This is a genomic window from Flavobacterium sp. CFBP9031 (assembly GCF_034044945.1).
Taxonomy (GTDB): Bacteria; Bacteroidota; Bacteroidia; order Flavobacteriales; family Flavobacteriaceae; genus Flavobacterium.
The window spans coordinates 173,015-230,685 of record NZ_JAXCWF010000003.1 but is presented as its reverse complement, the minus strand read 5'-3'; the positions used below and the strand labels follow the sequence as shown (position 1 = coordinate 230,685).

The 57,671-nt window shown below is 33.3% G+C and carries 56 protein-coding genes and 1 tRNA gene (2 of these 57 running past the window's edge); 32 read left to right on the top strand and 25 right to left on the bottom strand.

All coding sequences use genetic code 11. From position 1 onward, the window contains the following. The 7 genes from gldN (SOM12_RS06760) to topA all read right to left on the bottom strand — a co-directional run. Positions 1–932, bottom strand: partial view of a gliding motility protein GldN gene (gene gldN, locus SOM12_RS06760; protein ID WP_095928634.1) — the 5' portion only. It extends 58 nt beyond the left edge of the window; 932 of the gene's 990 nt are visible here — the first part of the coding sequence; the start codon lies at positions 930–932; its stop codon lies beyond the left edge, outside the window. A gap of 180 nt (positions 933–1,112) precedes the next feature. Further along, positions 1,113–2,102 (bottom strand): gliding motility protein GldN, encoded by a 990-nt coding sequence (gldN, locus tag SOM12_RS06755; RefSeq protein ID WP_095928633.1) that lies wholly within the window; start codon positions 2,100–2,102, stop codon positions 1,113–1,115. 44 nt (positions 2,103–2,146) lie between these two features. Then, the gene (gldM, locus tag SOM12_RS06750) at positions 2,147–3,688 is read right to left on the bottom strand and encodes a gliding motility protein GldM (protein WP_095928632.1); all 1,542 of its coding nucleotides are present in this window, start codon (positions 3,686–3,688) and stop codon (positions 2,147–2,149) included. Positions 3,689–3,739: 51 nt separating this feature from the next. After that, positions 3,740–4,387, bottom strand: coding sequence for a gliding motility protein GldL (gldL, locus tag SOM12_RS06745; RefSeq protein WP_095928631.1), 648 nt, complete (start codon positions 4,385–4,387; stop codon positions 3,740–3,742). 56 nt (positions 4,388–4,443) lie between these two features. Next, positions 4,444–5,838 carry a gliding motility lipoprotein GldK gene (gldK, locus tag SOM12_RS06740; protein WP_095928630.1) on the bottom strand — a complete coding sequence of 465 codons (1,395 nt, stop codon included), beginning with the start codon at positions 5,836–5,838 and terminating at the stop codon, positions 4,444–4,446. Positions 5,839–6,100: 262 nt separating this feature from the next. Beyond that, entirely contained in the window at positions 6,101–7,252 is a 1,152-nt protein-coding gene (locus tag SOM12_RS06735; protein ID WP_320492854.1) for a formimidoylglutamase, read from the bottom strand. Between the two features lie 6 nt (positions 7,253–7,258). Further along, the gene (gene topA, locus SOM12_RS06730; protein ID WP_320492853.1) at positions 7,259–9,775 is read right to left on the bottom strand and encodes a type I DNA topoisomerase; all 2,517 of its coding nucleotides are present in this window, start codon (positions 9,773–9,775) and stop codon (positions 7,259–7,261) included. 561 nt (positions 9,776–10,336) lie between these two features. Here topA and miaB point away from each other — a divergent pair. From miaB to SOM12_RS06685, 9 genes are all read left to right on the top strand, one after another. After that, positions 10,337–11,782 (top strand): tRNA (N6-isopentenyl adenosine(37)-C2)-methylthiotransferase MiaB, encoded by a 1,446-nt coding sequence (gene miaB / locus SOM12_RS06725; RefSeq protein WP_320492852.1) that lies wholly within the window; start codon positions 10,337–10,339, stop codon positions 11,780–11,782. An 85-nt stretch (positions 11,783–11,867) separates the two neighbouring features. Next, complete coding sequence (locus SOM12_RS06720; RefSeq protein ID WP_320492851.1) at positions 11,868–12,239, top strand: GxxExxY protein; 372 nt, start codon at positions 11,868–11,870, stop codon at positions 12,237–12,239. 52 nt (positions 12,240–12,291) lie between these two features. After that, on the top strand, positions 12,292–13,551 hold the full coding sequence (locus tag SOM12_RS06715) for a sigma-54 dependent transcriptional regulator (protein ID WP_320492850.1): 1,260 nt from the start codon (positions 12,292–12,294) through the stop codon (positions 13,549–13,551). 81 nt (positions 13,552–13,632) lie between these two features. Then, positions 13,633–14,136 (top strand): LptE family protein, encoded by a 504-nt coding sequence (locus SOM12_RS06710; protein WP_095928622.1) that lies wholly within the window; start codon positions 13,633–13,635, stop codon positions 14,134–14,136. Between the two features lie 99 nt (positions 14,137–14,235). After that, positions 14,236–16,074, top strand: a complete 1,839-nt coding sequence (locus SOM12_RS06705; RefSeq protein WP_320492849.1) for a hypothetical protein — start codon at positions 14,236–14,238, stop codon at positions 16,072–16,074. A 3-nt stretch (positions 16,075–16,077) separates the two neighbouring features. Continuing rightward, on the top strand, positions 16,078–16,422 hold the full coding sequence (secG, locus tag SOM12_RS06700; RefSeq protein ID WP_095928621.1) for a preprotein translocase subunit SecG: 345 nt from the start codon (positions 16,078–16,080) through the stop codon (positions 16,420–16,422). Between the two features lie 144 nt (positions 16,423–16,566). Beyond that, entirely contained in the window at positions 16,567–16,842 is a 276-nt protein-coding gene (locus SOM12_RS06695) for a co-chaperone GroES (protein ID WP_008467105.1), read from the top strand. 81 nt (positions 16,843–16,923) lie between these two features. Further along, positions 16,924–18,555 carry a chaperonin GroEL gene (groL, locus tag SOM12_RS06690; protein ID WP_095928620.1) on the top strand — a complete coding sequence of 544 codons (1,632 nt, stop codon included), beginning with the start codon at positions 16,924–16,926 and terminating at the stop codon, positions 18,553–18,555. Positions 18,556–19,007: 452 nt separating this feature from the next. After that, the gene (locus SOM12_RS06685) at positions 19,008–20,207 is read left to right on the top strand and encodes an ectonucleotide pyrophosphatase/phosphodiesterase (protein ID WP_320492848.1); all 1,200 of its coding nucleotides are present in this window, start codon (positions 19,008–19,010) and stop codon (positions 20,205–20,207) included. A gap of 380 nt (positions 20,208–20,587) precedes the next feature. On the opposite strand, the gene SOM12_RS06680 is transcribed toward SOM12_RS06685, so the two are convergent. The 4 genes from SOM12_RS06680 to SOM12_RS06665 all read right to left on the bottom strand — a co-directional run bounded on the left by SOM12_RS06680 (position 20,588) and on the right by SOM12_RS06665 (position 24,769). Further along, positions 20,588–21,427 (bottom strand): oxidoreductase, encoded by an 840-nt coding sequence (locus SOM12_RS06680; RefSeq protein WP_320492847.1) that lies wholly within the window; start codon positions 21,425–21,427, stop codon positions 20,588–20,590. Positions 21,428–21,519: 92 nt separating this feature from the next. Next, positions 21,520–22,428, bottom strand: a complete 909-nt coding sequence (locus SOM12_RS06675) for a helix-turn-helix transcriptional regulator (protein WP_320492846.1) — start codon at positions 22,426–22,428, stop codon at positions 21,520–21,522. Between the two features lie 318 nt (positions 22,429–22,746). After that, positions 22,747–24,276: a SulP family inorganic anion transporter gene (locus SOM12_RS06670; protein ID WP_320492845.1), complete on the bottom strand. Its 1,530-nt coding sequence runs from the start codon at positions 24,274–24,276 to the stop codon at positions 22,747–22,749. 247 nt (positions 24,277–24,523) lie between these two features. After that, complete coding sequence (locus tag SOM12_RS06665) at positions 24,524–24,769, bottom strand: hypothetical protein (protein ID WP_320492844.1); 246 nt, start codon at positions 24,767–24,769, stop codon at positions 24,524–24,526. Positions 24,770–24,852: 83 nt separating this feature from the next. Here SOM12_RS06665 and SOM12_RS06660 point away from each other — a divergent pair, with 83 nt between their 5' ends. From SOM12_RS06660 to SOM12_RS06650, 3 genes are all read left to right on the top strand, one after another. Then, positions 24,853–25,935, top strand: a complete 1,083-nt coding sequence (locus SOM12_RS06660; RefSeq protein WP_320492843.1) for a sensor histidine kinase — start codon at positions 24,853–24,855, stop codon at positions 25,933–25,935. Then, positions 25,911–26,624, top strand: coding sequence for a LytTR family DNA-binding domain-containing protein (locus tag SOM12_RS06655; protein ID WP_320492842.1), 714 nt, complete (start codon positions 25,911–25,913; stop codon positions 26,622–26,624). Before SOM12_RS06660 ends, SOM12_RS06655 begins: the two co-directional genes overlap by 25 nt. Before the next feature lie 233 nt (positions 26,625–26,857). Next, a complete protein-coding gene (locus SOM12_RS06650; protein ID WP_320492841.1) occupies positions 26,858–28,669 on the top strand; it encodes a hypothetical protein in 1,812 nt (603 codons plus the stop codon). A gap of 68 nt (positions 28,670–28,737) precedes the next feature. Here SOM12_RS06650 and SOM12_RS06645 read toward each other — a convergent pair whose 3' ends face one another. Together SOM12_RS06645 and SOM12_RS06640 are read right to left on the bottom strand one after the other, a co-directional pair. Further along, on the bottom strand, positions 28,738–29,148 hold the full coding sequence (locus tag SOM12_RS06645) for a helix-turn-helix transcriptional regulator (protein WP_320492840.1): 411 nt from the start codon (positions 29,146–29,148) through the stop codon (positions 28,738–28,740). A gap of 84 nt (positions 29,149–29,232) precedes the next feature. Further along, a complete protein-coding gene (locus SOM12_RS06640; protein ID WP_320492839.1) occupies positions 29,233–29,652 on the bottom strand; it encodes a hypothetical protein in 420 nt (139 codons plus the stop codon). Between the two features lie 323 nt (positions 29,653–29,975). Between SOM12_RS06640 and SOM12_RS06635 the strand changes: the two genes are divergently transcribed. The 20 genes from SOM12_RS06635 to SOM12_RS06540 all read left to right on the top strand — a co-directional run bounded on the left by SOM12_RS06635 (position 29,976) and on the right by SOM12_RS06540 (position 45,248). Next, complete coding sequence (locus SOM12_RS06635; protein WP_095928610.1) at positions 29,976–30,440, top strand: hypothetical protein; 465 nt, start codon at positions 29,976–29,978, stop codon at positions 30,438–30,440. A gap of 544 nt (positions 30,441–30,984) precedes the next feature. Beyond that, on the top strand, positions 30,985–32,232 hold the full coding sequence (locus SOM12_RS06630; RefSeq protein ID WP_320492838.1) for a TMEM143 family protein: 1,248 nt from the start codon (positions 30,985–30,987) through the stop codon (positions 32,230–32,232). 2 nt (positions 32,233–32,234) lie between these two features. Beyond that, entirely contained in the window at positions 32,235–32,750 is a 516-nt protein-coding gene (locus SOM12_RS06625) for a DUF2199 domain-containing protein (protein ID WP_320492837.1), read from the top strand. Positions 32,751–32,795: 45 nt separating this feature from the next. Further along, the gene (locus SOM12_RS06620) at positions 32,796–33,260 is read left to right on the top strand and encodes a DUF962 domain-containing protein (protein ID WP_320492836.1); all 465 of its coding nucleotides are present in this window, start codon (positions 32,796–32,798) and stop codon (positions 33,258–33,260) included. A gap of 7 nt (positions 33,261–33,267) precedes the next feature. Further along, positions 33,268–34,161 (top strand): class I SAM-dependent methyltransferase, encoded by an 894-nt coding sequence (locus SOM12_RS06615; RefSeq protein ID WP_320492835.1) that lies wholly within the window; start codon positions 33,268–33,270, stop codon positions 34,159–34,161. Between the two features lie 137 nt (positions 34,162–34,298). Continuing rightward, complete coding sequence (locus SOM12_RS06610) at positions 34,299–36,137, top strand: TlpA disulfide reductase family protein (RefSeq protein WP_320492834.1); 1,839 nt, start codon at positions 34,299–34,301, stop codon at positions 36,135–36,137. A 54-nt stretch (positions 36,138–36,191) separates the two neighbouring features. Continuing rightward, positions 36,192–36,695 carry a hypothetical protein gene (locus tag SOM12_RS06605; RefSeq protein ID WP_320492833.1) on the top strand — a complete coding sequence of 168 codons (504 nt, stop codon included), beginning with the start codon at positions 36,192–36,194 and terminating at the stop codon, positions 36,693–36,695. 106 nt (positions 36,696–36,801) lie between these two features. Continuing rightward, entirely contained in the window at positions 36,802–37,662 is an 861-nt protein-coding gene (locus SOM12_RS06600; RefSeq protein WP_320492832.1) for a hypothetical protein, read from the top strand. A gap of 12 nt (positions 37,663–37,674) precedes the next feature. Beyond that, the gene (locus SOM12_RS06595) at positions 37,675–38,445 is read left to right on the top strand and encodes a hypothetical protein (protein ID WP_320492831.1); all 771 of its coding nucleotides are present in this window, start codon (positions 37,675–37,677) and stop codon (positions 38,443–38,445) included. Between the two features lie 32 nt (positions 38,446–38,477). Further along, a complete protein-coding gene (locus SOM12_RS06590) occupies positions 38,478–38,663 on the top strand; it encodes a hypothetical protein (protein ID WP_320492830.1) in 186 nt (61 codons plus the stop codon). A 60-nt stretch (positions 38,664–38,723) separates the two neighbouring features. Next, complete coding sequence (locus tag SOM12_RS06585; protein ID WP_320492829.1) at positions 38,724–39,317, top strand: dihydrofolate reductase family protein; 594 nt, start codon at positions 38,724–38,726, stop codon at positions 39,315–39,317. Positions 39,318–39,324: 7 nt separating this feature from the next. Next, complete coding sequence (locus SOM12_RS06580; RefSeq protein WP_320492828.1) at positions 39,325–40,434, top strand: tetratricopeptide repeat protein; 1,110 nt, start codon at positions 39,325–39,327, stop codon at positions 40,432–40,434. A 466-nt stretch (positions 40,435–40,900) separates the two neighbouring features. Next, positions 40,901–41,437 carry a hypothetical protein gene (locus SOM12_RS06575; RefSeq protein WP_320492827.1) on the top strand — a complete coding sequence of 179 codons (537 nt, stop codon included), beginning with the start codon at positions 40,901–40,903 and terminating at the stop codon, positions 41,435–41,437. Between the two features lie 156 nt (positions 41,438–41,593). After that, on the top strand, positions 41,594–42,481 hold the full coding sequence (locus SOM12_RS06570) for an SMEK domain-containing protein (RefSeq protein ID WP_320492826.1): 888 nt from the start codon (positions 41,594–41,596) through the stop codon (positions 42,479–42,481). After that, positions 42,468–42,788 carry a hypothetical protein gene (locus SOM12_RS06565; protein WP_320492825.1) on the top strand — a complete coding sequence of 107 codons (321 nt, stop codon included), beginning with the start codon at positions 42,468–42,470 and terminating at the stop codon, positions 42,786–42,788. The genes SOM12_RS06570 and SOM12_RS06565 overlap by 14 nt, the downstream gene beginning before the upstream one ends. Then, a complete protein-coding gene (locus tag SOM12_RS06560) occupies positions 42,788–43,168 on the top strand; it encodes a hypothetical protein (RefSeq protein WP_320492824.1) in 381 nt (126 codons plus the stop codon). The genes SOM12_RS06565 and SOM12_RS06560 overlap by 1 nt, the downstream gene beginning before the upstream one ends. 175 nt (positions 43,169–43,343) lie before the next feature. Then, the gene (locus SOM12_RS06555) at positions 43,344–43,814 is read left to right on the top strand and encodes a GIY-YIG nuclease family protein (protein WP_320492823.1); all 471 of its coding nucleotides are present in this window, start codon (positions 43,344–43,346) and stop codon (positions 43,812–43,814) included. Then, positions 43,807–44,157 (top strand): hypothetical protein, encoded by a 351-nt coding sequence (locus tag SOM12_RS06550; protein ID WP_320492822.1) that lies wholly within the window; start codon positions 43,807–43,809, stop codon positions 44,155–44,157. The genes SOM12_RS06555 and SOM12_RS06550 overlap by 8 nt, the downstream gene beginning before the upstream one ends. Positions 44,158–44,446: 289 nt before the next feature. Continuing rightward, on the top strand, positions 44,447–44,863 hold the full coding sequence (locus SOM12_RS06545; protein ID WP_320492821.1) for a hypothetical protein: 417 nt from the start codon (positions 44,447–44,449) through the stop codon (positions 44,861–44,863). A gap of 4 nt (positions 44,864–44,867) precedes the next feature. Next, entirely contained in the window at positions 44,868–45,248 is a 381-nt protein-coding gene (locus SOM12_RS06540; RefSeq protein ID WP_320492820.1) for a hypothetical protein, read from the top strand. Positions 45,249–45,459: 211 nt separating this feature from the next. Here SOM12_RS06540 and SOM12_RS06535 read toward each other — a convergent pair. The 12 genes from SOM12_RS06535 to SOM12_RS06480 form a co-directional block, all read right to left on the bottom strand. After that, a tRNA-Arg gene (locus SOM12_RS06535) sits at positions 45,460–45,533 on the bottom strand. A gap of 82 nt (positions 45,534–45,615) precedes the next feature. Then, entirely contained in the window at positions 45,616–46,065 is a 450-nt protein-coding gene (locus SOM12_RS06530; RefSeq protein ID WP_320492819.1) for a GatB/YqeY domain-containing protein, read from the bottom strand. 199 nt (positions 46,066–46,264) lie between these two features. Continuing rightward, entirely contained in the window at positions 46,265–48,259 is a 1,995-nt protein-coding gene (gene ftsZ, locus SOM12_RS06525; RefSeq protein WP_095928592.1) for a cell division protein FtsZ, read from the bottom strand. Between the two features lie 78 nt (positions 48,260–48,337). Continuing rightward, on the bottom strand, positions 48,338–49,744 hold the full coding sequence (gene ftsA / locus SOM12_RS06520; protein ID WP_320492818.1) for a cell division protein FtsA: 1,407 nt from the start codon (positions 49,742–49,744) through the stop codon (positions 48,338–48,340). Positions 49,745–49,750: 6 nt separating this feature from the next. Further along, positions 49,751–50,473: a cell division protein FtsQ/DivIB gene (locus SOM12_RS06515; protein WP_248729504.1), complete on the bottom strand. Its 723-nt coding sequence runs from the start codon at positions 50,471–50,473 to the stop codon at positions 49,751–49,753. After that, entirely contained in the window at positions 50,460–51,809 is a 1,350-nt protein-coding gene (murC, locus tag SOM12_RS06510; RefSeq protein ID WP_095928589.1) for a UDP-N-acetylmuramate--L-alanine ligase, read from the bottom strand. Before murC ends, SOM12_RS06515 begins: the two co-directional genes overlap by 14 nt. Positions 51,810–51,953: 144 nt before the next feature. Further along, positions 51,954–53,042: an undecaprenyldiphospho-muramoylpentapeptide beta-N-acetylglucosaminyltransferase gene (gene murG, locus SOM12_RS06505; protein WP_095928588.1), complete on the bottom strand. Its 1,089-nt coding sequence runs from the start codon at positions 53,040–53,042 to the stop codon at positions 51,954–51,956. A gap of 45 nt (positions 53,043–53,087) precedes the next feature. Beyond that, positions 53,088–54,398, bottom strand: a complete 1,311-nt coding sequence (locus SOM12_RS06500) for an FtsW/RodA/SpoVE family cell cycle protein (protein WP_320492817.1) — start codon at positions 54,396–54,398, stop codon at positions 53,088–53,090. A 57-nt stretch (positions 54,399–54,455) separates the two neighbouring features. Continuing rightward, a complete protein-coding gene (locus SOM12_RS06495) occupies positions 54,456–54,794 on the bottom strand; it encodes a four helix bundle protein (RefSeq protein WP_320492816.1) in 339 nt (112 codons plus the stop codon). 97 nt (positions 54,795–54,891) lie between these two features. Then, a complete protein-coding gene (gene murD, locus SOM12_RS06490; RefSeq protein ID WP_320492815.1) occupies positions 54,892–56,223 on the bottom strand; it encodes a UDP-N-acetylmuramoyl-L-alanine--D-glutamate ligase in 1,332 nt (443 codons plus the stop codon). Next, a complete protein-coding gene (gene mraY, locus SOM12_RS06485) occupies positions 56,224–57,456 on the bottom strand; it encodes a phospho-N-acetylmuramoyl-pentapeptide-transferase (protein WP_320492814.1) in 1,233 nt (410 codons plus the stop codon). Positions 57,457–57,558: 102 nt separating this feature from the next. Then, positions 57,559–57,671 carry the 3' portion of a UDP-N-acetylmuramoyl-L-alanyl-D-glutamate--2,6-diaminopimelate ligase gene (locus tag SOM12_RS06480; RefSeq protein ID WP_320492813.1) on the bottom strand. The gene runs 1,351 nt beyond the window's last position, so only the last 113 of its 1,464 coding nucleotides appear in the window; the start codon falls outside the window, past its right edge — the gene reads right to left on this strand; it ends in the stop codon at positions 57,559–57,561.

Here is a 57,671-nt window from a genome sequence, read left to right as displayed (position 1 = left end):
TCTAGCAATTGGCTTTGTGCATTATCTCTAATATAATCTTTAATCTCACGATCGCCATAGACGTTTTCTTCTTTATATATCACAGCATTAAAATGTCTTGAATTTAAAATCTGATCAAAGGAAATCGGCAAGGCGGAATTCTGTTCATTAAAAGCTTTTCCTTCATGCAGTACTTCTCGGGCATTGGGAAAGAAAACCCAGAATAGCTCAATATAATCTTTTTCATCACTATTCATAGTATAAACATCGGGCGTTACTGGGCAAATTCCCAGAAGGCGATATTTTAATGCACTTTCCCTCTTATCAAAATACCAAAATCCTTTAATTTTATATTGACTTACATCAGCCGCCGTAAGATCTTGCTTCAAAATATATTCGGCCGGAACTGTTCTAGTTGGTCCTACCGTTTGGTCTACATAATTGACTTTCTTATTTTTTCCAGAACCTGTAACCACTTTCTTCTTAACAACACGCGTTCTATAATCATCAGGATATTGATTAATAAGTTCTCTACCCGCATCTGTTGTATCAACACGAGACAAAGATCCTTGAATGTCTTTTAAAGTCTTTTTTGTATTAAAATAACTGTCTGTATAAACTTCTGTTATTTTACCGTTTCTCATTGCTTTGGTTAGAATATCATAAAGCGAACGTCTATCTGGACCAATATTGGCCGTATCAACCGGAAAATATAACGGAAAATTTATCTTTTCATTTAAATCTATAATTTCCCAAACCATCTTTCCCATCAAAACATCTCGATCATCAACATAACCATACGCTAGAGGTTTATCATTATCAGATATCATTTGAGCGGGTGTCTTATACCCTATCTGATCAGCAGTTTTGGCATTAAGTAAATTAGACTGAGCATTAGAAGATATGCCTCCAAGAACAGTAACAATAGCGATTAATAAATTTCTTACTTTCATCATGATAATTTTTACAAGACATTAAACGAAATTTTATCATAAATATTGTTATTTTTCTTACATAAATATAAAATAATATATCTTACCTACATTAGGCAGCTATATTAACATATTGACATAAAAAAAAACTCTTACTACAAAGGTAGTAAGAGTTTTTTAATTATCATGCTATGTATCAACTTAATAGTTCCACATATCTTGTTCGAAGTTGCGAATTTTTTCTTTCACTCTTTCAGATTCCAACAACTGATTTTGTGCGTTGTCTTTCATATAATCGCTAATTGCTCTGTCTCCATAAAGATTTTCTTCTTTGTAAACAACAGCATTAAAACGTCTTGAATTTAAAATCTGATCGAATGAAATTGGAAGAGCTGAGTTGTTGTCATTGAAAGCTTTTGCTTCATGCAATGCTTCTCTGGCATTTGGGAAGAATACCCAAAACAATTCAATATAATCCTTTTCATCACTATTCATTGTATAAACGTCTGGAGTTACAGGACAAATTCCTAGTAAACGATATTTTAATTCACTTTGACGTTTATCAAAATACCAGTATCCTTTAATTTTATACTGAGTAACATCTGCAGCAGTAAGATCTTGTTTTAAGATATATTCAGCAGGAACAGTTCTTGTTGGCCCAACTGTCTCTTCAACATAAGAAACTGATTTATTTTTACCTTTACCTGAAACAACTTTTTTCTTCACAACACGTGATTTATAGTCATCTGGATATTGGTTAATTAACTCTCTACCTGCATCTGTTGTATCAATACGAGATAATGAGCCCTCGATGTCCTTCATAGATTTTTTAGTATTGAAATAACTGTCAGTATAAACTTCAGTAACTTTTCCACCTTTAATAGCTTTAGTTAAAACGTCATAAAGAGAACGTCTGTTAGGACCAATATTAGCTGTATCTACTGGAAAATATAATGGAAAGTTGATTTTTTCATTTAAATCAATGATCTCCCATGTTGTTTTTCCCATCAAGATATCTCTATCATCTACATAACCATAAGCCAATGGCTTATCATTATCAGATATTAATTGAGCAGGAGTTTTAAGTCCAATCTGAGCAGGAGTTTTAGCGTTTAGCAAATTAGATTGCGCATTAGAAGCAAAACCTCCAGCGATAGAAACAATAGCTATTAAAAAATTTCTTACTTTCATCGTGGTATCGTTATAAGATATTGAATGTAGCTTACACTACTTTATTATTGTATTTCGTAAATTACAGGAGCAGTTCTTGGTAATAAATAACTACCAGCTCCAACAAGTTTAGTTTTAATTTCAGAAATAGTAACTTGGTCTCCTTTACCTGCTCTTGAAAGTACTTGTTTACATTGTGCATTCATTTTGTTTCCTGTAACAACAACTGTAGGTTGTCCAGCAATTTTCATATTGAATCCAACAACATCTAAACCAACTTCAAAATCAAAATCAAGAAGTTTAGCTCCAATAGTAGCAATCTCTAAGTTAGATTTAGGACCTTTAACAACTCCCATCTCACCTCTAATTGTTCCTGTTGGACCAGGAATACCTTTAATTCTGAATGTTTTCTTATCAGTTACTTTGTCACCGTTTGGTAAAGTACCTGTTACAGAAATTGTAGTTTCAGTACCTTGACCTGGGCTCATGTTATATTTTCCTGGTTTTCCAGCAGAAGCTAAACCTGGAGCACTTGCAACAATTTTGTTTGCATCAACACCAGCAAAAGATACAGAGATTGGGTTAACAACTCCTCTATATACTACGTTCATTTTGTCTGCAGAAATTGTAGCAGCGTTTGGTCTTGGAACTACAACATATTTTCCAGAGAATTTTAAAGGAATATTTTTTCCATCCTCTAAGAAAGTAAATTGTCCGTTGATGTCTTGTTCTCCAACTCCACCTGCAGTTAAAGAGATAACAGCTTGTCCGTTCACAATTTGTCCTGGACCTTGAAAAGAAGTTGGTGTAGTATTTTCATCATAACGACCCAAAACAACTTTACCTGTAACTTTTTCTCCTTGGAAATAAGCATTTTTATCTAAAACAACGATTGCTTGGTAGTTGCTGTAAGAAGCAGCTGCAACTGCAGCTTTACCTAAAGCACTGTTGTAAACGTCTGTTTCAACTTTTTTAACGTCATTCTGCCAAGCTGAAAGTTTTGCAGCTGTAGCAATTGCAGGGAATCCTTTAAAGTGGTACGCTAAGTATTTTTCTTTAATCCCTTCTTTGTTTTTAACATCAGAAACATCGAATTTCTTTTCAACCTCAGAAATAATTGACGCGTATTTTTTGTCTGTTCCTAAAGCCGCTTTAATATCAGCTTTATATTTTTCGATTTTAGATATAATTTCGTTACCTTTTTTAGTGTAACCGTCTCCTGTAAACCAGTCGTCGATATTATCTCCTCTATCCATAGACTCGTAAGGCATTTTTCCTGTTGCTTTATCAACTTCGAAACCTTTAACTGCCTGAGCTTTTAGAGTAGCTATATAATCATAAAAATCTTTTGTAATTGTTTCAACTTTGTGAGCTGTTACTGCAGCAATAGCAAATTCTCCTTTTGCTTCAGCAGCTTTTTGATCTAAAGAGCTTAATAAACCAGCGTTTGACTCTATAGAACTAGTGTTTGCACCTTCGAATTTTTCATTCATCAAACCAAAAGCAGAAATTACTTCTTTTGATACGTTCATTGCTAACATTGCGATGAAAACCAGGTACATCAGGTTAATCATCTTCTGTCTAGGGGTTAATTTTCCTCCTGCCATTTTTCTTTAATTAGTTCTTATTAATAAATTTAATATTTAGTTAAAAACTAATTATCCTTTGTTACTCATTGCAGAAAGCATACCACCGTAAACACTGTTTAAAGAAGCAATGTTTGCTGTCATAGAAGCCATTTGTTCTTTTAATTTTGTAGCGTTTTCAGCAATTTCTTTGTTAGCCTCAGCATTTCTAGAAGCACTTTCCAATTGTACTTTGTACAAACCGTTTAATGATTCCATTTGAGTAGCAGCCAAAGTTAATTCATCAGAATATTTCTTTTGTCCAGCGATTGAATCTACAGTTGGAGCAATTCCTTTAGCAGCAGATTCGAAATTTTTGATGCTGTTTCCTAAACTTGACATTAATTCACCGTCAATTTTAGCTTCTTTTAATAATGTGTCTAATTTTTGAGATAATAATCCTTGAGCATCAGTTGCAGATTCAGGTTTAGCTTTTTTCTCTCTTGCTTGTCCATTAGCTAATTCTGGGTAAACTAGAGTCCAATCTAGTTCTTCTTCAACTGGTTCGAAAGCAGAAAGCGCAAAAATTAACGCCTCAGTAACTAATCCTACTGAAAGCATAACTGTACCTGTTAATGGTCCAATCTCAAAGTGAGTAATTTTGAATAACGCTCCAACGATTACCACTGCCGCTCCCATACCATAAGCGAAATTCATTGCTTTTTTACTTAATAATGCCATAATACTTTTTTTTTAGGTTTAAAATAGATTTGTTGGATATTGATAAAATTATAAAATTACTTTTTTCTGTTTCCTGTAACTTGAGTACCCATGTAATCTTGTACAGTTCTGAATCCGATATAACTTCTAGCAGAATCAGCATATTCGTGGTCACGAGTACTTACCTGTAGGAAATAAGCAACGTCTTTCCAAGAACCTCCACGAACAACTTTTCTTTGATTTTTACCATCAATTACGTTTGGATTCATTGTAGAAACATATTCGTATGCGTTTGGATTGTAAGCTGAATCTGTCCACTCTGAAACGTTTCCTGCCATATTGTATAATCCATAACCATTTACGTCATATGATTTTGCTTCTACTGTATATAAAGCTTCATCAGCAGCATAATCTCCTCTACTTGGTTTAAAGTTTGCTAAGAAACAACCTCTATCACTTTTAGTATAAGGACCTCCCCAAGGGTAAGTAGCAGATTCCAGACCTCCTCTAGCAGCGTATTCCCACTCTGCCTCAGTTGGTAATCTGAAAGAGTTTACAAGATCACGTCCTTTTTTCTTAGATTTAATATAACTGTTTTTGTTTAAAGTTCTCCAAGCACAGAATGCTTTAGCTTGCTTCCAAGTAACACCAACTACAGGATAATCTCCATAAGCTTTGTGCCAGAAATAATCGTTGTGCATTGGCTCATTATATGAGTAAGCGAAATCTTTGATCCAAACTGCAGTATCAGGATAAACATTTACCTGTTCTGTTTTTACGAAATCACTTCTTTTTCCAACTTTAGCTTTTGCAGCAGCTTGAATATCCATCCAAGAATAACGGAATTTCAACTTATTTACATCAATTGTTCTTAAACCATTGTATGATTCTTCAATTGGCAAATACATAGAATCCATTACTTCAGCGTAATACTCATCTGGATATGCTTTTGTATCTTTAATTAACTTAACTTTTCTGTTTAATTTTCTTCCAGCATATGGATCATCCTTAGTACCAACACTATAGTAGTTGTCATACATATATTTATCATAAGCTGTCATTTTTTCTGGATCAGAATCATTAAAAGCGTAATCAGCAATGCTTCCGCCTTTTTTACCTTTTCCATCAGTAGCTTTCTGTCCAGTTTCATCTGCTAAGATTGCTAAACGAACTCTCATTGTAGAATCTTTCACCCATTCTACGAATTGACGATATTCACTATTTGTAATTTCTGTTTCATCCATATAGAATGAACGCACGGTTACAGTTTTAGTTGGAGCATCTTCTACGTTAGCTAAATCAGCATCTGATTTACCCATAATAAAAGATCCGCCCGGAACTAATGTCATTCCATAAGGCTTCTCGGGATGCCATTTCCCTCCTGTAACACCAACTAATTCACCTTTGTCACCTGACTTACCACAGCCGATTACTAGTGTTAACATTGCTGCAAATGCAATAAACTTCTTCATATAAATTTGGGATTATCTATTCATTATTAAAAGTCCGTAAACGTATTTATTATTTATCTAAAAAACAATACTACTTGCGAATTTATTTTACCGTTCAAAAATAATGTTAAATAAAATAAAAAAAAAATATTTTATCGATAAACTGTTCTAAAAAATCGATGTAAAACGTTAATTTTTATATATTACACGTATTTTCTTACTAATTAATTTTAACTATTTTAAACAAGTTTTAAAAATTTAAGATTTCGCTTAAATTTTCGAACTACAAAGCGTTTTTTCGTTGCGCTTTCCACCATCTTTCTGGCAATTCTTGATTGCAAGCCGACAAATATTCGTCGTAAGAACAGGGTAATAACGTATTTCTTTTCAATTTATTGTTGCCGTTTGATTCAAATGGAATTTCTATCCACCAACGATCTGTCTTGTCACTTTTATAGAATATCAATTCTTCATCATCCAACGGAACTATATACTTTAAATAATTAGCTCGGCTTCCAAATGGATATTCTTTTGAGCGATAGTGATAGCCTTCAATAAAATACCAAACAATCTGAGCAATAATAGCCGACTCCGCCGTTGTACTGTTATGATTAAATATTCCAAATGAAGAAACTTTATCACTAATACCAGCATATCTTGCTAAAGCACAAATTTCTTTTCCATTAAATCCGTTTGGCTCAAAAGTAACCATGTTTGCTGAAGCAGAAGACTTTACAGAATTCAAATCAATACTAACCAAGTCTGCATCTCTAAAAACTGGCTCAGCCAAAGTGATTTTGTTTGAAATTTCGCCCAATCTATATGCATCAAAGAATAACTTTTCGATTAGATCAATTTCTTCTTGCGAATTATAATAGGTTTGATACCCTATATTACAGTAATTGAAAAGGTTATTTGGTTCATCAATAATAATTTTCGTCAAGTACGAATTAGCCGAAACTGATTCATTTTCCTTACCAAAATCAAATCTATTATCAACTGCAACCAAATTTACCATTTGCTCTAAATCATCGTAAGCACGATACAAAGCATAGGTCAAATCCTGAGAACCTCCCAGGACTATAGGAATGACTTTATTCTTAATTAATGTAGCCGTAACCTTCTTTAATGCATAATAAGTATCCTCTACAGAATCGCCTGCAAGTATATCTCCAAGGTCTGCAATTGAAGCATCCCAGTTGCCAGGAAACATTCCGTAAAGCTTTTTACGTACAGCAGAAAGATTAACTTCGTTAATCATATTGATATTTGTACGGTCTTCTAAAACACCAATTATAGCAATATTAATCTGTGCAATATCAGGAAACTGATCTTGGGTATGAAAGACAACTTTGCTTCCAAGCTCTTGTGAAGACAGTGCGCCGACGAATTTTACAATTGCGTCATTAACTGGTTCTAGAAAATCAAATTCCATTTATACTTATTTCTTTTTAGCAGCTGTTTTTTTAGCTGGAGCTTTTTTAGCCGTTGTTGTTTTTTTAGCAGCAGTTTTCTTTGCTGGTGTTTTTGCCGCGATCATTTCTTGAACTTGAGCCAATGTTAATTTCGTTGCATCAACATCTTTACTTAATTCAATTTTGATTTTTCCTTTCAGAATCACAGAGCGTCCCCAACGGGCTTTTTCTACTACAATTCCTTCTTCTTCCCAATTATGGATAACCTTATCAATGTTTTTCTGAAGTTTATCTTCGATCAACTCTTCAACATCAGCTTGAGAAAGATTATCAAAATTGTATTTCTTACTTACGTTTACAAAAAGTCCGTTCCATTTAATGAATGGTCCAAAACGTCCCACTCCTTTTTGAACAGCTTCTCCTTTATAAACTGCAATTGGAGCATCAGCAAGTGCTTTTTCGTCAATTAATTCCTGAGCTCTTTCTTTAGAAACACTTAGCGGATCTTCTCCTCTAGGCAGTGAAATAAAAACGCTTCCGTGACGAACGTAAGGACCGTAACGGCCATTGCTCACTTCCACTTCTTCTCCTTTATATTCACCTAAACTTTTTGGAAGCAAGAACAAATTCAAAGCTTCTTCTAATGTTATATTTCCAATATTCTGATCTGCCATTAAGCTAGCAAACTTTTTATCTTCATCGTCTGCTTCTCCAATTTGAGCCATTGGCCCAAATTTTCCTAAACGAACAGAAACTTGTCTTCCGTCTGCATCTTTTCCTAGAATTCTTTCACCACTTTCGCGTTCAGCATTTGCTTCAACTTCTTTTACATTTGGGTGGAATTTGTTGTAGAAATCCTGCATCATTTTTGCCCAGTCAATATTTCCTTCGGCGATTTCGTCAAAATCTTGCTCAACTTTTGCAGTGAAATTATAATCTAGAATGTTTCCGAAATTCTTCACTAAGAAATCTGTAACAATAGTTCCGATATCTGTTGGAACCAATTTTCCTTTATCAGAACCTGTATTTTCTTTCAGAAGCTTCTCTCCTACTTTACTGTTTTGCAAAGTAAGTTGTGTATAATTACGTTCTACACCCTCAAGAGTTCCTTTTTCAACGTAATTTCTATTGATAATTGTCGAAATAGTTGGTGCGTATGTAGATGGACGACCAATTCCAAGCTCCTCTAATTTTTTAACCAAAGATGCCTCAGTGTAACGTGCAGGTGGTCTTGAATATCGTTCTGTGGCTGTAATATAGTTATTCGCCAGTTTTTCGTTTACTTTTAAAGCCGGAAGCATTCCTTCTTGCTCTTCCTCATCATCATCATGACCTTCTAAGTACACCTTTAAGAAACCTTCAAAAAGCAATACTTCTCCAGAAGCTGTAAAAATTTCGCTGTGATTATCTGCTTCGATTTTTACGTTTGTTCTTTCCAATTGTGCGTCGCTCATTTGCGAAGCCAAAGTTCTTTTCCAGATCAAATCGTATAAGCGAGCTTGGTCACGGTCAATATTTACGGTGTGACGAGACATATCAGTCGGACGAATTGCTTCGTGCGCTTCTTGTGCTCCTTTACTTTTATTAGCAAAAACTCTCGGTTTAGAGAATTCTTTTCCGTAAGATTTGATAATTTCTGCTTGTGCAGCATCCATTGCTTCTTTAGAAAGGTTTACCGAGTCGGTTCTCATATAAGTAATAAGTCCCGCTTCGTATAGACGCTGTGCTAATTGCATGGTAATTCCAACTGGCAAGTACAATTTTCTTGCTGCTTCTTGCTGCAATGTAGAGGTTGTAAAAGGCGCTGTTGGAGATTTTTTGGTAGGTTTAGTTTCTAAATCGGCTACCTTATATTTAGAACCGATGTTTTGATTTAAGAAATCTTCGGCTTCTTTTTTAGTATTGAAGTTTTTTGGAAGTTTTGCTTTGAAAGCTTTTCCTGCTTCGTTTACAAATTCTGCAACAATTGAGTACGTTGCAACTGCATTAAAGTTTTGAATTTCGCGTTCTCTTTCCACAATCAAACGTACAGAAACTGACTGTACACGACCTGCTGAAAGTCCACCTTTGATTTTTCTCCATAAAACCGGAGATAATTCATAACCTACTAAACGATCTAAAACACGACGTGCCTGTTGCGCGTTTACTAAATTATAATCAATTTCTCTTGGATTGTCGATTGCCTTAAGAATCGCAGATTTTGTAATCTCGTGAAAAACAATTCGTTTGGTTTTTTTTGTATCTAGCTTTAATTCTTCCGCCAAGTGCCATGAAATAGCCTCTCCCTCGCGGTCCTCATCGGATGCTAACCAAACCGTTTCGGCATTTTTAGAAAGTGACTTCAGCTTCGTTACCAAGGCTTTTTTATCCGGAGAAACTTCATATTTAGGTTTAAAACCATTTTCTACATCTACTCCTATTTCCTTTGATGGTAAGTCCGCTATGTGTCCATAACTTGACTCCACCTGAAAATCACTCCCAAGAAATTTCTCGATCGTTTTCGCCTTTGCAGGTGACTCCACTATTACTAAATTCTTTGCCATTGCTCTATTTTTCTGCAACAAAAGTATTTATTTTTTTTAAATATTAACCTTACGAATGCATTTTTGAGGTATTTTGATATTATGAAACTTAAAATTGCAGATTTATCTGTAATAATCTCGATAATATATATAGGTATAACTTTTAGTGATTTTTAACCAAGAAATCCCTTTTAATTTTAGATTTCAGAGCTAAAATTTTAAATTGTAAAAAACATTTCTTAAAATCTACGATTTAATTTGCAACTTACTTTAGTTAAGTTTTCTTTTGAAATCGAATTTCCTAGCCCAGATTGCAACGGAAAGCCCGGAGTAAAAAAAAGCAAAAGTTTCTTGTTTTAAAAAAGCGACCAAAGGAAGCTCTTTTTATAACATTAGAAACTTTGCTTTTTTTATGAGGACTTGAAGTGGAAAGCTGGAAATAGCTCCTAAAATATTGTAAAAACGTAAAAGAGAAATGTAAAATACTATTAATCAACATTTCTCAAAACATTGTTAATTCTTTATCTGACATCTTGTCATATTAGATTCAATTACCCTATCTTTGCACTTTGAATTTTTACAATGGAAAAGATTATTGAAGAAAGCAAACAGGGCGAAAGTCTTGTTTTGGAAAATAAACCTGAGAATACTAAAAAACTATTTATAGAAAGTTACGGTTGTGCGATGAATTTTTCGGACAGTGAAGTCGTAGCTTCCATCTTGTCTGACGGAGGTTATAACACTACTTCTGTTCTAGAAGAGGCCGATTTGGTTTTGGTGAACACTTGCTCTATTAGAGATAAAGCAGAACAGACTATTCGCAAGCGTTTAGAGAAATACAATGCAGTAAAACGCACGAATCCAAAAATGAAGGTAGGCGTTTTGGGCTGTATGGCGGAGCGTTTGAAAAGCCAATTTCTAGAAGAAGAAAAAATCGTTGACTTAGTTGTTGGTCCAGATGCTTATAAAGATCTTCCGAATTTATTGGCTGAAGTTGAAGAAGGACGTGATGCCATTAATGTAATTTTATCAAAAGAAGAAACGTATGGAGATATTTCACCCGTACGTTTAATGAGTAACGGAATTACAGCTTTGGTTTCGATTACTCGTGGATGCGATAATATGTGTACGTTCTGTGTTGTGCCTTTTACACGCGGACGCGAACGCAGTCGTGAACCACAGAGTATTATGGCTGAAATTCAGGATTTATGGAACAAAGGCTATAAAGAAGTTACTCTTTTAGGCCAAAACGTTGACAGCTACCTTTGGTATGGCGGTGGTTTGAAAAAGGATTTCGTAAACGCTTCTGAAATGCAGAAAGCAACTGCGGTTGATTTTGATCAATTGCTAGAAATGGTTGCTGTTGGTTTTCCAAAAATGCGTATTCGATTTTCGACTTCTAATCCGCAGGATATGCACGAAAGCATTCTGCATGTTATTGCGAAATATCCAAACATCTGTAAACATATTCACTTACCGGTTCAATCTGGAAGTAATAGAATTTTAAAAGAAATGAATCGTCTGCATTCTCGTGAAGAATATATGGCTTTGATTGATAAAATTAAGGCAATTATTCCTGATGCTTCGATTTCGCAAGATATGATTGCTGGTTTCCCAACAGAAACTGAAGAAGACCACCAAGATACAATGAGCTTGATGGAATATGTAAAATATAATTTCGGTTATATGTATTCGTATTCTGAGCGCCCTGGAACTTTGGCAGGGAGAAAAATGAAAGATGATGTGGAGGAAGAAACTAAAGCAAGAAGATTACAAGAAATCGTTGATTTACAACAAAAACATGCTTGGTTTAGAAGCGAAGAATTTGTTGGAAAAACAGTTGAAGTTTTAGTCGAAAAAGTTTCTAAAAAATCCAAAGAAGAATTCTCAGGAAGAAACTCTCAAAGCATCACAGTAGTTTTTCCAAAGGAGAATTATAAGATTGGAGATTTCGTAAACGTAAAAATCACAAGCTGTACTAGCGGAACTTTAAAAGGTGAAGCAGTCGGTTTGAGTAACATGAATTAATTTTTTTTGCCACAGATTAAAAGGATTAGAAAGATTTTTTTTAATATTTTTCTTACTTTTAAATTTTGATGAAAATTAAAAATTTATGCAACGTTATAGAGAAAAAGAAACTTACAAGATTATTGGTATTTGCATGGAAGTGCACAGAAATCTTGGCCCAGGCTTATTAGAAGTAGTTTATAAAGACGCTTTAGAATTAGAATTTAAAGAAAATAATATTTCTTTTGAAAGAGAAAAGGAATATTCAATTGAATATAAAGGAACTATTTTACCTCATAAATTTTATGCTGATTTCATTATTAATGAAGATATAGTTTTAGAGGTAAAAGCTATAAAAGAATTTTCAAGTGAACATATTGCTCAGATTTTAAATTATATTAAGTTATCTAATTCAGAAGTAGGATTACTGATTAATTTTCAAACAAAATCCCTCCAATATAAAAGATATATTTTATAATTTAGAGAATCTGTGTTAATCACTTTAATCTGTGGCAAAAGAAAAAATATACATGGAAACAGTTCAAGCAATAAAACAGCGATTTGAGATTATTGGAAATGATCCGAAATTAAATCGCGCTATCGAAAAAGCCATTCAGGTTGCTCCAACTGATATTTCGGTTATGGTAACTGGGGAAAGTGGTGTTGGAAAAGAAAATATTCCTAGAATTATACATTCGCTTTCGCACAGAAAGCATGGTAAATATATTGCCGTAAACTGTGGTGCAATTCCGGAAGGAACAATTGACAGTGAACTTTTTGGTCACGAAAAAGGAGCTTTTACAGGCGCAACAAGCACGCGTGAAGGTTATTTTGAAGTGGCTGATGGCGGAACAATATTTCTTGATGAAGTTGGAGAATTACCCTTAACAACTCAAGTAAGATTACTTCGTGTTTTGGAAAATGGTGAATTTATAAAAGTAGGATCTTCTCAGGTTCAAAAAACGAATGTGAGAATTGTTGCGGCAACAAACGTGAATTTATTTAATGCTATTGAAAAAGGTAAATTCCGTGAAGATTTGTATTATCGTTTAAGCACAGTCGAAATTACTTTACCTCCATTAAGAGAAAGAAACGACGATATTCATTTGTTGTTCAGAAAATTTGTAGCCGATTTTGCTCATAAATATAAAATGCCTCCTTTAAGACTGGACGATGATGCTGTTCAGCTTTTACAGAAATTCAGATGGAGCGGAAATATTCGTCAGCTTCGAAATGTGGCAGAACAAATTTCAGTTTTAGAAACTAATCGTGATATTACCTTAGCTACTTTACAATCTTATTTGCCTGCCGAAGGAAGCAATTTACCTTCAGTTATTAACGACAGCAAAAAAGAAAGTGATTTTAGTACCGAAAGAGATATTTTGTACAAAGTGCTTTTTGATATGAGAAGCGATTTGAACGACTTAAAAAAACTGACTCTCGAATTGATGAAAAATGGGACTTCTAAAGTTCAAGACATTAACCCGAATTTGATCCAGAAAATTTACGGAAATCAGCAAAATGATAGCGAGATTGATTTTGAAGAAGAGCCAAGAACTTCTGTTGTGACCTCTCCTGTTGTACGTGAAGATAATTATCAGATGCAAGACGATAATTATTTATTTGCTGAAACTATCGAGGAGGAAGAAATTTTACGTTTGGAGCAGAAAGAAATCGAAATGATCAAAAAATCATTAGAAAAAAATAAAGGAAAACGTAAAGCCGCTGCTGATGAATTAGGTATTTCTGAAAGAACTTTATACCGTAAAATCAAGCAATTCGACCTATAATAAATCTCAATTTTTAAATCCCAAATCCCAAATTACTATATTTGGCGAAATTTGAAATTTGGAATTTGACTAATACACATTATGAAAAAAATATATTCTCTTTTCGCACTATTAAGCCTTTTTATGTTGAGTGGCTGTTCTGTTTACAACTTTACAGGAACTGGAAAAATCGATGCCAAAACATTTCAGGTTAACTTCTTCCAGAATAATGCCGATTTGATTGAACCAGGAATCGACAGAACTTTTACTTTGGCTTTGCAGGATTTGATTATGAATCAGACCAATTTAAACTTGGTTAGCAATAGTGGCGATTTGGTTTACGAAGGTGAAATTACAGATTACCGAATTACACCAATGACGGCAACTGCAGATCAGCAGGCAGCACAAAACCGTTTATCTATTCGTGTAAATGTGCGTTTTACGAACAAAAAGAAAGAAACAGACGATTTTGAAAAATCTTTTGAATTCTATTATGATTTCCCTGGACGAGATCTTCCAACAGGATCTGTTTTAAACGAGGCAATCAGAGTAATTTTTGAAAGAATCACGCAAGATATCTTTAATCAATCATTGGCAAAATGGTAGTTTTGCCTGTTTGTTTAGTCGTTAAACTATAAAACCGTTTAATCGATAAAACAAGCAAAAACAAATAAACAATTAACCGATCAAACAAAAAAACAAATAATGAACGTTAGCGATTATACCTACTTAATGAATAAACCCGATGCTATTACAGAAAAGCAGGCGGACGCATTAGGAAGTGTTTTGAATGAATTTCCGTATTTTCAAAGTGCGCGCGCATTGCGATTAAAAGGACTTTACAATCAAAATAGCTTTAAGTATAATTATGCTTTGAAAGTTACAGCAGCATACACGGCTGATCGTTCTGTTTTATTTGATTTTATTACATCTGAAGCTTTCACTTCTATTCAAAATGATTTTTACGAACAGAAATTGAGAGATCTTCTCGAAATTACTGTTTTTGACAGTGAAATAATTTCACCAGAGCAGATTCAAAAAGCAATTGAAGTAAAAACCGATATTGAAGAACTGCCTGTTTCAGATACAACTAAAGAAGCTCAAACTTCTGTCGTTGAAATACCTTCGGTTGTACAGCCTGTAAAAGTTGAAGAATCTGCAAAAACTGAAGAACCTATAAAAGAAGAACCAGTACAAGTTGAGGAAATAAAAGCTCAAGAACCAGTAATTGTTGAAGAGCCTAAAAAATTTCCCGAAATAGATCCTTCTATTTTTCTTGCCATAAAAGAGGCTCAAACAATAACTTTTGAAAAACCATCAATTAAGGAAGAAGAGCCAAAACCAATTCCTGAAATAGATTTTTCTATTTTTGCGATAAAAGAAGCACAAAATGTAACTTTTGAAAAACCTATAATAGAAGAGGAAAAACCAAAACCACTTCCGGAAATAGATTTATCTACTTTTACTGCCATAAAAGAAGCGCAAACTGTAACTTTTGAAAAACCTACAATAGAAGAAGAAGAAGAACAGAAAATTGATCCTGTTGAACTTACTATTTCAGATAATATAGAAGAAGAAGTTGAAACAGCTCCGTTTTCAGAATCTAGACAAACTGAAGAACCTAAAATTGATCGTATAGAAAATTCGATTTTAAGTTCTATAAAGGTTTCGGAAACACCTTCTGTACCAGAACCTGTAAAAGCTGAAGAACCCAAAAATGAGCGTGTCGAAAACTCTATTTTAAGTTCGATTAAAGAAGCAGAAGCCAAAAGCGCTGAACAACCTATAGAAACTGAAGAAGTAAAAGCAGATCCTATTGTAGAAGAACCTGCTCTAAATGTTGTTGAAGAAGATGAAGACGACAGCGTAATTGAAGAAATGATTATTCCAGAATTTAAAATGAACTCTGTTGAACGATCTATTCTTTCTTCGATTAAAGAAGCTGAAACAAAAACACCTGAGGAACCAAAAGCAGAAATCCTAGAAGTTCTTAAATCTGAGGATAAAGAAGAAGAGCAAATCATAGAAGAAAATGAAGAGCCGCTTGAAGAAATAATCGAAGAGGAAGAGCCTAATGAGCCTGCTAGAACAGCTGCAGAACATTTAGAAATTGGAAAACCTTTGGATTTTTCTCTTAGCGAAAAACATTCATTTCAAGAATGGCTTCAATTGTCTCGAACAGAACCAATTGACCGCTCAAATGAAATTTCTCCAGAAGAACAAGCTAAAATTGAAGCGGCTAAAGAAGAAGAGAGACAAAAGAAGGCTGAAATTATCGATAAATTTATCGAAACCAATCCGAAAATCTCTCCAATTAAACCTGGAACAAGTACTCCAACAGTTCAAATTGAGCCCGTTATAGAGGACAATTCGTATTTAATGACCGAGACTCTGGCCAGAGTATATCTGGAACAAAAGAAATATACAAAAGCAATTCAAGCTTATGAAATATTAATTTTGAAATATCCAGAAAAAATTACTTTCTTTGCAGACCGCATATCGGATATAAAGATTTTACAACAAAATAACAATAACAATAATTAAGTAATGAGCACATTTTCAATTTTTTTAGTTTTAATTACAATAGTTTGTTTTCTATTGATCATCGTTATCATGGTACAAAACCCTAAAGGAGGCGGATTGTCTTCTACTATCAGCGGAACGCAGATGTTAGGTGGAGTACAAAAAACAACTGACTTTTTAGATAAAAGTACTTGGACTTTAGCTACTGTTTTAATTGTGCTAATTTTACTTTCTAGCTTAAGCTTCTCTGGATCTTTAAGTGATACAGATTCTAAAATCATTGATAAAACTGAAGCTCCTGTAAATGCACCTGCAGCTCCAGCACAAGGAACTACTCCTGCTCCTGCAACACCTGCACCAGCAAAATAAAAAGTAGCTCGATATACAATCTAATGCCAGCCTGTCAAAGCTGGCATTTTTTTTAAGAAATAATGTCAGTTTTTCTAGCATGGCATAGTTTCTGAAAGTTTATAGAACAGAAAAAAAACGTATAACTTATAATAATATAAAATCATGGCTTTAAACATTAAACCGCTTTCAGACCGCGTACTTATCGAGCCTGTTGCAGCTGAAACTAAAACTGCCTCAGGTATTTTTATTCCAGATACTGCCAAAGAGAAACCACAAAAAGGAACTGTAGTTGCAGTAGGAAACGGAACTAAAGATCACACAATGACTGTAAAAGTTGGAGATACTGTTCTTTACGGTAAATATGCAGGAACCGAGTTAAAACTAGAAGGCACTGATTATCTAATCATGCGCGAGGATGATATTTTAGCGATTATCTAAAAATATTGTATTAAGTACGAAGTATTAAGAATTAAGAACTTCAATAACTTGAAACAAATCAAACTTTAAACAAAAATTAAAATGGCAAAAGATATAAAATTTGATATTGAAGCACGTGACGGATTAAAACGTGGTGTTGATGCATTAGCAAATGCTGTAAAAGTAACTCTTGGACCAAAAGGTCGTAACGTAATTATCGGAAAATCATTTGGTGGACCAACTGTTACTAAAGATGGTGTTTCTGTTGCAAAAGAAATCGAATTAAAAGACGCACTAGAAAATATGGGTGCGCAAATGGTAAAAGAAGTTGCTTCTAAAACCAATGATTTAGCTGGAGACGGAACTACAACGGCTACAGTTTTAGCGCAAGCGATCGTAAAAGAAGGTCTTAAAAACGTTGCAGCAGGTGCAAATCCTATGGACTTGAAACGTGGTATCGACAAAGCTGTTGAAACTATCGTGGCTGACTTAGCGAAACAAGCTAAAGTTGTTGGAAGTGATTCTGATAAAATCAAACAAATTGCTTCTATCTCTGCTAACAATGACGAAGTTATTGGTGAATTAATCGCTACAGCTTTCGCTAAAGTTGGAAAAGAAGGTGTTATCACTGTAGAAGAAGCTAAAGGAACTGATACTTTCGTTGACGTTGTTGAAGGAATGCAGTTTGACAGAGGATACCTTTCTCCTTATTTCGTAACAAATCCAGAGAAAATGGAAGTTGAATTAGATTCTCCTTACATTTTATTATACGACAAAAAAGTATCTTCTTTAAAAGAATTACTTCCAGTTTTAGAGCCAGTTGCTCAATCAGGAAAACCATTATTGATTATTGCTGAAGATGTTGACGGAGAAGCTCTTTCTACATTAGTAGTAAACAAATTAAGAGGTGCGCTTAAAATTGCTGCTGTAAAAGCTCCAGGTTTCGGAGACAGAAGAAAAGCAATGTTAGAAGATATCGCAATCTTAACTGGCGGAACTGTAATTTCTGAAGAAAGAGGTTATACTCTTGAAAATACAACTATCGAAATGTTAGGAAACGCAAAAAGAGTTTCTATCGATAAAGATAATACAACTATCGTAAGCGGTGCTGGCGAAGCTGATATCATCAAAAACAGAGTAAACCAAATTAAAGGTCAGATGGAAACTACTACTTCTGATTACGATAAAGAAAAATTACAAGAGCGTTTGGCTAAATTAGCTGGAGGTGTTGCAGTTCTTTATGTTGGTGCAGCTTCTGAAGTTGAAATGAAAGAGAAAAAAGACAGAGTTGATGACGCTTTACACGCAACTCGTGCTGCTGTAGAAGAAGGAATCGTTGCTGGTGGTGGTGTTGCCTTATTAAGAGCTAAACTTGCTTTAGCGGACTTAAAAGCAGACAATGCTGACGAAGCTACTGGAATCCAAATCGTTTCTCGCGCGGTTGAAGCTCCATTAAGAACTATCGTTGAAAACGCTGGTCTTGAAGGTTCTGTTGTTGTGGCTAAAGTTTCTGAAGGTTCAGGTGATTTTGGATACAACGCTAAAACTGACGAATATGTAGACATGCTTACTGCTGGAATTATCGATCCTAAAAAAGTAACTCGTGTAGCTCTTGAAAACGCTGCATCTGTTTCTGGAATGATCTTAACTACAGAATGTGCATTAATTGATATTAAAGAAGAAAATGCTGGAGGCGGAATGCCAATGGGAGGCGGAATGCCAGGAATGATGTAATTTCATTCTCTTCTTAAAAATTAAAAGCGCTAGATTTACTTCTAGCGCTTTTTTTTAGCCACGAATTCACGAATTATATTTTCAAATCTGTGTGTTTATTTTTTGCCACAGATTTCATTGATTTAATGGATTTTCCAAGCTTTGTCTATAATTTTTTTCACGCAGATTTTACTGATTTTGGCAGATCTATGCAGATTAAAATTTAAAAAATCTGCTTAAATCTCTTTTAAATCTGCGTGAAAATTTACTCCTACAGATTTCGCAGATTTTATTTTAATCCTTTTAATCTGTGTAATCTGTGGCTAACAAAATAGATACAGATTATAAAAAAATAATTCGTGAATTCGTGGCTATTCTCAATGGTCAAATCGTGGCTGTCTTTTTATTTAACATTCTCTTTTTCTTTAAAAAATCTGTTATATCTACCTTTGCAGGCATAATATATTCAAAAAATGAAAAAGTATTTTACTTCACTCCTATCTTTAGTTTTTCTTTCTCTTTCATTCGTTTTACAAGCCCAAAATAGCAAAGACAATTATGTTGTTTTAATTTCGATGGACGGATTTCGCTGGGATTATGGCAAAATGTATAATCTTCCGAATCTGAAGCAAATTGAAAAAGAAGGCGTTCATGCCAAATCAATGAAACCTTCTTACCCAAGTAAAACTTTTCCAAATCACTATTCCATTGTAACGGGACTTTACCCAGATCATCACGGAATCATCAATAATGTTTTTTATGATGCTTCTTTGAATCAATCTTTCTCATTATCTAGTAATGCTAAAAATGATTCGAGATTTTATGGCGGAAATCCGATTTGGAATTTAGCCGAACAGCAAGGTGTAAAAACCGCTTCTTTCTTTTGGCCAGGTTCTGATATTGACAAAAGAAATCCGAGTTATTTCAAAAACTACGATGGCAAAGTTCCATACGGAGCTAGAATCGATACGGTTATGAAATGGTTACAGCTTCCAGAAAAACAACGTCCGCATTTGGTTACTTTATATTTTGACGAACCCGATCATACAGGCCATAATTTTGGTCCGCTTTCGCCAAAAACTGAAAAAACAGTGATCAAAATGGATTCGATTATGGGCGAAATATCAAGAAGATTAGATCAATTGCCTATTGGAAAACAAATTAATTTAATTATCGTTTCAGATCACGGAATGGCCACCATCAGTAACGATAAAAAAGTAGCTGTTTTAGATTATTTAAAACCAGAATGGCTAGGATATAAGGATGTTGTCAATCCAATTATGAGTTTGCAGGCAAAACCAGGCTATCAGGATTCTATTGCCAATGCTTTGAAAAAAGTGCCACATATTAAATTTTGGAAAGCGACAGAAGTCCCAAAAAGATTACATTACGGAACAAATCCGCGTGTGCATGATTTCGTTATAGAAGCCGATAAAGGTTGGAGTTTAGTAAGCAAAGAAAGCACACATATAAATGGCGGAACGCATGGTTATGACAATGAGGAAAAAGACATGCACGCTATATTTTATGCAAAAGGTCCTGCTTTTAAAGTTGATAAAACAGTAAAAACATTTCAGAATGTGTCGGTTTACCCTTTAATTGCTCATATTTTAGGTCTGCAGATTGGAGAAATTGACGGGAAGTTAAGTGATGTAAAATCGATGCTTCGCTAATAAGAGAATGAGGCAATTAGAAAATTTGATAATTAGAAAATTCTTGAATTAAATAATTAATTGAATTGCCTGCAACTAAAGCTGAATAAAAAAATTAAACTTTATAAGAGAAAGGCTTTAGGCAAACTTTGTCGTTTGGCTAAAGCCTTTCTTCTATTCTAAATGCTTACCTCCAGCTAAAGCTGGAGGCAATTCAAAAAAAACAAATTCGCACAGTATATATCTGTAGAGACGCACCGCAGTGCGTCTACGTTACGCATATCAATCATTGTGGTTACGTTGCGTGAGACGCACTGCGGTGCGTCTCTACAGACATACATGAGGTCAAATCATTATCAAATTGACAAATTATCAAATTGACACATTATCAAATTGGCCCATTAAAAACCAGTCGAAACCGAAACCGATTTCCATCCTTCTAATTCTTTCTGAACACTTGCTATTTTTTGGTTTGCCATATTAAAAGCATCTTCACCTAAAAATAAATGCAAAGGCGGATTTTGGTCTTGACTTACTTTAATTAAAGCTTCCGCCAATTTAACTGGATCACCTGGCTGATTCTCATTGATATCGTCTTTATGAGCACTTTCAGATTGTCTCACTTCTTTATACTCGGCAATTGGATTTTCTGGCACTAAAAGCGAGCTGTCTTTTAAGAAATCGGTTCTAAAATAACCTGGATAAACAATTGTAGCATGCACTCCAAAAGGCTTAATTTCTGCCGCTAAAGATTCAGTTAGACCTGCAACCGCAAACTTAGTCGAGCAGTAAATTCCCCAACCCGGAAATTCTCCATAATATCCTCCAACAGAAGAAATATTAAAAATATGCCCCGATTGATTGGCACGAAGAATAGGCATTGCATTTCTAATTACATTTAATAATCCGAAAACATTTACTTCGTAGTTTTTTCTAGCTTCTGCATCTGTTAATTCTTCTAAAGCTCCCAACAATCCGTAACCAGCATTATTGACTAAAACATCGATTGTTTTAAAATGGTTTACGGCTCTATCAATTGCTGTTTTTACACTTTTTTCATCCACTAAATCCATCTCAAGAGGAAGAAAATTCTCTGATGCTTTTCCTAATGCTGCACTTAAAGAAGCTTCATTTCTTGACGTTGCAGCCACTTTAAAACCCTCTGCTAATAATTTTTTCGCTAACTCTAATCCAAGTCCTTTTGAAGCACCTGTAATAAACCAAACTTTGTTATTTTCCATGATCTTAAATTTTTACGTTTATAATTACAGGACAAAGGTATTGCCAAAGGGCTTCTTAAAAATTAAAGCAATCAAGTAAGAAGTTGCAAAAATCAATCAATTTCTGCTAATCGATAGTTTTTAGGAGAAACCTGAACATTTTTTTTGAAGAAATTAATAAAATGAGACAATTCTTCAAAACCTAAACACCAAGCAATTTCATTAATATTCCAATTGGTTTGTTTTAAAAGAATCATAGCTTCCTGAACAATTCTCTCCGAAATAATCTGAGAAGTTGTTTTTCCTGTTGTTTCTTTTAACGCTTTATTTAAATGATTCACATGTACATTTAACTGATTGGCATATTCTGACGGCGAACGAAAATTAATTTGCTGTGAAATGGATTCGACAGGAAATTGCCTTTCTAATAATTCTAAAAACAAAGAAGAAACGCGAATTGTAGCATTCGATTTACTATATAATGAAGCAGTTACGGTTTGTGTTTTTAATGCTAAATGAATAATTTCAAAAACCAGATTTCGAAGCACATCATATTTAAAAGCATAATCAGAATTGATTTCTTCGAACATTTTTAAATAGACCGTTTTTAGAGATTCTGCTAATGCTGCAGAAACAGGAACAACAGGATTCCCGCCTGGCTGAAATAATGGGTATTCTTTTAAATTTCCAAACTGACTAAAAAATGCATCTGTAAAAATACAGAAAAAGCCCGTTTGATTTTCATCAATATGCTCCCAACTATACGGAATTTGTGGATTTGCAAAGAATAATGCCTGATCTTCAATCGCTACAACCTTATCTGCATAATGCACTTTGTTTTTACCAATGATTAGACTTATCTTATAAAAGTCTTTTCTGGTATAAGGCAATGGATTGCAAGTACTTCCAACATAATCATCCAATTTAAAAACATTAAAATGTCCGATTTCCTTTTTAAGATTCTCGGGCATTCCTTTTATTTTTACTGTATAAAAGTCTTCTAGTGTTTCTGTCAGTTTCATTTGGCAAAGTTACGAAAATCAAATTATTCTAATTAGATAATTTGAGAATGTGTTAATTTGAGAACTTGAGAATGTGTCAATTAGAAAATTAGAAAATTTGATAATAAACTGATTGTCACCTTGAGCGAAGTCGAAGGGCGCTCCAATTAGCACGCGGGCTTCGACTTCGCTCAGCCTGACAAAAACAGCAAACCCGACAGGCTTTAAAACCTGTCGGGTTTGTTGTTTATATATATTGTGTAGACGCACTGCAGTGTGTCTCTACAGATACACGTTTCCAAAATCATTATCTAATTATCAAATGGACACATTATCTAATTAACTAACCACTTTATATGTCGGATCTTCAATAACATTTACATTTATAACAGCATCTGCATTTTTGAGTAATTGCCTGCAGTCTGGGCTTAAATGCTGCAACTCTACTGTTTTATTTAGCTGATTGTATTTTTTTGTCAGATTATTTAAAGCTTCTATTGCCGACATGTCAGAAACACGACTTTCTTTAAAATCTATTATAATATGATCAGGATCGTTCTGAATATCAAATTTTTCTAAAAAAGCGGCAGTAGAACCAAAGAATAATGGCCCATAAATTTCGTAATGTTTTACTCCATTTTCATCTATATAATGTCTTGCACGAATTCGTTTAGCACTTTCCCAAGCAAAAACCAAAGCCGAAATAATTACGCCAATTAAAACCGCCAAAGCCAGATTATGCAATACAATCGTGATTAATGCCACTAGAATTCCAACAAAAATATCATGTCTTGGCATTTTATTGATAATCTTAAAACTTGCCCATTCAAAAGTTGTAATGGCCACCATCATCATGACTCCAACTAAGGCCGCCATGGGCAGTTTTCCAATTACGGGTGCTCCAAAAAGTATGATAATCAAAATGGTAAGAGAAGCAATAATTCCTGAAAGCCTAGCCCTAGAACCAGCTCCAAGATTCACCAACGTTTGTGCAATCATTGGGCAACCTCCCATTCCGTAAAAAAAGCCGTTTAAGATGTTCGAGCTTCCTTGTGCAATACATTCTCTATTGCTGTTTCCTCTCGTTCCAGTAATTTCGTCAACTAAATTCAGCGTAAGCAAACCTTCTGTTAAACCTACAGCCGCAACAATTACCGAATATGGAAATATCACTTTAAAAGTCTCAAAAGAAAATGGAATATTCGGAATATGAAACGGAGGAAATCCGCCTTGAACCGAAGCAATATCTTCTACCGTTTTAGTTTCAATATTAAAAACAATAACCAAAGCAAAAACGACCATAATAGCTACTAAAGATGCTGGAACCGCTTTTGTAATCTTCGGAAAAATCAAAACAATTGCAATAGTCAAAGCTACCAAACCTAACATAATGTAAAGCGGAGTTCCTTGAAGCCAAGAAACCTGACCGTTTACCATGGTTTTAAACTGTTCTAGCTGCGACATGAAAATCACAACTGCCAAACCGTTTACAAAACCAAACATTACGGGCTGCGGAACTAATCGAATAAATTTTCCAAGTTTAAAAAGTCCGATACAAATTTGAACCACACCGCCCAATGCGACTGCGGCAAAAACATATTCAATTCCGTGCGATTTCATTAAGGCAATCAAAACAATTACCGTTGCCCCTGCACCGCCTGAAATCATTCCGGGTCTTCCTCCAAAAATAGCCGTAACCAATCCCGCAATAAAAGCAGCATACAAACCAACTAACGGCGGAAATCCAGCTAAAATAGCAAACGACAACGATTCTGGAATCATGGTCATGGCTACAGTTAAGCCCGCTAAAATTTCGTTTTTATAATTGACTTTCTGGCTAAAATCGAAGAGTTGGAATGCTTTTTTCATGGGCACAAAATTAGAAAAATAATATGCAAAAAAGCACAAACCTTTTCGGAATGAAAAAGCAGTAACGATGGGAGAATTTAAACAGCTTTATTAAGTGAGCTGTTCTAAAAGAAAAAGTAAAATCGAAAGTATAAAACCGATCATTTCTGTATTTAATTTTAAATTAAAATATTATGCAAAATACTTACAAAAAAAGGAAATACAGCTGCGTATTTTCACCCGATTTAATTTTGATGGTTTTAAAACATTATTCTAACCGTACGCAAGTATAGCCTAAACCTGCAACATGACTCACAACATTATCGTATTGCAAATCAACGCCTTCTATTCTTAATATCTTATCGCAATCTTCCAAATCAAAATTAATTTTGCATTCTGGAAACTGCTTTTGCATCATGGTTACCACATAGTCACGATCAGATTCTTTTTGAACATTTGTTTTAAAAATCTCCACGACCATATCGGCATCTTTTAATTCTTTAAACTGGTACATTTTTATTTTTTATTAAAAAGAGATTAGAAATTCGAATTCAAAAATAAAGGAGAAGTCCCTATTTTAACAGCAATTTTATACCAATGGCGTATGATTTATACGAATGGCGTTGGTATAAATTATTCCTGATAAATACCTACAAACTATACGATTGTATTATTTTTGCCGCTATGACAATTGCAAAAATCTACCAGAACTTTTTTCTACGAAACCTAATCGTAAACACACTTGTTTATTTAGTTATTTTCGCCTGTATTTACGACGAAGTCAAACTCGACGGACATAGCTGGTCTTATATTCTTGGCAAAATTGCCATGGGCTACTTTCCTTGTATTGTCTGGATTACGATTTTTAATATCTGCATCATTAAGCCTTTTTTATTTCATAAAAGGTTTAAAATCTTTTTTACGCTTCTTGCCATCTATTGGACTTGTTTTTATTTCTTCATGAACTGGTTTCTTCCGCTTGTGGAATTAGGAAATTTAAAAGCCCTTCAAATTGTATCGCTTATTATAAATGGCTGTTTTTTTTATTTCCTGCATATTGTTATTAGCAAAAAAATGAGCCAAGCCGATAAAGATATTATGAATTTCAAATCGGAACTTTCGTTTTTAAAACAACAGCTAAATCCGCATTTTTTATTGAATGCAATGAATAATCTTTACGGAGAAGCGTTGGCAGAACCAGAGAAAGTTCCTGATCGAATATTGAATCTTTCAGACATGCTGCGTTATCAGATTGAAGCTTCTAAGAAAGATTATGTTTTAATGCAGGAAGAAATTGCGTTTATAAAAAAATACATTGAATATTATACGTTTAGAAACGAAAGACTAGCTGTAACGCAAAAAATTGAAGGTGTTCACGATCAAATCGAGATTCCGCCTTTGTTCTTTCTGCCTTTGGTAGAAAATGCAGTGAAATTTTCTGCCGAAACTGCCGAACCTTTTATCAATCTTGATTTGAAGGTAAATTGCCGAAGCGTTACTTTTACTTTAAAAAACAATTATCTCGATTCAGGATCTCGTCTTTCGAGCACAGGCATCGGAATTGAAAATCTAAAAAGACGTTTGGAAGTTTACGGCTTAAAACACAATTTGAGCTGTAAAAAAGATAAAAATATATTTACCGTAAAATTGACCATATGGCACTTACCTACCGCTGTCTGATAATTGATGACGAATCGCCGGCACATAAAGCCCTGATTTCGCACATCTCAAAATTTGACGAACTGGAACATTCTGGAAGCGCTTTTAACGGTATGGAAGCCATAAAACTGCTCAACGAAAACCAATACGATATTATTTTTCTCGACATTAACATGCCTGTAATTTCAGGCGTAGAATTAATGGAACTACAGCCCAAACGCCCAATTACGATTGTAACAACGGCTTATTCTGATTTCGCGCTTTCGGCTTACCAAAACGATGCGATAGATTATTTAATGAAACCCATTTCGTTCGATAAATTCTCAAAAGCAATAGAAAAAGCCAAAACGTATCATTCTGGAAATAACCTTAAAAAGGAAAACACTACCGACGAAAAAGTGCTTTCTTACCGCTCGAACGGACAAGTAATTGAAACGCCTCTTTCTGATATTTTATACATAGAAAGTCTAGGTAATTACATGAAATTGTACAACTGCAAATTAAAATCTCCTATTGTCATTTACGGTTCGCTTGCGAGTATAAGTGCCGAAATTGATTGTGCGCACTTCGTACAAGTTCACAGATCTTATATTGTAAATACAACCAAAATTTCTGCTGTTACAACCAAAAATCTTACGATGTCTAATGGTGATATTATTCCTGTGGGAAGGAAATATCAGATTCTGCTCAATAATTTGCCAATGAGATAATTTGTCAATTTGGATAATTAGATAATTTTTGAAAAGCTCAACTTTTTTAAGTTGGGCTTTTTTGTTTTTTAAGGGTTTGTAAAATACGTAAAAGTACTTGGTGATGAGTTTTTATTTATTGATATAATTGTTTGGAAATAAATATATTGAATTATGGATTTCCATAAAATAAAGCGCTCAAAGATTACTTTATTTGATACCGATATTCTATTTAAAAAATAATTCAAAAACATATGGCTATTTTAGATCACATTATTTTAAATGAAAATGCTTATTTCTACAAAAAAGAAGATTCATCCAAATTTATTACACGTAAACATATTAATGAAATCTTTACAAAATGTTCTGAAGATAAACTAGGAAAAAAATATCTTTTAGATGAGAGAAAAAAAAGTATGACTATTGGAACAATAAACATTGAATACTCAATATGCATCTTTAAATTAGAATATTTACCTAACATTATCGATGAGGAAATTTCTCCCAAATGGCGCGAGCAAAAACTTGCTTATTTATTAATTGCTGATTTTAAAGATTATATATTTATTTCCAAGAGAAATATTTCAGGAATCGATAAATTACTATATAAGGGGCTCACAGTGATTGATTATTCAATTCTAAATACTATTTTCATAGACTCCAATACTTCATTAGAAAAATTTTCACTTAATAATACAAGCATTGTTCAAGATTCAATTAGAGGAAAAACTATAGAAGCTTTAGACTTAAAAAAATCATTTTCACCTTATGGAGCAGGAAGGTATGTTTTAAACTCTCTAAGAGTTAATAATGAAGATGAAAAAACATCAATCGCTTTCAATACTTCTCGAATAACAAAATTTGGAGAAAAAAAATATATTGATGAATTATTAGTATGGGCAATGGAAGTCATAGAAAAAATAAAAACTTACAATCCTATAAGCTCCTTTCTAGATGTTTTTGCAACTGCAATAGACTATGAATCAACTAGAGATACACTAGTACCAATTTCATTATTATTTAATCTTCGAAAAATACACGAAGATATAGAATCAGGAAGATTACTAGGATGTGAATTATTAATACCAAATCTACCCGCAAGGCAAATTCCATTAAAAAAAATTTTAAAAGCACTTAAGAATGTTTTCGATATTGAAGCTGTTTATTATGGCCTCAATACTAATTTTCATCTAAAAAATAATTTTGCTCATGATCTGGTTTTAAACATCAATAAAAAATCAATAACCTTATCTTCTGTAAAGGCGCAAAATCTTATTTTGCAATTTCAAAATGGAAAAAAATCAAGTTTATTGAGCTATTTTAATTACTATAATGATTATATAATAAACTTTGAAGATTTAAGTCTAGTCTATACTAATAGAAAGCTTTTCAAAGACAGTAAACTAATTAATTATATTGATAATTTTATTGAAGCTTTTGAAGAAAATGATTTACTAAATATTGTTACAAGCGAGAAGGGAACTTTCAGTAACACGTCAACTCAATTTACATCAGATTCAATTTTTAGTTTTATTGAAAATGAAATAACAAATACGACTGATTACTCATTCTTAGATGATTTAGGAAATGAGTGGGCGGATTATATTTCAATTGAAGACCACTCTTTACATTTTATTCATGCTAAACATGGAGATGCATTATTTTCTGCAAGTAGCTTTCATGAAATTGTTGGGCAAGCATTAAAGAATATTGGAAATATGATTCCATCTGATGATGAATTAGACAAAAAATCAATTCTCTGGTCAGAAAATTTCAATATTGATTCATCAAAAACAGCTATAAATAGATTAAGAAATGGTCCTTCTGTAGCTCAAGGTATATCAGCCTATAAAAAACTGCTTTTAAACCCAAATTTAAAGAGAGAAATATTTTTAGTTGTAAATTTTATATCTAAAAACTCATTACAAGACCGTTTAACAAAACTAAAAAATGGCACTTCATTTTCAGAAAAAAATCAAGTTATTCAAATATTATGGCTACTAAGTGGTTTAATAAATAGTTGTCAAGAAAATGGAATTGGAGTCCATATAATTTGCAAACCTTAATTACATCAAAAAAAAGAGACTTTCTAACAAAAGTCTCTTTTTCCATTTTTATATTATTCTATAAAATATTATTTCTCCTTCAACAACTTCTCCAAATACTCCACTTTCTCCTTCTCTGCCTGAACCAAACGCTCATAAAGTTTTTTATTTTCATCATAAGACTCAATCAACTTATCGATTGGATTAAAAGTTGGGTGAAATTGAAATAAAGCAGAATTATCATGATTAGTTACTGTGTTACCAATAATATTAAAAACGGCTTCATCACTAAAATTCTTAATAGTTTCTACGGAAACCCCTAAAGCTTCGGCAATTTTAGTTAGTCTTTCATCATCAATTTTTTCGCTTCCTTCAAGAGTAGAGATATATTGCTGGCTCATGCCAAGGGCAATCGCTAACGCTTCTTGTTTCATATCTCTAAGCTCTCTAATTCGGCTAATATTTCTGTCAATATGTTTTGGTTTTGTTGCTGTGCTCATAATTCAAAGATATTTAAAATTCTTTAATTTTTTTTAATTTCAAGAAATCTCTTACTTTAAAAAAAACTAAATATTTCACTCTCCTTATTTCTTATTGCTAAACAACACAGCAATTGCCCCAGTTGACCATAAAGCCAGAAAAATTAAAACGGGTTGAAAAAACAATCGTATTAAACGCGCCTGATCTGTGTCGAGTCCAAAGGCAGAAGTTCCGTTTAGGTATTGTGCTATATTTCCTGGAAAAACTAAAACGTAAAATAGGGCCAGCGTTATTCCGACTTTCACTTTGTAGTGGGTTAAAAATACCATTGCCAAACCTAAAAGAATTTCGACAATTCCAGAAAGTATAACTACCAAATCTTTGTCCAGAGGAACCCAATTGGGAACCTGTGCCTGAAAATCTGTTCTCTGAAAAGTAAAATGTCCGATAGCAGCTGTTATCATAAACAATCCCAAAAATATTCGAATAAAATTTTGAAGCTTTGAAGTTTTTATATGTTCCATAGGTAGTTATTATTTTTTTTAATGAACTTTCTATCAAATTTACAAGAAATAAAGTGAGATTTTTTCTATATTTTTAATGTCTTTTTTGTTTAATATCCATATCCTCTTATTTTAATCGAAAATAAAAAATGATTTCTTTCGTTTTTGTCATCGCCTAATATTGTTACCGAAATTATTTTTTTTCTACTTCTAATCAGTTCTCAAAATATACAAATTTGCAATTTTGTTAATTCTTTTCTTAAAAAAAGTATAGATTAAAGTAACTTTTCCTACTTAATTCTTTAAATTCGCCACAAACCAACCCCTAAGCTATTTAAAAACCAATGTCCATTTTTAATCTTTTTAAAAGATCTACTGTAAAATGTCCAAGATGCCTTGGAAAAAGATTTGTTGATTGGGATGATATCCGCCGTTTAAACCGACAATTGAAATGGGTTCCTGCACCATGCGCCTATTGCGATGCAACAGGAAGAGTCCCAAAAGAAATGCTTTCAAAAGTTTCTGTCGATTGTATGTATCTCACAATCGATTTACCAGAATCTGTAATCGAAAAAATAAAAGAAGGCGATCCTGAAACAGTCGAAAAAGGAAAGCTACGCGAACTTTTTGTAGATCATCTTATACAATATTCAGAACATCATTACCTTACAGAAAATCTCGATGCCGAAAGCATTGCCAATTTGTATTTAAAATTCGAGGCAGAAAAAGCTCCTTTTGCTGTAACCAAAGAAGAATTAATAAAATACATTCAAGGCGTAATCGAACTAAAGAAAACGGTATTACAATAATATTTGCGGCTCAGCTACTCAAAATCTACAACCGTTTACAAAAACAGGTAAAAACACCTATAGCCATCATTTTATTTAGTGGTAATATTGTGCTAAATAATTTTTAGTTTCTAAAAAAGCTTCTAGAGAGCTTCTTAATTTTTTGTCACTTTTTTTTTGGAACAGAAAGTGGAATTTCAAATCGCTGGTACCGATTGGAAATTTCACTTTTTTTTGTTTGTGATCCTCTTAAACACAAAAAACACACGCCCTACTTTGTCATCCTGAGGAACGAAGGATCACACTCGGGGATTAACAAAGTTTGTCGACTCTCTTTACGGAGCTACTTGTGTGATCCTTCCTTACGTCAGGATGACAAAACTATGAGGAAATTGCTATCTGATTATCTTTATGGAGTTACTTGTGTGATCCTTCGTTCCTCAGGATGACAAACTGAATGTTCTCGGTCTCTTTGCCACTTTGTACCTCTGCCCCTTTGCCTCTTTGCACCTAAAAAAAAAGCACTATTTTTGCGTTCTGTAAATGCCACGAAATTAAAGTCCAAATGACTAGAGAACATTATATTCCATTCAACAAAGAATTCTTACTGGAACAGCAAATTGCAGCTTTTGCCGAAAATCCAGAAAAGGTTAGCGATTTTAAGAAATTGTTCGAAATCATCGAACATTATTATCATTACGAATCTTTTAATCTTAATCGAAATCTAAAACAGCATTACGCCCTTTACGATCCCGATTTAAGCGAGAAAGAACGTGAGCAATTTATCAATAAAAGCAATTTTCCTGTTTTTAAAGAAACACTTCTTAAAGTTTTAGAGCGTGGCAATTACTACAGAATCAATCAGAATGCATTAGACGAAGCCTTTAATGAATCTGATTTGGTGGGTCTGAATCTTGCCATCGATTTTAATGCTTTTAAAGATTTTGAACTCTACGCGCGTGGGCATCATAAAGCAAAAGAAAAAGTCAAAAAATATTTTTTCTGGACCAAAGAAGTAGAGATCGAATATTACGATCGTGTTCTCATTTACCTCAATTACAGCGATGCAGATTACCTCAAAGAAAAGAAAGTCAAATTGGGTAAAATGCCAATCGATCCAGGTTCTATTGCATTAAAAATCTTTAAACGTGTTCCTAAGAATGATCTCGAAACGGTTTTTCCAAATGCCATTCCGAAAATGTCTCTGAAGGATAAATTATTGCTTTGGGTTCCGGGTGTTTTTGGTGGACTTTCTCTATTAAGTGCCAAAGTGATTCCTGCTTTGATTAATATGTACGAAGCTTATCAAACGGGCGAAACAATTGATCTCTTAAACAGTAAAACGTCCTTAAATCAAGGTTTAATTGCATTGGGGATCTTAGGAGCGTATTGTTTCCGTCAATACAATAACTTTATAAACAAAAAAATCAGATATTCTAAAACACTCTCAGATAGCTTGTATTTTAAGAATGTTGGAAACAATAGCGGAGCATTTTATTCTTTATTAAATTCGTCTGAAGAAGAAGCTTTGAAAGAAACGATTCTTGCCTATACTTTTCTGCACGAAAGTGAAAAATCTTTAACTGCCGAAGAGCTAGACGATCAAATAGAATCTTGGTTTAAAATCAAACTAAATACCGATTTGGATTTTGATGTAAACGATGCTTTAGCAAAACTAAAAAGCATTGGTTTAGGAATAGAAACTAACGGAAAATGGAATGTAATTAGAGTCAATGAAGCACTTGTTGCCATTGACGAATTATGGGATAATGTTTTTCAGTATAACCAGAAAGTTGATTCTTTAAAAAATTAAAAATGTATACCTACACATGTTCTTGTTGCGGAGAGGTTTTCGATGAAATGCCTTTGTGTTTTGGAAATGAATTTCCTGCTTATTATTTTTCCATTCCGCCCGAAGAAAGAGAACAAAGAATTGAATTCGGAGGAAGCTGGTGTTATATCGATGAAGAACATTTTTTTCATCGTGGCAGATTAACCATTCCTATTCTAGATTATCATGAAGATTTGGTTTTTAATGTATGGACTACAATAAGTGAAGATAATTTTTGTTTGCGAATGGATTTATGGGAAGATCCCAATCGAGTAAATCAAGAACCTTATTTTGGCTGGATGCAGACCAATGTGCCTACTTATGGCAAAACTTTATCTTTAAAATCTATCGCCATTGAACAAGGTTTAGGATTAATTCCAGAGATAAAAATGATCGAAGAAAATCATCCTTTAACGCTAGACCAAGAGAACGGAATTACATTAGAAAAAGCCATTTCTATTGTCGATGAAATAATGAAAATAGAGCACGGTAAAACCTAAAAGAAATTTCATTAGATTTACGCATCTAACCTTAAAACCACAAAAATGAGAACATTAGATCAATGGTTTGCAGAATATGCCGTAAGTCATCAGAACCCAAAAAACAAAGCGATACATTATATTTGTGTCCCTGCTATTTACTTTTCGATCGTTGGTTTACTTTTGAGTATTCCGAGTACGATAATCTCCAATAACTTACAATTAAATGCTCCTATTATTGAAAATTGGGCATTTCTGGTTTTGCTTTTTGTTCTCGTTTTTTACGTGAGATTATCGATTGCAATGGCGGCTAAAATTGCCATTTTTTCTATGCTTTGCCTAGTTGTCAATTATTACATCTCGCAATTGGTTCCGTTATGGATCTTCTCGATTGGTGTCTTTGCTTTGGCATGGATTGGACAATTTTATGGGCATAATATCGAAGGTAAAAAACCTTCATTCCTTAAAGATCTTCAGTTTTTATTGATTGGTCCAGCTTGGGTGGTAGAGAATTTATTTTCGAAGAAATAAAAGCAGAATGAAAGCTGCAAAAACAAGTAGAACGGCACAATATATGGCCTTCTTTAGAGCGTTGGAAACTAAACGCAATGCGAACGAAAGATTGTTTTCTGATCCTTATGCCATACATTTTATAGACTTTAAACTGAGACTGGCTGTACGTCTGTCTCAATTTCCTTTTTTTAGAAAATATATTAATGGCATCATAAACAAAAAGATTCCAGGAGCTCTTTCTTCAGGAATTGCAAGAACAAAATATATTGATAGTTTACTGGAAAATTCGATCTCCGAAGGCGTAAAACAAGTCATTATTTTAGGTGCCGGATTTGACACCAGAGCAGTTCGTCTTGATTCTTTAAAATCGATTCCCGTAATAGAAATCGATCATCCGAATACTTCAAATTTTAAGGCTGAAATCTATAAGAAACGTATCGGTAAGATTCCAGAAAATGTGACTTTTCTTCAGATTGATTTTAATAAAGAAGATCTAAATCAGCTGGCATTAAAACACAATCTTGACTTTTCAAAACCTACCACGATAATCTGGGAAGGTGTTACCAATTATTTAACCGAAGAAGCGGTAAAAAGTACTTTTTCGTTTATTTCAAAATTTGCCAACAAGGGTCAAATTATTTTTACTTACGTACATAAAGACATCCTTCAAAATCCTGATGCTTTTTTAGGAGGGGAAAAATTGTTAGAAGATCTTAAAAGCATAGAAGAACACTGGACTTTTGGTTTACTTCCTGACGAAGTGCCTAGCTTTTTAAATCTGTTTGGAATTAAACTTTTGGAAGATTTCGGAGCGGATGAATACCGCAATAGATTTCTCCCCGATCGCTCTGAAAAAGGTTACGAATTTTATCGGACTGCAATTGGAATAAAAGAAACCCATTTTTCTTCTACGATCTAACTTCTTTTTGATTGTTCTGAAATTATTATATGTTTTTTATGCTAATATTTTCTTAATAAAAATCGCACAAAGACAACATTGTATAATTTAGCATTCGTTAAAATTTAAGAAATCATCAATCAAAAAACCAAAAACAAATGAAAAAAACTATTCTTTTACTCCTCTTTGCAATCTTCAACACCGCTTTTTCTCAAAGCGGAAAAATCTATTTAAAAAACAATAAATTCAATGTAGGCAAATCCAATACCTATATTTACGAACCACCGCAAGGTCTTGTTATAGAAGACAATGCTAAAGCAAATGTTTTGTATGCTATTTCAGATGATTTTTCTAATGATTTAGTTTCTTTAAAAAAGGACGGAAAACGTTATGAATTCACCACAAAAGTTTCCGATTCGGCTAGAGTACTTATGGTAACTATAAATGATCTGCACAAAATCGCTGACAGCAATAAAGACCAAGGTTATTCGGTATTGCTAAAAACACAAAATGATATTGAATTAGGAAAATCGCTGATGAACCAAATTTTCATGAGAAATTATGGGAATCATTTTTTAAACCTAAAATTAGATACCAAAAAAGAAAATGTTATTGCCGCTTATGACGCTTTATTTGCAAAATATCCAAAACTAAGAGAAGACAAAGATGCTGTAAATTATTTGTATTTAAAGAAGTCTCTTAATGCCGAACAAGGCCAAAAAGATCTGACTGCTTTCACATCAAAATGCATTGAAAAAAACACAGAAGAGTATTTAACTCTTGCTTACAATATTTCTCAAGGCAGCAGTAAACCCGAAGAAACTGAAAAACTCGGAAAAGAAATTTCGGCTAGGTATCCTACAGGTAAACTTGAAAAAATGTTTTTTATGCGAAGCTTCTATGATCAGCCTAATAAAACGGAGGCTTCAATTATGGAAAGCATGAAGACTTACAACGCCAAGTTTAAAGATATTTCAGCAGAATCTTCGAGAACTTTTTATCGCGCTTTACTAACGGTATATTTGGAGAATGGACAATATGAAAAAGCAATTGCATTAGAACCATATTTAAAAAACGCTAGTGATTTGTACAACGACTTTGCTTGGGGGAAATCGGGAGGAGACCTTACTACGCCAGTAAAAGATCTTGATTTTGTTGTAAAAGTATCTGAGAGAGCAATGTATTTACTTGAACAGAGAAATAAAGAAAGCTATTATCCTGCATATAAAGAGTCATTTAATATGTTTGCAGACACTTATGCGCTTTTGCTTTATAAACAAGGCAAATATGAAGAGGCGTTTAAATATCAAAGTGCCGTAAAAGAGAATAACGGTTTGGATTCTGGAGGAAAAGATCGCTATTTGACAATGATGGATAAGGTGAAAAGCAAAGACGAAGTAAAAGCTTATATTGACGACGAAATTAGTAAAGGCAATACATCATCAGTATTTCTAGCTAAACTAAAAGAGATTTATATCGAGAAGAAATTGCCTCTTGCAGAATTTAATGCAATTGAGCAAAAAACAGATGTATTAGCAAAAGAAAACAAAAGCAAAGATCTAATTGAAAGATTTGGAAGTACAAATGCAATTGATTTTACCTTAAAAAATCTAGACGGAAAAGAAACAAAACTTTCTGATTATAAAGGTAAAGTGGTCGTTCTTGATTTTTGGGCAACTTGGTGTGGACCATGCAAAGCTTCTTTTCCGAAGATGCAGAATTTAGTGACTAAATACAAAGGAAAAGATGTTGCCTTTTTGTTTGTAAACACTTGGGAAAATGGCAAAGAAGAAGATATATTTAAAAAAGTTTCTGCTTATATCACTGATAAAAAATTTGACTTCAACGTTGTTTTTGATTCAAAAACAGAAGTAGTTACCAGTTACAAAGTAAACGGCATCCCGACTCGCGTTGTCATTGACAAAAATGGAACTATTCTGGCTTACGATTATTCAAATACCGATATCGCAGCAATTATTGATGAACAATTAAAATAAGTATTCTCTTATTTTTAAAATAAAATGTACATTTGATATACCAAAACTAAATTTATGATACAGTTAATTTGGGCGATAGTAAACATTGCCACAGTATTAGGGCTTGTCATTTTTTGTACAAAAACGGCTTCAGAAATTCGCAACAAAGTTAGCCTTTCAGCTGCGATTCTTTTTGCTTTTTTTGCTTTATCTTTTATCGCAAGGCCAAGCAAAGAGGAAAAAGATAAAAAATTTGAATTTGAAAATAGGGAAACCAAAACGCAGTCTTTAAATCACAATAACTATTTTTCAAATATTGTTCTTGAAGAGGATCTCCTTTCAAAAATCGAATTGTACGCTAATTCCGATGGCGAAAATGCTACTTCAGCAATGATTCGAAGAACTGGATTTATTTGTGGTACAGGATGGTCTACAGTGTACATTATTATAAATAAAACAGAAAAGAAAAACACCTTTGAATATGAGGCTGGAGGAACTAGAAAATGGATACTTCTTGGTATAGAAGTATACTCAGAGTTTAAAGACTTTAAGGGTTCGGGCGAATTTAAGTCTTTGTAATTTTCTTTAATCTAATGCATTTCTAAAAAAATAAAGGGCAAAGAAGAATTTTATCTTTTTGTCCTTTTTTATTTTAAAAAACACTACAAAAAATTTAACCTATAAAATGAAAAAATTCATTATCGCTATTACTTCTTTAATTTTACTTTCTTCTTGCAAACAAACAGCTAATAAAAGCGTTTCTGGCAAAGCAGAAATAAAAAAAGACAGTTTTAAAGTTGAAGATGATGCCAAAACAGCACAATCAGATTCTAACTTATTAGAACAGTTTTCTAAAAACAAAAATGAAGTGGTTCTCCAATTAAAATCATTACCCAACAGAGAAGCGGCCAATGCATTGTATGAAAAATATTTTGAAGCAAATGGCACTTTATTACAAGAGATCGCCGCAAAAGAATCTGGAGTATTGGATAAGTTTTATAATGAAGACGAAGCCGACAAAAAAGCGGTTAAACTTTTGGGCGAAAGACTTTCTAAACATGAATTGGAGTATTCTGAAATTGGAGAAGGATACGTTGAAATAGATCCGCTTCATGATTTCTATTATAAGATTTTCAAAGATTATGTAACGAATGACTATAAAGATTATCTGTACTTAAAGAGTGAAGAAAATAAGTCGCTCTATTCTGCAGATGCAGGACTTGTAATCTCTTTTAAAGATTTGGGCGACCGAATCATTTCGTGGGAAAATTTTATGGTCAAATACCCGAATTCAAAATTAATTCCATCTGTAAAAGAGCAATACAAAAATTACCAAATGGATTATTTGGTGGGTCAAGACAATACGCCAACGGCCGAAAGGTCTTCAGACGAAAAATATATTTATCCAGAAAACATTCAGGAATTTAATCGTTTCTTGAAAAAATATCCAAAAAGCCCAACGGTTCCTCTAATCAATTTGTTTCTAGAAAACTTTAAGAGTGAGACTATTTTTGATATTTTAAGTACTGAACAAAGTAAACTGTAAAGAAAAAAAATAATGGGAGATTGGAATACCTTACATTTTTTTAGTGACAAACACTTTTATGAAAAAGTAGTTCCCGATCTTACAGGTGAAGGAAATTTGCTTAAAAAGCACTTTGAATCAAAATTAGGCAACTATCTTTTGTTTCATAATTCTGATAATGACAAAAGAATTAATGCTGTCTTGGAATATTGTCAATTTTTTGGCGAAGATTTCAAAACCCATAAACTTCTTTATGAGATCGAAACTCGGAAGAAAAAACCAGACGAGCAATATCAAACATTCATGCAGAAGATGCTACAAGATACAGACGAATTCTACAAACAAAATGGAACCGCAGCTGATGATCTTGCTACGGCACTAACATTAATAATGTTTTCTGAATGTGCTGCATTTAATCCGCATCTCATTTTAGGACGTAGAATTTTTTCTGGAAATGTTGGTGCAAAACCAAAATCTGTTGCTGAAGCAATTATTTCGCAAATAGACAATTCACCATCCGGATCTACGCACTCTTATGGTTCAGGAATCATGAACTGGATTACAAACGAAGACTTAAAATTATTGTGGCTAGACCGCGCTAATTTAGTTTCAACTAATTCCAAAGAATATTTCAATGATTTTTTGAAGTTTATTGAAATTGCCATTGAAAATGATTTTGGAGTCGTTTCTGGAACTAATATGCGAGAATCAATCTTAAAACTGGCAGAAAATCCCAATATAAATATCGAAGTAGATTTAGAAAAACTCGGACTTCAAAGTGTTATCATATACGATGGCAACTAATCGGAATTAAAATTAACTTTAAACTTAGAACCATGGAAAATAAAAACCAACCTATTACATTTGTTTTTTGGATTATTGCGATCATTTTAGGCGTAACTTTATACAAGCAATTTGATTTTAAAAGTTTAAAATTTGAGAATCCTGCAATGGCAGTTATATATATTGTAGTTTTTGCGTTTTCGGTTTATTATATTATTAGAAATTCTAAGAAAAAATAATACAACAAACCTAAGTTGAAACATAGCCAAATCAAATTGAAGTAATTAATTTTAGCTATTATGAAAAAGATAATTGTTTTATCGATGATTTCATTAGACGGCGTAATGCAAGCTCCAGGCGGGCCAAAAGAAGATACATCTGAAGGTTTTAAATTTGGAGGTTGGACAGTTCCATACGGTGACGAAGCTTACAATAAAGCGGTTCAAAACGAACTGCAACCGGCAGATTATCTTTTGGGTAGGAAAACATTCGAAATTTGGGAAAATTATTGGCCCGAACATTCCGAATTTTGGCCAGGAATTAATAATGGAAATAAATATGTTTTGTCTAAAACCAGACAAAAATCAGATTGGAAAAATTCCGTTTTTATTGAAAGTCTTGATGATATCAAAAACCTCAAAAATTCTGATGGAAAAGACATTCAAGTTTGGGGCAGCAGCGAACTGATTCATTTATTATTGCAAAATGACCTGGTTGATGAACTTCGCTTAAAAATTCATCCTTTGTTACTTGGGAAAGGAAAAAAGCTTTTTGATGATAATGCAAATCCGTCCGCATTTTCTTTAGTTGAAAGTACGGTAACTACAACGGGAGTAATTTTAGCCAATTATATCCGAAATGGGGAAATTAAAACTGGGAATGCAATAATCTAGAATATATATGAAGAAAAATATCTTAACATTCATTTTAATCTTTTTCAGCTTAGCGATTCTTGCTCAAGATAAAGTAACAAATGAGCTTAAAAACTTATCGGACACTCAGCAATTTGACAAAATAATTAGTCAATACACTTCTGAATACAAAGATTTTTCAGCAAAATCTCTCTATTACATTGGACTTGCTTATTACATGAAAGAAGACGATACAAATTGCATTAAATTCATGGATTTAGCTATAAATAAAGACAGCAAAGATCCTGCACCCGCTTATATAAAAGCTTCTACATTAAACTATATGGGTAAATACAATGAAGCTATAACTTATTTTCAAAATGCAATAAATTTAAATCCAAATGATGCAGAATCTTATAGCGGACTTGGTGATTCTTATTATCAAATTAAAGAGTTTAATTTATCTCTTGAAAATTATAAGAAGGCAACACTGCAAAAGGAATGTCCAAACAGACCTTATTTAATGTTAGCTCAAATTTATTACGAGCAAAAAGAAAATGACAAAGCGCTAGAAGCCTATTATACAGCAAAATCAAAAATATCAAAAGAATCACATTCATACATAAATGTCTTATTTAACATTGGACTTTTAGAATCTTTAAAAGGAAATTACGAAAAAGCAGAGCCCGTTTTCATCGAACTCATTCAATTAGATCCTGCTGATTATCATTCTTATGCAAAACTTATTCAAATTTATTACTCTAGAAAAGAATATGAAAAAGCAAAACCTTACAAAGACAAGCTCTATGAGGCATATGCAAAGGGAGAATTAAAAGACAATTTAAAAGATATGTTTTGTTATGATCAATTTAAATGGAATGGCTATCAGGTACAAGCATTTGAGCGCTACGAAAATAAAAATAAAGGAAATATTTATAATAAACATCTCTTCTATTTAATAAACGATTCAGGTCAAATTGTCTTGAGAGTACAAACGGAGTTTTCACCAATTTCTATTGAATTGGGCGGGACAAAATACCTCCTTTGCGCCAGTAAAGGGAACACACATTATAACTCAGGAATAGGGTTTAATGATGACTTAAATTATAGTGACTTAAAAACGGAGGCTATTAAACTCTTTGAAAAATATAATAAGTAAAATTATTTCATTTTTTTTGAATATTCTCGAGCACATATAAAGAAATTACATAAATAAAAAAGCGCAAGGCCTATTTTTACTGGCTTGCGCTTTTTTTATGTGACCCTGATGGTACAGAATTCGAACCATTTATTAGAAGATTTAAAGATTTTAAATGATGTCTAATTTTGCTATTTGAATTTAATATCGCTATTGGTAGAGTCGAGTTCTCGCTAATTAAGCAATGTAGCAAGACCATCGAAATTCACACTAATGTTAGTATGAAAAGTATTCTATAAATAAAAAGTTCGTTTGATCGTTTCTGAAATAAAAATCCTATTTTTGAAAACAAAAAACACCAACATTTGTCAGGCATAGCGACCCAATTTAGGGTAGATAAGTCGGAAATCGTCAGACATATATACCAGTTGGCGGTCAGTTGAAACCGAACTTACGCAGAAAAATACTTGAAATTTAAAATATCTAAATGAACGCAAATAAGTTTTCAATTGAAATTAATGAAATGCATTGGCTCTTTAAAGAAGACATTAGTGCAGATTTATGTGCACACGGAAATGTGAAAGTTATAATTGGAGACGAACTAATTGCGGGAATTAAAGAAGACGAAGATTGGACATTAAGCGCAACTGCGTTATTTTTATTGAGAACTTTAGAAAGAAATCACACAAAAGAAAACCAAGTTGGAGAACACTTAATTCCTTGTTGTGGACACTTTTTAGTTTTTACGGAAGATACGGAAGAAGTTTACGTTGGTGGCTGTCCAAACGGAATTGATTGGGAAGTTATTCACGAAAATGGATGTATAAAACTTAAAACCGAAAGTGGAAAAGAAACTTTACTAGGTTTTGATTTTTACAAATCTGAAGTCTTAAAATTTGTAGATAAAGTAGAAGAATTTTATGTCGAAAGCGGAGAAAAAACGATTCCAGAAGATGAATTTGAAAGAAATGGATATTTAGAATTTTGGAAAGAATGGAAAATTAGAAGAAGTAAGTGGAAATAAACAACCGAACCGCCAACAGCCGTTACACGAGATTTGGGCTTTAGGTTGAATTTAAAGATGGTTTTGTCCTTGGAAAATTTGTGTTTAACCGAAAACATCGCATCTTTAATCCCAAACCTCGTGTAGCGCCAGAACGTTAGTGGCAATTTTGAACCTATGAAACAACATCAATCTCTTTTATCAATAAGCAAATACTTGTCACGTTTTAGTGAGCAGGTGAAAATCCTGAATGCTAACGGAGAGTTTAGCATTAATGCGCATGCTGAAAATGTATTGATTGAGATTCTAAACATAATTTATAATTGCAATTTTGAAAACGTAAATTATGTTGAAGGGAAAAATTACGACAGTATCGATTTAAGAGATCAAAAAGGAACTTTGGCAGTTCAGGTAACTGCAACTTCGAACATTGAAAAAGTTAAGCATACATTAAAGAAGTATATTGATAATGGACACTATAAGAATTATAAACGATTAGTTGTTTTAATACTAACGGGAAGACAAGAAAAATATAGTCAAGAATCTATTGATAAAATAACTGGAAAAACAATAGAATTTAAGCAAGGAAAAGATATTATCGATTTAACAACTTTGTATGTCTTGCTTAATTCTCTTAGTTTAGAAAAAATTCTTGCAGTTGAGGCTTTATTAGAATCACAATTTAGTGATAAACATCAAACGGACTTGACGCCAGAAATAAAAATTTTCGAGGAACTTCTTCAATACTTAGAACCAATATTTATTGAAAACGGAAAGATATTTAAAGAATTTGGTCCAAACTCTGGAGCAGATGTTAAAGAGCCTATACGTTGGGATTTAACACTCTGGTATAAAGTAAGGCGTGAAAAAATTTTACCAAACAATAGTATTATTACGAACACGGTTAAATCAAACCTTAAAGTAATTCCTGATCAGAAAAAGGATATTTTTGAAAAACTTTTAAATCACATCTATGCGTTTGAAAAACATTGTGAAGACGCTGAATTTGACTATTCGCAATACCAATTTCCAAAAGAAATTTTAAAAGAGTATGAAACAAATTAACGAGAAAGTTTTCAGAGAAATAATAAAATGGTTAGAAAAAAAATTTAGTTTATACCCTTTTGTTGAAGAATTATATTTGATTGGTTCGAGTTTAGAAAAGTCTGAAATTAACGATATTGATATAGTGCAAAAGGTAAATCTTAACTCTACTAAAGAAATACAAGAATTTGCTCAAAAACTTATTTCATTAGAACAGGAATTTTTATATAGATTTAATTTACCACTTCACATAACCTCTTTTTTAGAAAAGGATAATAACAACTTCATTAAATTTATGTCGCTCAATAAATCAAAAAAAATTATATAATGGGAAAAGATTTGCACCGTTCAATATTAGACTTCTTTCATGACACTGTTGGATCTCACCACAACGTGAAATCAATGGAAGACATTTCAACTTCCAATAGTTATATTTTCAAAATTAATCGTCAGCGAGGTATGACACCTGTTATTGTCTACTTAAGTGACGCTTATTATCATAGTGATATAGATTATCACAAACGACCAGCTGAATTAAATGATGGTGGTTTTATTTTAATTGCGAAGCCGGAGTCACATTTTTCAAAAGAAGATCAAATGAATTATCCAGAAGAAAAAATAATAATTGGAAAAATAGGAATTCTATTAGGTGCACTAAAGATGGAAGATTTTTGGAATTATGAAAGACCGAAAAAAAAGCACACATAAGAATAGAAAACTGCCACTAACACACGCTACAAGCAATTTAGGTATTAGGCTTAATTTAAAAATGGTTTTGTATTTGGAATATTTGGCAAATCCGAAGAATGGGCTTAATTTAATCCCAAACTGCTTGTAGCGCGGGAACGTTGTGCGACATTGCCAAATAAATAGGAAAAAATAAATGACAGATAATAATCCATACATATTTGATTTAATCTTAAAAGATTTAAAAATTGAAAGCTGGATAGATTTCAAGTCAAAAAAAGTAGTATTAAAACTTTTCAAACCTTTAACAGGATTAGATTACAAAATCTACGTTCTACATACTAACAATAAAGTTCTCTATGTTGGAACAACAAAAAGAAGTATTAAAAACAGATTAAATGGAGGACTCAATGCGGATGGCAAAAATGGTTATCATGGATACAAATGGAAAAATTTGAACACAATTAAAATTTTAATCTGGAATTTTAAGGATTTAGATAAGGAAAAAATAGAAAATATTGAAGCAGAACTTGTCTATATTATAAGAAAAGAAACAGGAAGATGGCCTGAATTACAAAACGAAATCCATTTTAATAACCACTACCAGAATACAGGAAATAGTTTAGCAATATTAATGTACAAACAAATAACAAACATAAATGGATAAAAGTATAAGCGCGTTAAATCAATTTAAAGATAGCCTAAATAATAAAGAAGAATATGGAAACGATGGTTTTCAATTTAATGGACTTGTAGAGTATAAAGTAGCTGGACAAACTACAATTGAAGTTTTAGAAGTTATATTAATTATCGGTGGTTTTGAGCCTATGATTAAATTAGATATTTACGAAAAAGGAATTAAAATTACAAAAGATGATTTTCATTTAGATTTTAATTCGAGATTTGCTAATACCGAATTTGACTTTAATTCTGCAAAACCAAGTATAATTATAACTGGTAAAAATTCACCTAAATTAGGAAATTACTCAGTTGAAATAACAGAAATATAGTACCGTCGCACAACACACGTTATGAGATATTTGATCAAAATTGCTAAAAACACATTATAAGATATTTTATTAAAATTTAAATTATGACCGCAGAATTAAAATTGACATTTAATAATACACCGCAAAATTTGTTGAACATAATTCAAGTTCTTTTTCCATCTAATAATGTTCCTCTATCAATATAATTAATAATACTGCTTATCAGAACAGACCTATACTTCACAATTGTTTTGTACATGGTTTTCAGGCTTCTGATTCAACCTTATTATTTCAAATTACTGGACATGAATTGGTTATCCAAATTGAACTTCCTCCAACAAATAACCTTTATGTCGCATTGAAAACTAAAGTTAATTCTTATCACAAAATATTAATTAACTATTTTGAGAATAATAATATAGATACTTCAAAAATTAATCAAGAAGTTATAATCTCGTCAGAAGATAGCTATATTTTGGTCGGGAAAATTCCGAATAGAAACAAAGAATTTTCAAAAGAACTTGAAAATAATAAACTTCGTTTATTAATAATTCCAATAACAATTTTATTGTTAAATATTGGAGCAAAAAAATTAGGATGGATAAGTAATATTGAAAGTATTGTTTCAAGTTCAATTTCAACATTATTTGCAATAATTATTTGGTATATAGTCGAATATCTTACTTTCACTAATGAAAAAACATTTAAATTTCAACCTATAAATTAACAATATGGAATTCTCAAAAAATATAAATGAATTGGAATATATTCAAAATCTAATTTCAGAAATTACTTTGGCGTTTCCAAATTATAACGTTTATGCTGAAAGAAAATACGGAAAATTCAGACCAGATATTACAATAGAAAACATTTATGGTAATATTATTATTGAGATTAAAAACTCAAGAAATTATTCTAGTCTTCCATTTAGCACAATAATTCAATTAGAAGATTATAAATTACATATTCCTAATAGTGAAATAATTTTAATTAGTTTATCAGATGTAAATGAATTAATGAAAGAAAAGCTAAAAGAAATGGAAATAAAGACTTTTATTAAACCCGATTTTAAGTCAATTATTAAATACCTAAAAGAGAAAAACATCTCATAACTGCTACAACGGATTTGGGCAATAGGTTGGGAATTAAACCTTAACTTTTGAACCTGAAAAAGAATTGTAAGACGTGACAAATCCATGACGGGATTCGAACCAAAATTTCCTTTAAATAATGGCACCTATAAAACTACAAGAAAAGCTTGAAAATTTTCGAACCACAAAAAAAGCCTGAGAATCTACATTCTCAGGCTTTTTCTTTTCAAAGTGACCCCGGAGGGGTTCGAACCCCCAACCCTCAGAGCCGAAATCTGATATTCTATCCAGTTGAACTACGAGGTCAGTTTATTTATGATTTTAGATTATAGATTTTAGATTACTGATTGGAATCTAAAATCTACAGTCTAAAATCTAAAATTATTATTTACGAAAGTAATTTCTTTACAATTGTAGAGATGGTTTTTCCTTCAGCAGTTCCTCCTAATTGAGCAGATGCTAATCCCATTACTTTACCCATTGAAGCGATTCCAGAAGCTCCTGTTTCAGCAATAATTTTTGCTATTACAGCTTCTACTTCTTCTTCGCTTAATTGAGCTGGTAAAAACTTCTCGATTACAGCAACTTGAGCCAATTCTGGTTCTGCTAAATCTGGACGGTTTTGCTCTGTAAAGATTCTTGCGCTTTCTTTACGAGTTTTAACCAATCTCTGAAGTAATTTAATTTCTTCATCTTCTGATAAATCTTCTTTAGATCCAGAAGCTGTTGAAGCTAATAACAATTCCGATTTAATTGCTCTTAAAGATTCTAATGCTACTGTATCTTTTGCTTTCATGGCCGTTTTGATTTCGTCCATGATTTGTGTTTGTAAACTCATGTTTATGTTTTATTTAAAATAAGCCGAAGCTTATTAATTGATATATTAATTTGGCCCTTCGACTTCGCTCAGGGTGACCATAAGATTCACTTTAAAAACCTATTTAGGAAGTCAAATTTTGAAATTCTGTGCGAAGATAAAAAAAATAACCCGAAAATTAAATCCAATTTTCGGGTTACCAAATATTATGATTCTAAAATTAATCTACGTTATCGTGCAAAAATGAATTGTTTGAACGTAATTGCAAATCGTTGTTACTATCTGTTCCAACAGAAATTCTAGAATTTGTATTGTTAGATTGTGAATTAGACAAATCTATTCCTAATCTTTTATAAGCTGGCTCTTTTTCCAACTCATCAATTCTAGAAACATTGTTATGGAATTTATAGTTAAATTCTTTTAGTTTCTTTCTTCTTTCTTCAGCTCTTAAACGCAATGTTTCTTCAATAGTTAATTCTAAAGGAGAAACTTCAGAAGTTGTAGCCAAATCAGGTTGACTAGCAAAATCTGGTCTTGGTTTCAACGTGATGTTTAATTCCTCTGGGATGGTTTCTTCAACTACTTTTTCAACTGGTTTAGAAGCCAATAAATCGTTTTCAACTTCCATATATTCTTCTAGAGAATATTTAATGATTCCGTTGTCTGAAACTTCAGTTACAGGAACAAATTGTACTGGATCGTTTACTTTAATATCACGAGTTTCATTTGTCAATTCAAACAAAACTCTGTTATCTTCAACAACTGGTTCTCTTTTTATAGGCTCTTGCTTGAACAAAGGAAGATCAAAAGAAAAAGTAGTTTGCTCTTCTCTTTCAAATACTCTTTGCTGTTGCACCGGCTGCTGTTGTACTGGTGGCTGTTGCACTTCTCTTGCTACTGGTGTTTCAGGAGCAGAGATTGTAAAATCGATATCGGTAATTGGCGAAACAATTTCGAAAGTTACATCAAGATTTTTGATAAACTCAGACATAACCACTAACTCTTCCTGATTGATAGCTGGAGCAACAGCTTGAACTGGAGTCGGAGTAAAAGTTTCGTCATCATCAATTAAATCAAAAACTACTTTATCTTCCACTTTTGCTGTTGGTGTATCCACAGTTAAATCAAAAGATGCAAGCGGTTTATTGGTTAGATTATGAACACTTCTTTGCTCATCTTCTAACGTATGAATGATTTTCTTTGGTTCTGTATTTACAATTTCATTTTGTTGTTCTACATCAAAACCTGTCGCAATAATAGTTACTGCAATAGCTTCGCCAAGACTTTCGTCTTCACCAACTCCCATGATAATGTTTGCGTTGTAACCAGCTTCATCTTGGATATGATCGTTGATTTCTCCAATTTCGTCCAGAGTAATCTCATTAGTTCCAGAAACGATAAGCAACAATACGTTTTTGGCACCTGTAATTTTATTATCATTCAACAATGGAGAATCCAAAGCCGAAACGATAGCATCTTTAGCTCTGTTTTCGCCTTCAGCTACAGAAGACCCCATTATAGCAGTCCCACTGTTGGCCAAAACAGTTTTCGCGTCACGTAAATCGATATTCTGAGTATAGTGGTGCGTAATTACTTCGGCAATACCTCTAGAGGCTGTTGCCAAAACTTCATCCGCTTTCGAGAATCCAGCTTTAAAACCTAGATTTCCGTATACTTCTCTTAATTTATTATTGTTGATTACAATTAAAGAATCGACTTGCTTACGCAATTTCTCAATTCCAATAATAGCTTGCTCCTGACGCACTTTCCCTTCAAACTGAAACGGAATGGTCACGATACCAACTGTCAATATTTCTCTTTCTTTTGCTAATTGCGCAATTACCGGAGCTGCACCAGTTCCAGTTCCTCCACCCATACCAGCAGTAATAAATACCATCTTAGTACCGCGATCCAACATCTTTTCAATATCAGAAATACTTTCAATTGCAGACTGTTGTCCAACATCTGGATTTGCTCCAGCTCCTAGCCCTTCAGTTAAATTAACTCCTAACTGAATTTTATTGGGAACTGAACTATTTTGAAGCGCTTGCGAATCGGTATTACAAACGATAAAATCTACGCCTTTAATACCTTGTTTGAACATGTGGTTAATTGCGTTACTTCCGCCTCCACCTACACCTATTACTTTGATTACATTTGATTGATTTTTTGGTAAATCAAATGAAATACTTCCAAATTCTGAGTTGCTCATCATCTTTTTGGTTTTTTGAAATTCTTATTAAGTACATTTTTTACTTCTTGACTTGGGGCAAGAAATAATCCTTCTCTTTTATTATTCTGCGTTGTCTAAAAATTCTTTGATTTTGTCGACATATCGATCAAAAAATGATCTTCTTATTTTGGTTTCAGTAGATTCATTTTTAGGCACCTTCTGACTTACAACTTCTTCAGGCTCATCAATGGTTTCTACTCTTTCAACGTAGTTTTCTTCTACTTCGTATCGCTGTACTGGCGGAGCGGTTCTATAAACAATTTTTGGTTGCTCTTTTACCATTTCCATTCTAACAGCGCTTTGCGAACTGTTTTCGATACTGTTCATTACTAATCCTACTGCAGTTGCATATAACGGGCTAGAGATTTCTTCTCCAGAGTTTCCTGCCAAATGCTCGTTCGGATAACCAATTCTTGTATCCATTCCTGTAATGTATTCTACCAGCTGCTTAATGTGCTTTAATTGTGCACCACCACCTGTTAATACAATTCCAGCGATTAGCTTTTTACGAGGATCTTCGTGTCCGTACGCTTTAATTTCTGCAAAAACTTGCTCTACAATTTCCACCACTCTTGCGTGGATAATTTTAGATAAATTTTTAAGCGAAATCTCTTTTGGTTCTCTTCCTCTCAAACCTGGAATAGAAACAATCTCGTTATCTTTATTTTCGCCTGGCCAAGCAGATCCGAATTTTATTTTTAAAAGTTCAGCTTGTTTTTCGATGATCGAACAGCCTTCTTTGATATCATCTGTAATTACATTTCCACCAAAAGGAATTACAGCCGTATGGCGAATAATACCGTCTTTGAAAATAGCTAAATCTGTTGTTCCACCACCAATATCGATAAGCGCAACACCAGCTTCTTTTTCTTCCTGACTCAAAACAGCATCTGCCGAAGCTAATGGTTCTAATGTCAATCCAGACAATTCTATTCCTGAACTCTGAATACATCTCCCAACATTTCTGATTGAAGATGCCTGTCCAACTACAACGTGAAAACTAGATTCTAATCTTCCGCCATACATTCCGATTGGCTCTTTAATTTCAGACTGTCCGTCAATTTTGAACTCTTGTGGCAAAACGTGAATAATTTCTTCTCCCGGTAACATCGCCAGTTTGTTTACCTGATCGATTAGAAGCTGAATATCTTTTTCGCCAATTACTTCTTCTGGATTATTTCTGCTGATGTAATCTGTATGCTGAATACTTCTGATGTGCTGTCCGGCAATACCCACAACCACATCTTTAATTTTGTATCCTGAATTATTTTCTGCTTCGACTATCGCCTGCTGTATCGATTGAATCGTCTGCGTAATGTTGTTTACTACTCCTCTGGCAACACCCAAACTTTTGGATTTACCAATGCCCAAAATCTCCAACTTACCATATTCATTTTTTTTGCCAATCATGGCAACGATTTTGGTTGTTCCAATATCTAGACCTACTGCAATATTATCTTTTTCCATTTTCTATTATTTAGTGCAAACTACTTGTTCCGTAAACCTAAGGTCAATTTTTTTGTATTTGTATAACGAACTATCTAAAACTGCTTTTTGAAAAAAGGCTTTATAGTTTCTAAATTTCTTATCAACATTCATCGTTCTTCCAAAATCTATGAAGTAATCATAGTTACGATTAAACATTTTTAAGCTTCCATTCGGCATAATCTCTACAGCAATGATGTTTTTTTTCAAAAACGCATCGTCATAAATTGTGCGAAATAAAGCTGCTAAATCTTCGTTATTTTTTTCATTTATTGCCCCTGAAACAAGAGGAACTCGCGCAGTGAAATTGTCCGATAAGGGCATTTTATTTCCCTCATAGTCAATATAAAAAGAAGCAGCGCCGTCATAAACTCTTGCTATGGGCGTCTTCTGTTTTACTACTGCTTTTAGAACTCCATCAATACTTACAAAAACGTTTGACTTCTCAATCATCTCTTGCGTATCGAGGGTTTTCTCTATCTTATTCAAATCTAGTTCATCTTTTCTAATACTGGAAGCGTCTCTTCTATTTTCTATCAACAATTTATTAACCGTCTCTGGCTTCACAAAAAGCGTATTTTCTCCTACAAAAACGACTACTGATTTTTTCAATTTTCGATCGCCATTTCGGTGCTTAGCGAAAGAATATAGAAACAAAACCAGTCCGAAAATAAGTACTAATCTAATATTTGCCCAATTAAATATTTTCATTTAAAACCTTTTTAATTGACGGAACCATCTCTCCCAGATCACCAGCTCCAATTGTTACAATAATAGGTGCATCACTGGCTTTAATTTCACCTAATAAATCTTCTTTTGTAACAATCTTTTTGTTCGAATTTGTCATTTTACCCAAAAGCCACTCAGAAGTTACTCCTTCCATCGGAAGCTCTCTAGCAGGGTAAATATCCATCAAAAACACTTCATCAAACTGCGATAAACTTGCTGCAAATCCGTCGACAAAGTCTCTTGTTCTGCTAAACAAATGCGGCTGGAAAATTGCCAAAACTTTACGTCCTGGATACAACTCTCTAACTGCTTGATGAACAGCATTTATTTCTGTTGGATGATGTGCATAATCATCAATATATACTAAATTTTCACTCTTAATTTGATATGAAAAACGTCTTCTAATTCCGTTGAATGAAGCAATGGCTTTTGCAATAGAATCGGTCGGGGTGCCGAAAGTCTTAGCCATCGCAATAGCCATCAATCCATTCATTAAATTGTGTCTTCCAGGCAATCCAAAACGCAAATCTTTCATAATTTCTGATGGCGTCTGCACATCAAAAACATAAGCCCCATCTTCAATGCGAACATTAAAAGCCTTATAAACAGCATCTTCATTTACAGCACATTGAACTCCCTCTAAAGGCAACTCTTTTGTAATGAAGAGATTATTTTTATCTTCTACTTTTGAAGCAAACTCTCTAAAAGAAGCCTCAATTGCATCACTAGTTCCATAAATATCCAAGTGATCCGCATCCATAGAAGTCACACAAGCGATGTCTGGACGCAAATGCAAAAATGATCTGTCAAATTCATCTGCTTCTACCACCGTTACCGTTTTTCCGCTTCCGATTAAATTTGAATTATAATTCTCTACAATTCCACCAATGAAAGCAGTTACATCAGCACCGCTTTGAAACAAAATATGCCCCAAAATACTAGAAGTCGTTGTTTTTCCATGCGTTCCTGCAACTGCAAAACAAAAAGTATCTTTACTTATGATTCCAAGAACTTCAGCTCTTTTTTTAACCTGGTAATGTCTTTCAATAAAATAATTCCATTCTGAATGTGTTTTTGGAACCGCTGGCGTATATATCACCAACGTATTCTCCAAATAATAATCTTTTGGAATTAAGCTTATATCATCTTCAAAATGAATATCAATACCACTCTCAATCAATTCATTAGTTAGCATAGAAGGCGTTTTGTCGTAACCTGAAACTTGTTTTCCAATAAACTTGAAATAACGAGCCAGAGCACTCATTCCGATTCCTCCGATACCAATAAAATAAACGTTTTGTATTTGATTTAAATTCATTTTTTTTTTGCTTTATGCCGTAAGCTTTAGGCTGTAAGCCTATAACTTTTGTCTTTATTTTCTAATCCTCTTTTATCCTTTTAATCTATATTACGTTTTAGATAGCATTCTCAAGCTTAAAGTTGATTGCCTATAGCTTACAGCTTATCTAATTAACTTGACAATTTCAGCCACAATATCTTGTGTAGCTCTTGGTTTTGCCAATTTTTTAATGTTATCACTTAATTGTTTTTGTTTTCCAGAATCTTTCAGCAGCGCTTCAAAAACAATGCTAAACTGACTGTCAAGCTCAGATTCTTTCAACAAAATCGCACCTTTAGCATCAACAATCGCTTGTGCATTTTTAGTCTGATGATCCTCAGCTACATTAGGTGACGGAATAAAAATCACTGGTTTCCCTACAATGCACAATTCTGACACTGATGAAGCACCTGCACGTGAAATTATGACATCCGATGCTGCGTAAACAAAATCCATTCTTTCAATAAAATCGACCACTTTTACATTTGGCTGATTGTATTTTTTATAATCTTCAAAATATAATTTTCCACATTGCCAGATTACCTGAACATCTTGCGAAAGGAAATTTTGCAATTCTTTTTCAATTAACTGATTGATTCTTCTTGCTCCTAAACTTCCTCCTAAAACCAGTAATGTTTTCTTATTCGGATCTAAGCCATAAAAAGCAATTGCTTCTTCACGTTTGCTTTCAATGTCAATTAAATCCTGACGAACCGGATTCCCTGTTAAAACAATTTTTTCTTTTGGAAAAAAACGCTCTAAATTTTCATAAGCCACACAAATTGCATTGGCTTTCTTGCTCAACAATTTGTTTGTAATTCCTGGATAAGAATTCTGCTCCTGAACCACTGTTGGAATTCCTGCCGAACCTGCCGCTTGCAATAAAGGTCCGCTGGCAAAACCACCCGTACCGATTACCACATTGGGCTTAAACTTTTTAATTATTCTTTTTGATTCCAATAAACTGCTTGCCAGTTTAAGAGGAAACATTAAATTTTGCAATGTCAATTTTCGCTGTAAACCAGCAATCCAAAGACCTTTTATTTCGTAACCTGCCTGAGGCACTTTCTGCATTTCCATTTTATCTCTGGCACCTACAAAAAGAAACTCTGCATCAGGAAATTGTAATTTCAATTCATTTGCAATCGCAATCGCAGGATAGATATGTCCTCCTGTTCCTCCTCCGCTAAGTATGAATTTATACTTTGTCATCTGTCTAAAAATTACAACTTTTTAAAAAATTTTTATATTTTAATCTTATTTGTTTAAAACCGCATTCATCGGATTTCTAGAATTGTCTTCTATCGAATACATTGCCTCTTCTTCATATATTTCATCTGCTGGTAAATCCTCTTCTGCCATTTCTTTATCTATCAATCGCTGTAAGGCCTCTTTTCGTTTTTCTCTATCCAGTTTATCCTCAGCAATTTCTTCTTCTTTTCTCGTTACACTAATGATAATTCCGAGCCCAAGACAGGTCATCCAAATCGAACTTCCCCCGCTACTTATCAACGGAAGTGTCTGCCCTGTAACTGGCAACAATTCTACCGCAACCGCCATATTAATCATCGCTTGAAATATCATCGGAAACCCAACACCAACAACAACTAATTTTCCAAACACCGTAGGAGCTTTATGCGAAGCAATTACAAATCGGAACAATAACAACAAATACAAAATAACAATTGAAACTCCTCCAACCAAACCGTATTCTTCTACAATAATGGCGTAAATAAAATCGGAAGAAGATTGCGGCAAAAAGTTCTTCTGAACACTTTTTCCTGGACCTAATCCTCCTAATTTTCCAGATGCAATTGCAATTTTTGCTTTTTCTATCTGATAATCATCTTCGTCTGGTTTGTCTGTTGTAAAATTTGTAATACGACTTTCCCACGTTGAAACCCTGCTAAAAAATCTCGAATCTGGAAAAGCTTTTGCCACTAAAAGGAAAAATGCTAACATCGCAACTCCTGAACCAATGATAAAAGCAATATATTTTAATGGATATTTACCAATAAATGTCAGCATCAAAACCATTGCAAAAATTAACGCCGTAGTCGAAAAGTTTGCTGGAAGAATTAATACTAATGTGATAAATACTGGAACCCAAAGCTGAATCAATGAGGTTTGAAATGGCTCATTTTCTTCTTTAGTCTTCGACAAATAACGCGCTACATAAATAAACAAAACAATAGATGCCAATGTTGATGTCTGAAACGTAATTCCGATAAAGGGAACCTGAATCCAACGACTCGCATTTGCACCAGCGATAACAGTTCCTTTTAAAAGCGTATAAAGCAGTAAAATCCAAACCACTGGAAGCGCAATCTTCGAAATGGCTCTAAAATAGTGATACGGCACTCTATGCACCCAGTAAATAATTAAGAATCCAATACAGATATGCGCTAGATGTTTTACTAAATATCCTAATGTATTTCCTGTTCCGTGCCCAATATAAGCCAAATTACTACTTGCACTAAAAACAGGCATAAACGAAAACAACGCCAATAAGGCCACAAATGACCATATTACCCTATCTCCTTTTAGTTTGTTTACTAATTGCTTCATTGTAGATTTCTGATTTTAGATTTTAGATTTTAGATTATTTTCCAAAACCTTCGGTTTTTATTGATTGATTCTTTTATTTACTGTTTTTAAACTACTCACAAAAATTGCTGTTAATTCATTTGCTTCTTTTAACAACGTTTCTAATTCCTCTTTAGCAATCCACATTTTTTCTTTTATTATTTCTAACCAAAATAAAGTCTCGTCTGATTCTTCTAAAACGATATTCATTTTGGCTACAAATTCTCTATCGCTTCTGGCCCGACAAACTGCTCGATAATTTGCTCCAACAGATGTTCCGCTTCTCACTATTTGATTAGTTATTGATCTAATCACATTTGTGTTTGGCATTTTTTCAGCCAATTCAATTATCATTAAAGAGAATCTTTTTGTTCTCATTTTCATTTCATCCGTCGTCATAATAAAAAAGAACTTAAAATATTTAATAATCTAAAATTTCAAAGTTTAAAGAAAATCTAAACTCTAAAATCTAAAATCATAAATTATGCACCGCTTGCTTAAATTGTTTTCCTCTGTCTTCGTAGTTTTCGAATAAATCGAAACTTGCGCAGGCTGGAGACAATAAAACCACGTCGCCTTTTTCTGTTAATCTTTGAGCAGTTTTTACTGCATCATTCATATTATTTACTTCAACCATAATATCAACAACGTTTCCAAAAGCATCAATAATTTTACGGTTATCGATTCCAAGACAGATAATTGCTTTTACTTTTTCGCGTACTAAAGACATTAATTCGTTGTAATCGTTTCCTTTATCAACACCTCCAACAATCCATACTGTTGGCGAATTCATACTATCCAAAGCAAAGAAAGTAGCGTTTACATTTGTTGCTTTTGAATCGTTGATATATTGAACGTTCTGTATTTTTAATACTTTTTCTAAACGGTGCTCAACACCTTGGAAATTAGATAGACTTTCACGAATCGTTGCATTTCTAATTTGCATCAATTTAGCTACAGAGCTTGCTGCCATGGCGTTTTTCATATTATGTTTTCCTTCTAACGCAATGTGTTCTGTATCCATTGTAAACTCTTCTTGGTTGATCTTTATTTCCATTTTGTTGTTATTTATAGAAGCCCCTTCATCAAATTTTTTCGTCAATGAAAAAGGAATTAGTTTTGCTTTTGTTTTGTTCTTTTTTAACCATTCTGTACTTGCTTCATCATCTGCATCGTAAATCAGATAATCACTTTCAGTCTGGTTCATCGTTATTCGGAACTTCGAATTGATATAATTTTCATATTTATATTCGTATCGATCTAAATGGTCTGGACTTATATTGGTTATTATTGCAATATCGGGTCTGTAATTTATTATTCCGTCTAACTGAAAACTGCTTAATTCAAGAACGTAGGCATCAAATTTATTCTCGGCCACCTGCCAGGCGAAGCTCTTTCCAATATTCCCTCCCAATCCGACATTTAATCCTGCATATTTCAACAGGTGATGGGTCAGCATTGTTGTGGTTGTTTTACCATTACTTCCTGTAATCCCGATAGTCATTGCTTCCGTGTAAGGAATCGCAAATTCAATTTCAGAAATAACTTTCACTCCTGCCGCAACCAACTTTTTTACTATCGGAGACTTGTCAGGAATTCCTGGGCTTTTCATTACCACATCTGCATTTAGAATTAAATCTTCTGTATGCTGCTCTTCTTCCCAGGCTATTTTATTAATGATAAGAACTTCTTTGTAACTCTCTTTTATTTTTCCAAAATCGGATACAAAAACATCATATCCCTGTTTCTTACCGAGGATCGCGGTTCCTACACCGCTTTCTCCTCCTCCTAAAACTACTAGCCTCATTTATCTCAGTTTTAAAGTGATGATTGATAAAATGGCTAACATTACAGCAACAATCCAGAAACGGGTTACGATTTTACTTTCGTGGTATCCTTTTTTCTGATAATGATGATGCAAAGGCGACATCAGGAAAATTCTTCGTCCTTCTCCGAAACGCTTCTTCGTATATTTAAAATAAGTTACCTGAATAATTACTGAGGCACTTTCTGCTAAGAAAATTCCACAGAACAAAACAATCAATATTTCTTTACGAACTGCAATGGCTAAAACTGCGATAATCCCTCCAATGGTCAAACTTCCCGTATCTCCCATAAATACAGAAGCTGGATAAGAATTGTACCAAAGAAAACCAATCAATGAACCAACAAAAGCGGAAATAAAGACCGTCATTTCTCCCGAGTTGGGGATGTACATAATATTCAGATAATTTGAAAAAATGATATTACCAGAAACAAACGTAAATATTCCGAGCGCGAGGACGGATATTGCAGAAGTTCCTGCCGCGAGTCCATCGATTCCATCTGTTAAATTAGCCCCATTTGAAACCGCTGTAATAATAAAAATCACTACTGGAATAAAAATTAACCAAGCCCATTTCTCATATCCATCTCCCATAAAAGACAATACTTCAGCATAGTCAAATTCGTTGTTTTTTACAAAAGGAATTGTCGTTGCTGTAGATTTTTCTTCAATAGGCGCTGGTAATACAACTGTTGTGTTTCCCGCTGTTTTAAAAATATCTGTACGTCCAGTATCTGTTCTTACCGTAACCGCAGGGTTAAAATAAAGAACCGCTCCTACTATAATTCCAAGACCAACTTGACCAATTACTTTAAAAATACCTTTTAAACCTTGTTTGTCTTTTTTGAATATCTTGATGTAATCGTCAACAAAACCAATTGTTCCCATCCACAATGTTGTTACAATCAGCAAAACAATATAAATGTTGTGCAATCTTGCAAATAACAAAACCGGAACTAAGGTTGCAAAAATGATAATTAAACCACCCATTGTTGGCGTACCAGCTTTTTCATTCTGACCTGCAAGACCAAGCTCACGTACGGTTTCTCCAACTTGCTGACGGCGTAAAAAGTTAATTACTCTTTTACCATAAATAGTCGACAGAAGCAACGAAAGCATAAATGCCAAAGCTGATCTAAATGTGATGTACTGGAAAACCCCTGTTCCAGGAACGTCCAATGTTTTATCAAAATATTCAAATAAATAGTACAGCATATTTTCTTATTTTTTTAAATTCCAATCTCGAATTAAATTCCAATTTTTTAAAACCCAAAATCCAAATTTTATTGGGATTTGGAATTTGAAATTTCCTTTTTGTTATTTATTTAGTTGTTCTAAAATCTCTTTTACCGTTTCCATATCATCAAAATGATGGCGAACACCATTTATTTCTTGATAAGTTTCATGACCTTTTCCTGCAATTAAAATGA

Bases quoted from the DNA above. Each gene is read 5' to 3' on its own strand.
- SOM12_RS06570 (WP_320492826.1), top strand. From the start codon at position 41,594: ATGAAACAACATCAATCTCTTTTATCAATAAGCAAATACTTGTCACGT.
- secG (WP_095928621.1), top strand. From the start codon at position 16,078: ATGAGCACATTTTCAATTTTTTTAGTTTTAATTACAATAGTTTGTTTT.
- gldM (WP_095928632.1), bottom strand. From the start codon at position 3,688: ATGGCAGGAGGAAAATTAACCCCTAGACAGAAGATGATTAACCTGATG.
- SOM12_RS06650 (WP_320492841.1), top strand. From the start codon at position 26,858: ATGGCTATTTTAGATCACATTATTTTAAATGAAAATGCTTATTTCTAC.
- SOM12_RS06630 (WP_320492838.1), top strand. From the start codon at position 30,985: ATGACTAGAGAACATTATATTCCATTCAACAAAGAATTCTTACTGGAA.
- SOM12_RS06610 (WP_320492834.1), top strand. From the start codon at position 34,299: ATGAAAAAAACTATTCTTTTACTCCTCTTTGCAATCTTCAACACCGCT.
- SOM12_RS06735 (WP_320492854.1), bottom strand. From the start codon at position 7,252: ATGGAATTTGATTTTCTAGAACCAGTTAATGACGCAATTGTAAAATTC.
- SOM12_RS06515 (WP_248729504.1), bottom strand. From the start codon at position 50,473: ATGAAAATATTTAATTGGGCAAATATTAGATTAGTACTTATTTTCGGA.
- gldK (WP_095928630.1), bottom strand. From the start codon at position 5,838: ATGAAGAAGTTTATTGCATTTGCAGCAATGTTAACACTAGTAATCGGC.
- SOM12_RS06665 (WP_320492844.1), bottom strand. From the start codon at position 24,769: ATGTACCAGTTTAAAGAATTAAAAGATGCCGATATGGTCGTGGAGATT.
- SOM12_RS06705 (WP_320492849.1), top strand. From the start codon at position 14,236: ATGAACGTTAGCGATTATACCTACTTAATGAATAAACCCGATGCTATT.
- SOM12_RS06495 (WP_320492816.1), bottom strand. From the start codon at position 54,794: ATGAGAACAAAAAGATTCTCTTTAATGATAATTGAATTGGCTGAAAAA.
- SOM12_RS06710 (WP_095928622.1), top strand. From the start codon at position 13,633: ATGAAAAAAATATATTCTCTTTTCGCACTATTAAGCCTTTTTATGTTG.
- SOM12_RS06695 (WP_008467105.1), top strand. From the start codon at position 16,567: ATGGCTTTAAACATTAAACCGCTTTCAGACCGCGTACTTATCGAGCCT.
- murG (WP_095928588.1), bottom strand. From the start codon at position 53,042: ATGACAAAGTATAAATTCATACTTAGCGGAGGAGGAACAGGAGGACAT.
- SOM12_RS06680 (WP_320492847.1), bottom strand. From the start codon at position 21,427: ATGGAAAATAACAAAGTTTGGTTTATTACAGGTGCTTCAAAAGGACTT.
- murD (WP_320492815.1), bottom strand. From the start codon at position 56,223: ATGAGGCTAGTAGTTTTAGGAGGAGGAGAAAGCGGTGTAGGAACCGCG.
- SOM12_RS06565 (WP_320492825.1), top strand. From the start codon at position 42,468: ATGAAACAAATTAACGAGAAAGTTTTCAGAGAAATAATAAAATGGTTA.
- SOM12_RS06550 (WP_320492822.1), top strand. From the start codon at position 43,807: ATGGATAAAAGTATAAGCGCGTTAAATCAATTTAAAGATAGCCTAAAT.
- gldN (WP_095928633.1), bottom strand. From the start codon at position 2,102: ATGAAAGTAAGAAATTTTTTAATAGCTATTGTTTCTATCGCTGGAGGT.
- SOM12_RS06540 (WP_320492820.1), top strand. From the start codon at position 44,868: ATGGAATTCTCAAAAAATATAAATGAATTGGAATATATTCAAAATCTA.
- SOM12_RS06670 (WP_320492845.1), bottom strand. From the start codon at position 24,276: ATGAAAAAAGCATTCCAACTCTTCGATTTTAGCCAGAAAGTCAATTAT.
- miaB (WP_320492852.1), top strand. From the start codon at position 10,337: ATGGAAAAGATTATTGAAGAAAGCAAACAGGGCGAAAGTCTTGTTTTG.
- ftsA (WP_320492818.1), bottom strand. From the start codon at position 49,744: ATGGAAAAAGATAATATTGCAGTAGGTCTAGATATTGGAACAACCAAA.
- SOM12_RS06600 (WP_320492832.1), top strand. From the start codon at position 36,802: ATGAAAAAATTCATTATCGCTATTACTTCTTTAATTTTACTTTCTTCT.
- SOM12_RS06660 (WP_320492843.1), top strand. From the start codon at position 24,853: ATGGCGTATGATTTATACGAATGGCGTTGGTATAAATTATTCCTGATA.
- SOM12_RS06715 (WP_320492850.1), top strand. From the start codon at position 12,292: ATGGAAACAGTTCAAGCAATAAAACAGCGATTTGAGATTATTGGAAAT.
- SOM12_RS06575 (WP_320492827.1), top strand. From the start codon at position 40,901: ATGAACGCAAATAAGTTTTCAATTGAAATTAATGAAATGCATTGGCTC.
- gldL (WP_095928631.1), bottom strand. From the start codon at position 4,387: ATGGCATTATTAAGTAAAAAAGCAATGAATTTCGCTTATGGTATGGGA.
- murC (WP_095928589.1), bottom strand. From the start codon at position 51,809: ATGAATTTAAATCAAATACAAAACGTTTATTTTATTGGTATCGGAGGA.
- SOM12_RS06620 (WP_320492836.1), top strand. From the start codon at position 32,796: ATGAGAACATTAGATCAATGGTTTGCAGAATATGCCGTAAGTCATCAG.
- SOM12_RS06605 (WP_320492833.1), top strand. From the start codon at position 36,192: ATGATACAGTTAATTTGGGCGATAGTAAACATTGCCACAGTATTAGGG.
- SOM12_RS06685 (WP_320492848.1), top strand. From the start codon at position 19,008: ATGAAAAAGTATTTTACTTCACTCCTATCTTTAGTTTTTCTTTCTCTT.
- SOM12_RS06635 (WP_095928610.1), top strand. From the start codon at position 29,976: ATGTCCATTTTTAATCTTTTTAAAAGATCTACTGTAAAATGTCCAAGA.
- SOM12_RS06500 (WP_320492817.1), bottom strand. From the start codon at position 54,398: ATGAAGCAATTAGTAAACAAACTAAAAGGAGATAGGGTAATATGGTCA.
- groL (WP_095928620.1), top strand. From the start codon at position 16,924: ATGGCAAAAGATATAAAATTTGATATTGAAGCACGTGACGGATTAAAA.
- SOM12_RS06560 (WP_320492824.1), top strand. From the start codon at position 42,788: ATGGGAAAAGATTTGCACCGTTCAATATTAGACTTCTTTCATGACACT.
- SOM12_RS06625 (WP_320492837.1), top strand. From the start codon at position 32,235: ATGTATACCTACACATGTTCTTGTTGCGGAGAGGTTTTCGATGAAATG.
- topA (WP_320492853.1), bottom strand. From the start codon at position 9,775: ATGGCAAAGAATTTAGTAATAGTGGAGTCACCTGCAAAGGCGAAAACG.
- SOM12_RS06615 (WP_320492835.1), top strand. From the start codon at position 33,268: ATGAAAGCTGCAAAAACAAGTAGAACGGCACAATATATGGCCTTCTTT.
- SOM12_RS06590 (WP_320492830.1), top strand. From the start codon at position 38,478: ATGGAAAATAAAAACCAACCTATTACATTTGTTTTTTGGATTATTGCG.
- SOM12_RS06655 (WP_320492842.1), top strand. From the start codon at position 25,911: ATGGCACTTACCTACCGCTGTCTGATAATTGATGACGAATCGCCGGCA.
- mraY (WP_320492814.1), bottom strand. From the start codon at position 57,456: ATGCTGTACTATTTATTTGAATATTTTGATAAAACATTGGACGTTCCT.
- SOM12_RS06640 (WP_320492839.1), bottom strand. From the start codon at position 29,652: ATGGAACATATAAAAACTTCAAAGCTTCAAAATTTTATTCGAATATTT.
- ftsZ (WP_095928592.1), bottom strand. From the start codon at position 48,259: ATGATGAGCAACTCAGAATTTGGAAGTATTTCATTTGATTTACCAAAA.
- SOM12_RS06555 (WP_320492823.1), top strand. From the start codon at position 43,344: ATGACAGATAATAATCCATACATATTTGATTTAATCTTAAAAGATTTA.
- SOM12_RS06595 (WP_320492831.1), top strand. From the start codon at position 37,675: ATGGGAGATTGGAATACCTTACATTTTTTTAGTGACAAACACTTTTAT.
- SOM12_RS06530 (WP_320492819.1), bottom strand. From the start codon at position 46,065: ATGAGTTTACAAACACAAATCATGGACGAAATCAAAACGGCCATGAAA.
- SOM12_RS06675 (WP_320492846.1), bottom strand. From the start codon at position 22,428: ATGAAACTGACAGAAACACTAGAAGACTTTTATACAGTAAAAATAAAA.
- SOM12_RS06720 (WP_320492851.1), top strand. From the start codon at position 11,868: ATGCAACGTTATAGAGAAAAAGAAACTTACAAGATTATTGGTATTTGC.
- SOM12_RS06580 (WP_320492828.1), top strand. From the start codon at position 39,325: ATGAAGAAAAATATCTTAACATTCATTTTAATCTTTTTCAGCTTAGCG.
- SOM12_RS06585 (WP_320492829.1), top strand. From the start codon at position 38,724: ATGAAAAAGATAATTGTTTTATCGATGATTTCATTAGACGGCGTAATG.
- SOM12_RS06645 (WP_320492840.1), bottom strand. From the start codon at position 29,148: ATGAGCACAGCAACAAAACCAAAACATATTGACAGAAATATTAGCCGA.